Raw genomic sequence first — 55,179 nt, 5'->3', positions numbered from 1 at the left:
AGACGCCGCAAGACGCCTTGCAGGCGGAAGAAGTGCTGCAATTTTCGGACAAGCTGGACCGCATCTACTACCAGCTGCCGGGCGCCTTGAGCCTGCAGTCTGGCAGCCATACGCTGCGCCTGGAGCAGCAGGGCTTTACGGACGCCGTCGTGTGGAACCCGGGCGCGCAAGACGCGGCCGCCCTGCCCGACCTGGCCGACGACGAGCAGCCGCGCTTCATTTGCATCGAGCCGGCCCTGATCCAGCCCGACCTGCTGGCCGCCGGCGCCGAATGGATCGGCCGCCAGCGCCTCGCATTCGTTTAATTGGACTCTTTGATGATGCGGCCATTCGTCGGCTGAATCGGACGCGCATTCAAGGGATACAAACGGCTGAACAGCGCCATCTGCGCCGGCGACGCCTGCACCGGCTGCTTCATCACCATCCACAGCACGCCTTCGCTGCAAGGCGGCTCCGTCATCGATCCCATGTACGTGTAGTAATCGCGCCGCGTCGGCAGCATCTCGGCCGGGTCGAGCAGGATGGTCGGCTGCATGGTCTCGAATTTTTCCAGCGGCAGGTTGTTCCACACGGTCTGGATGGTCGCTTGCGGCGCACCGCGTTCCAGCAGCAGCGCCAGCACGGCTTGCCGGCCTTCCGCATCGCGGTGCACCAGGTGCACCACCATCTCGAACGCCTTGCCATTGATGCGCTCTTCGGACGGGCGGTGGAAATGGAATTGCTGCAGCTCGAACATGCGGTTCTGCACCGTGATGTAATTGCCGCCGCTCACGCCCACCTGCACCGTATGGCCATTGTCGACCACGTTGAATGACGACGGATGGTAGTCAAAGCTGATCTGCTCGAGTTCCACCTTCATGCCATCGCGGATATCGATCGGCGACTGGCGGCTGCCATTGCCGCACTTGCCCCAGTCGACGTTGATCTTGCTCCAGTGGGCCGGGCCGCTGTCGCCCTCGTACGACCAGTGCGTGCCGCGCGGCACGGGCGGCGGTGGCGGCGGCGCGGCCTTCACCACGGCGGCGCGCTTGGCGCGGGCGGCGGCGCGGGCAGCCTGGGTGGCGCGCATTTCCGCCAGCCGCGCGGCAATGCGTTCTGACAGGTCGACTTCGGCCGCTTCTTCCTTTTCGCGCGCCGTGGGCGCGACGACGACAGGCGCCTTGGCCTCCTTGCCCTTCACCGATTCGGTCAGGGTTTTCATGGCGGCCGCGCGCGCCGACGCCGACATGGGCGCGGATGCGGTGGCGCTCGCCGGGACGGGGGCATCTTTGGCGCTTGCCATGGCCGCCATCGCGGCAAGGCTGCAAGCTAACAGGGCGCTCAAATGTCGCATGGAAATCCAGAAAGTGAGAATACCCTCTGGTTTACGGCTGGAAAGCAACAAAACTTGAATCAAGGCGGGAGTAAAACAGAAACAAGACAGGGAAAAACGGGATCCGGGGCCGGCTGCGGACTGTGCCGCAGCGCGCTTGCCCCGCATCCATGCGGCCTTACGCCGACTTGCCGACCATGCGCTTGTAGAGCTTCCACATGCCGCCCAGCACCACCGGCACGACGGCGGCGCCGACGCCGATCAGCACGATCAGGGTCAGGTGGTCGCGGATCCACGGGATATTGCCGAAGAAGTAGCCCGCCGTCACCAGACCGACCACCCACAACAGGGCGCCCGTGATGTTGTACATCTGGAAGCGCGCATGCGTCATGTCGGAAATGCCAGCCACGAACGGCGCGAAGGTGCGCACCACCGGCACGAAACGGGCCAGGATGATGGTCTTGCCGCCGTGCTTTTCAAAGAACTCATGCGTGCGGCGCATGGCGTCCTTGTTGATCCAGCGGTAATCGTGGGTAAACACCCTTTGCCCGATGGCCTCGCCTATCCAGTAATTGAGCGTGTTGCCCGTGACGGCCGCCGTGACGAGCAGGAAGATCAGCAAGCCCAGGTGCATCTGTCCCGTCGCGCAAAACGCGCCGGCGATAAACAGCAAGGTATCCCCAGGGAAGAAAAACAGCACCACGAGGCCTGTCTCGCAAAAAATAATGGCGAACAGCACCGCATACACGAGGGTGCCGTACTGCTCGATCAAGAGACCCAGCGTCTTGTCGACATGCACGATCATGTCGAGGAATTGCACAAAATCCATATATTTTTCCCTAAAGGTAGCGGCGGAATCATACACCACCGGACCGGCGCAACGGCAGTCCCCGGGCCGATATTTCTGGATTAATTATGCGGCGCCCTTGGCGGCGTGGCAATTTAAGTAAAGGTTAAGGAATCGCCTTATCGGCAGACAACTGTCAGGATTGCTGTCTGCAATGTTTTTCCACCGAAATATTGGCATTCCGGTATACACTTTCTGCACGGCGCAACCCGCGCCGACCAGGAGAAAACATGTACCGACACCCACTGAGCGGCCTGACCATGGCCACCGTGCTGGGCCTTGCACAGCTGACTGCCCACGCGGCGCCTGTGCAGATCAAGGCGCCCGCCGAACTGCCCGCCAAGGCGACCTTGGCCGACGTGATCAAGGCTTCGAAACCGTCCGACTGGCGCCCACTGGACCCGGACAACACCCTGTACCTGGACATTCCCGCCGGCCGCGTGGTGATCGAACTGGCGCCGGACTTCGCGCCGAAACACGTGGCCAACATCAAGGCCCTGGTAGCCGAACAGTATTACGACGGCCTGGCCATCACGCGCGCGCAGGACAACTGGGTGGCGCAGTGGGGCGATCCGAACGAGAAAAATCCCAAGCCGATCCAGCATGCGCAGCGCACCCTGCCCGGCGAATTCACGGTACCACTGAAAAATATCAAGAGCTTCACGCGCCTGCCGGACGTGGACGGCTACGCGCCGCAAGTGGGCCATTCGAACGGTTTCCCGTCCGCGCGCGATCCGAAAACCGGCACGGCCTGGCTCACGCATTGCTATGCCACCGTGGGCGTGGGCCGCGACAGCGCCAGCGACAGCGGCGGCGGCACGGAACTGTACGCCGTCATCGGCCAGTCGCCGCGCCACCTGGACCGCGACATCACCGTCGTCGGCAGAGTCGTCTCCGGCATGCCATTGCTGTCGACCCTGCCACGCGGCACGGGCCCCATGGGTTTTTATGACAGCCCCGAGAAAAACGTGCCGATCAAGTCCATCCGCCTGGCCGCCAGCGTGCCGGCGGAGCAGCGCGCGAACCTGGAAGTGATGCGCACCGACAGCGCCACCTACCAAGCCGTGCTGGAAGCCCAGCGCCACCGCGGCGGCCCGTGGAGCAAGGTCACGGCCGGCCATATTGACCTGTGCAATGCGCCGATACCGGTGCGGGAGGTGGGGAAATAAAGCGACCCGAAAGGCAAGTTCTGGGGTCGTACCCTCAGGGTACGACCCCAGCCTTCGTTTTGGGTTTCGGGCATCAGCACAGCAGCGCCTCCCCCTGCGAACCCGTTATAATCAGGGCATGAACGCTCCCATCACGCCCCACCGCCCGATCCAGGCCTTGCCTGACCAGTTGATTTCGCAAATCGCCGCCGGCGAGGTGGTCGAGCGGCCATCGGCCGTCGTCAAGGAATTGCTGGAAAACGCGCTCGACTCGGGCGCCACGCAGATCACGGTGCGGCTGGAAGAAGGGGGCGTGAAACGCATCGCGATTACCGATAACGGCCGCGGCATCGACAAGGACCAGCTGCCGCTGGCCCTGGCGCGCCACGCCACCTCGAAAATCGCGTCCCTGCACGACCTGGAAAACGTGGGCACCCTGGGCTTTCGCGGCGAGGCGCTGGCCTCGATCGCCTCGGTGGCCGCCGTCACCGTGACCTCGCGCACGGCGGACGCAACGCATGCGTGGGAAATCGTCGGCTCGCACAATGGCAGCGTCTCGCCATCGTCGGGCGCGCACGGCACCACGGTCGACGTGCAAGACCTGTATTTCAACACGCCCGCGCGGCGCAAATTCCTCAAATCGGAACAGACGGAATACGGCCATTGCGCCGAAGTCGTGCGCCGCATCGCGCTGGCACGGCCGGACGTGTCGTTCTCGCTGTCGCACAATGGCCGCACCATCGACCAGTGGAATATCAGCGAACTGGCCAAGCGCAGCGCTCACATCCTCGGCAATGACTTTGCCGAAGCGCGCCTGGCGCTGGACGAGTCGGCCGGCAGCCTGCGCATCCACGGCTTTGCCGGCTTGCCGACGGCATCGAAGGCGCGCGCCGACGGCCAGTTCTTTTATGTCAACGGGCGCTTCGTGCGCGACAAGCTGCTGGTGCACGCCGTGCGCATGGCCTACCAGGACGTGCTGCATGGCGACCGTTTCCCGTCATACGTGCTGGCGCTCGACCTCGACCCGGCCCTGGTCGACGTCAACGTGCATCCGTCGAAGATCGAAGTACGCTTCCGCGACAGCCGCTCCGTGCACCAATTCGTCTTCCACGCGGTGCAGCGCGCGCTGGCGCAGACGTCGGCCACGGCCTTTGGCAGCGTGCCGGCACCTTTGCCGGCCGCGTCCACCCTGGGCGGCGATACCGCGGGCGCCGGTTTGGGAGGCCCCGGCATCTGGCGCCGCGAGCAGACGCAAACGTCGTTCGGCACGCAATTCACGAACACCTTCGCGCCCGCCTCGCCCGGCGCGAACCATCCCTTCTTTGCCGACGCGCCAGGCGTGGCCCAGGACACGGCGGCGTATGGCGCCCTGTTTGGCGGCGCCGCTGCATCCTCGCCGATCACGCAGGTGGAACCGTACATCGCCTCGCCCGAAGCGATGGCGCGCGAAGAATATCCGCTGGGCTTTGCCCTGGCCCAGCTGCACGGCATCTACATCCTGGCGCAAAATACCAAGGGCCTGGTGCTGGTCGACATGCACGCGGCGCACGAGCGCATCCTGTACGAACAGCTGAAAAACGCGCTGCAGGCGCAGGTCTCGGGCCAGGACATGCAGGTGCAGTCGCTCTTGATCCCCGTGACGTTCTACGCGGACGCCATTGAAGTGTCGACGGCGAATGAAAACCAGGACACCTTGAAAGCGCTGGGTTTTGATATCGCCGCCCTGTCGCCCACGACGCTGGCCGTGCGCTCCGTGCCGACCCTGCTGAAAAACGCGGACGCGCAAACCCTGGCGCGCGACGTGCTGCGCGACGTGCGCGAATACGGCGGCTCGCGCGTGCTGATCGAGCGCCAGAACGAATTGCTGGGCACCCTGGCCTGCCACACGGCCGTGCGCGCGAACCGGATTTTATCGGTGCAGGAAATGAACGCCCTGCTGCGCCAGATGGAGAGCACGGAACGCGCCGACCAGTGCAACCATGGCCGGCCCACGTGGGTGCAGGTCGAGATCAACGCGCTCGACAAATTATTCCTGCGCGGCCAATAAAATTCCGGGGTCAGACCCGCCGGGTCTGACCCCAGCCTTTGCCTTGGGGTCCCCATCGCAAGCACATCAAAAAAGCACCATGACAAACACCCCACACCTCCCCCTGGCCGTCGCCATCATGGGCCCCACGGCCAGCGGCAAGACAGCCAGTGCGCTGGCCATCGCGCAAGCCATCCCGTCCGAGATCATTTCCGTCGATTCCGCCCTCGTCTACCGGGGCATGGATATCGGCACGGCCAAGCCGTCGAAGGAAGAGCTGGCCCAGGTACCGCATCATCTGATCGACATCATCGACCCGCTGGACGCGTATTCCGTGGCGCAGTTCCGCAACGACACCCTGCGCCTGGTGAGCGAAATCTCGGCGCGCGGCAAGCTGCCGCTGCTGGTCGGCGGCACCATGCTGTACTTCAAAGGCCTGGCCGATGGCCTCGACGACTTGCCCGGCGCCGATCCCGTGCTGCGCGCCCAGCTGGAAGAAGACGCGGCCGCCATCGGCTGGCCCGCCATGCATGCGCGCCTGGCCGAGCAGGATCCCGTCACGGCCGCGCGCCTGGCGCCACAGGATGCGCAGCGCATCGGCCGCGCGCTGGAAATCATCGCCCTGTCCGGCCAGCCCATGTCGGCCCTGCTGGCGCGGCGCGAAAAGACCGTGCTGCCGTTCCAGCTCCAATCGTTCGCGCTGGAGCCGTCGGACCGCGCCGTGCTGCACGCGCGCATCGCCACGCGCTTCGACATCATGCTGAAAAACGACGCCCTGCTCGATGAAGTAGATGGGTTGCGCCGGCGCGGCGACCTGCACCCGGGTTTGCCTTCGATGCGCTGCGTCGGTTACCGCCAGGCCTGGGAATACCTCGATGGCCGCATCGACCGCGCCGCCTTGCGCGAGACGGGCATCATCGCCACGCGCCAGCTGGCCAAGCGCCAGCTCACCTGGCTGCGGGCTATGCCCGAACGCATCGTCATCGATTGCCTGGGTCCTGATCCGGCCTCGTCCATGCTGGCGCAGATCCAGCCGTTGATGAAATAATCATGAACGCTACAGCACACAAAAAATCCACAGATTTTTCATGGCCGGCATTGACAAGGAAATGGGAAGACTGGATAATGCTCGGCTGTTGGGTGATATAGCTCAGTTGGTTAGAGCACAGCATTCATAATGCTGGGGTCGGTGGTTCAAGTCCACCTATCACCACCAAAGAACATCGATCAGGTTTTTTTACTGGTCAAAACCAGCATCCGGTCTGACCGGTCTGTTTGGTGATATAGCTCAGTTGGTTAGAGCACAGCATTCATAATGCTGGGGTCGGTGGTTCAAGTCCACCTATCACCACCAAGAATTAGCAGCATGAAAAACCCGCCCCTGCCCTGCGCAGCGGCGGGTTTTTTCATTTCCGGCACCATCTCGCGTGCGGCCTGCGCGCAACACCTGCCCCATCCCCACGCATTGGGGATTGTGGCGACACGCCTCTGCCGCTTACAATGAGAATAATTCTCATTTATATTATTCATCGCCCATGTCCGCCATCCAGTCCAGCCTGCAACAGCAAGTGCAGTCGCTCTACAGCGAGCATCACGGCTGGCTGGTCGGCTGGCTGCGCAAAAAACTCAGCTGCCCGCATGGCGCGGCCGACGTGGCGCAAGACACCTTTTTACGCATCATCGCCTCGCGCGACGCGCTGTTCGGCATGCGCGAGCCGCGCGCCTACCTGTCGACGACGGCGAAGCGCTTGCTGCTCGACCGCGCGCGCCGGCAAGTACTCGAGCGCAGCTATCTGGCGGAACTGGCCCTGCTGGCCGACAGCCTGCCCGGCGCGCCCTCGCCCGACGAGATCCTGATGGCCGTGCAGGCGCTCGGGCAGATCGCCACGGCGCTGGACGGTTTGCCGGCCAAGGCGCGCGACGCCTTTCTGTTGCACTACCTGGAAGAGCAATCGCAGGCCATCGTCGCCGCGCAACTGAACGTTTCCACGCGCATGGTGCAAAAATATCTGGTGCAAGCCTTGCTGGCCTGCCGCCACGCCTGCCCGGCCATGGCGGCATGAGCGGCACGCGCACGGATATCGCCGCCGAGCAGGCCGCGCGCTGGATCGTGCAGCTCAGCGCCGACGATCCGGCCGAACGCGACATGGCGCGGGCCGGTTTCGCCGCGTGGAAGGCAGCCGACCCGCTGCACGCGACGGTCGCCGCCGGCATGGAAAACCTGCTGCTTCAACTGAGCGCCGTGCGCGAGCCGGCCGGCGGCGACCATCGCCCCGCGCGCGCCGCCCTGGCTGCCATCGCGCCCAAGCGCCGGCGTCTGCGCCAGCTGGCCGCCGCCAGCGCCGTGGCCGTGCTCGCGCTGACCGGTACGCTGGCCCTCGGCGAGCGCCCCGCCTACCTGCTGGCCGACCTGCGCAGCCCCACGGGACAATGGCAGACGCACACCCTGGCCGACGGCAGCCAGATCACGCTGGCCGGCAACAGCGCCGTCAACGTGCGTTTCAATGGGGGCGAGCGGCATGTGGAACTGGTGCGCGGCGACATCCTCGTCGACGTGGCCAAGGATGCGCAGCGCCCCTTCATCGTTGACAGCAAGCAGGCGGCGATCCGCGCGCTGGGCACGCGGTTCACGGTGCGCAGGGAAGGCGGCGCCACCATCCTGAGCATGCTGGAATCCAGGGTGCTGGCGCAGGTGCCGCAACATCCGGCCGTCGTGGTGCAGGCGGGCCAGCGCACGCGCATCACGGACGATGGCGTCGGGCCACTGACAAGCATCGATGCGGCCAGCGTGCAGGATGCCTGGCGCGCGCGCCGGCTGGTGGTCGACGACTTGCCGCTGGCCCAGGTGCTCGACGAGCTGGCGCGCCACCGCCCCGGCCAGCTGCATTACGACCGCGCGCAGATCGCCGGCATCCGCGTGGCCGCCGTGCTGCCACTGGACGACACGGACAAGGCGCTGCAGCTACTCATCGACAATTTCCCGCAGCTGCGCATCCGCATGCTGACGCGCTATCTGGTAATGGTGGACGCGCCAGACACTGGCACCGCAAAAAAATAAATGTTTTTTTGCGTTCGCGGTTCCACTTTGCGCATCTCGTGCGTCAAGGCAGCTGAGATCAATCAAAAAAGGCTGTCACCATGTACGCTCAAGTCGTTCCCGTTTCGTCCCCGAATCCCTTGCGCACGCGTTTGCGTCCGTTGGCCCTGGCGGCCATGCTGCTCGCTGGCGCCGGCCTGCACGCCCAGGCAGTTGCGCAAACGGCGCCTGCCACCGCCAGCTACAGCATTCCCGCCGGACCGCTGGCCGGCGCCCTGAACCGCTATGCGCAGCAGGCGGGCGTGTCCATCGTCATCGATGCATCCAAGGTCCAAGGCTTGACCAGCGCCGGCCTGCAAGGCAGCTACGCCATCGATGACGGTTTCGCCATGCTGCTGCGCGGCAGCGGCTATGCCATCGGCAAGACGTCCACCGGCTATGTGCTGGTGGCCGCGCCTGCGGTCGCCGCTCCCACGGCGGCGGCAAGTAGCGCCTCGGCGGCCGAACGCACCATGCCCTCGATTACCATCGTTGGCCAGGCCGAGCAAGGCGCCACCACGGAAGGCAGCGGCTCCTACACGGCGCGCAAGATCACCATCGGCAAGGGCGAGCAAGCGATGAAGGACATCCCCCAATCGGTCAGCGTGCTGACGCGCCAGCGCCTGGACGACCAGGGCATCACGGATTTGCGCGAGGCGGTCAACAACGTCACCGGCGTGGTGGGCGTGCATGGCGTGGGGCCGGGCGTGGTGATCACGGCGCGCGGCTTCCAGATCGACCAGTGGCAGTATGACGGCGTGCCGATCGACCGCAACACCTATGCACTGGGTAACTGGGGCCAGGAAAACATGGTCATCTACGACCGCCTGGAAGTGCTGCGCGGCGCTGCGGGCATGCTCGTTGGCACGGGCAGCCCCGGCGGCTCGGTCAGCCTGGTGCGCAAGCGTCCGGGCGCCACGCGCAGTGTCAGCCTGACGGCGCGCGCGGGATCCTGGGACCATTATGGCGCGCAGCTCGACGTCAGCAGCCCCCTGACTGCGGACGGCAGCCTGCGCGGACGCGTCATTGTCGATGAAGACGATACCCACTCCTTCATCGACCAGGTGTGGAGCAAGAACCGCACCCTGTACGCGGCGCTCGACTATGACCTGGGTCCGGCCACCACCCTGGGTCTGGCCATCAGCAACGTCAATGTCCACGGCCGCCCCACCTTCATCGGCCTGCCCCGCTACGAGGATGGCAGCGCACTGAACCTGCCCCGCTCCACCTTCACGGGTGCTGACTGGAACCGCAGCGAGGCCAAGCAAACCAACGTGTATCTCGACCTGGAGCACCATTTCAACAGCCAGTGGAGCCTGAAGGCCTCGGCCGTGAACATGAAGGAAAACACCGGCTCCGTGCACCAGCGCCTGGCTTCCGCCATCCAGCCCGACGGCAGCGGCGCGAGCTATGGCGACTTTGGCATGGATTTCGACAACCGCAAGCGCGGCATCGATACCTACGTACGCGGCAAATTCGACGGCCTGGGCATGGCGCAGGAAGTGCTCGTGGGCGCCAGCTATGTCACACTGGCGTCGGACGACCGCTACGCGCGCGTCTGGGAATCCGGGGCGAATGTCTTCAACATCAAGCACCATCGCCCTTGGCAAGATATCGACAGCATCGCCGCGCGCCCAATGGGCGTGACCAGCAACAGCACCTACGAAATACGCCAGAAAGGCCTGTATGGCAGCTGGAACGGCCAGTTGACCGGCAAGCTGAAAGCCGTGCTGGGCGGACGCTTCAGCTGGTATGACTTCCTGTATGCGACGCCGAAAGGTTCCGAAGAACAACTCAACGCCACCGCCAAGTTCACGCCGTCGGCGGGACTGATCTACGCGCTCGATCCGCAATGGTCGGCTTACGCCAGCTATGCCGACATCTTCACGCCGCAAAGCATCCGCGACGTGCAAGGCAAGATCCTCAAGCCCATCACGGGCAGCAACTACGAGGCGGGCATCAAGGGGGAACTGATGGATGGCAAGGTCAACACCTCGCTGGCCGTGTTCCGCTACGACCACAAGAACCGCGCCGTCACCGACTACGCCGCCGACCTCGCGTGCGACGGGCAGTACTGCTCGCGCGCTTCGGGCAAGGTGCGCAGCCAGGGCCTGGAAGCGGAAGTATCGGGCGAAGTGGCGCGCGGCTTGCAGCTGTCTGCCGGTTACGCCTACACGACGACGACGTATCTGAACGACCCGGACAATCAGGGCAAGGTCTTTTCCACCTGGACGCCGAAGCACATGCTTCGCCTTTGGTCCAGCTACACCCTGCCCGGTGATTGGGACAAATTCAGCGTGGGTGCCGGCACCAGCCTGCAAAGCCATACGGTCGATACCGAGCGCACCTTCAAGGTGGCCGGTTTCTCGATCTGGAATGCACGCCTGGGCTGGCAAGCCACGCCGCAAGTGGCCCTGTCGCTCAACGTCAACAATGTGTTCGACAAGCGCTACATCATCCCATCCTACAACACCACCGGGTCGAACAACTACTATGGCGACCCACGCAACGTGCAGTTCACCGTGAAGTACACGCCGAAGTGGTAGGCTGACGCACTGCGCTGACAGCACAGGCGGGCACGGCACTGAGCCGTGCCCGCCTTTTTTTCGTTCAGTGCTAGGCTGGCGTCCGAGAATGAATCACCACGAAAAAACCATGTCCCAACCGCTTCCCCTGTCCAGCATTGCGCTGACCCTTGCCCTGTACGCCAGCCCCGCCCTGGCCGTCGACGGCCATTACCAGACCAAGACGCCGTATGCGCCGCAGCAAGACCCGGCCACGTATGCCGCGCCGCCGGCCGGCTTCCAGCCGATCTACACGCAACTGGTGGCGCGCCACGGTGCGCGCGGATTGACGAGCATGAAGGGCGACGCGGCCCTGTATGCGATGTGGCAGCAGGCGGCCGCGCAGGATGCCCTGACGCCGCTGGGGCGCGCACTGGGTCCCGACATCCTGGCCCTGATGCGGGCGAACGCCTTGCTCGGTTATGGCGTGGCCGGCATCGAATCACCCGGCTACGGCAACCTGTCGCAGACGGGCATCGAAGAGCACCGGCAACTGGCCGCGCGCCTGCTGGCGCGCCTGCCCGCCCTGTTTGCGCAAGTGGGGCAAGACGCCGCGACGGCGCCGCGCCAGCTCGTCACCATCCATTCCGGCGTGGACCGCGCACGCGACAGCGCCCGCTTCTTCACGCAATCGCTGCTCGAGCACGCGCCCGCGGTACAGCCGATATTACAAGCGGATGGCGTCAACCGCTTCCTGCTGTACGCACACAAGCTGGCGCCGCAGACGGACCGGGTCACCGATCCGGCCCATCCTTATTACGCCACCTACCATGCCAGCCAGGCGTACCAGCGCTATATCCGCACCAAGGGCCTGCACGCGCTGATGGACTCGCCCGCCCGGCTGCCGGCAGCGGCGATGCACGCGCGCCATGTGCTCGAACGGCTGTTTGCGCCCGCCTTCCTCGACCAGCTTGAGCGCGGCGGCGCCAGCTATGCCGACACGGGCAACTACACCTTCACCAGCGACGACGGCAAACTCACGCGCAGCATGAAGGGCAGCGGCAAGACCTTCATCCGCAGCCTGAGTGCGGCCGCCACGCAGCTGTATGCGCTGTACGCGATCGCCGCCGGCATGCGCCATGAAGCGCCGGCCGATTTCAACCGCTACATGCCCGCCGAGGATGCGCGCTACTACGCCGCTGTCGCCGACCACGAGGATTTCTACGAAAAGGGACCGGCCACCACGGAAAGCGCCGGCGTGACCTGGCGCTTCGCGCTGGCCTTGCGCGAGGATTTTTTCAAGGAAGTCGATGCGCTGGCCAAAGGAGATTTGCGCCACGCGGCCAAGCTGCGCTTCACACATGCCGAGATGATCATCCCGCTGGCATCGGCCATGGGCTTGCAGCAGCCGCTGCCGGCTTCGGCCAGTTACAGTTATGACGCGAATCCCTGGCGCGGCCAGACCGTCGCGCCGCTGGCGGCCAACATGCAGTGGGACGTGTACCGCAATGGCGAGGGCCAGCTGATCGTGCGCCTGCTGTACAACGAAAAGGAAACGCCGTTCCAGCCATCGTGCGACAGTGCCCGCATCGCGCCGGGCAGCGTCTTCTATGATTACGCGGGACTGAAAGCCTGCTACGGCCACGTGGCGGCGCAATAAAAAAGCCGCCAGCTGGGCAACTGGCGGCTTTCGAACTTCGAGCAGAAAGCAGTTACTGCCAGGCTTCCTTGCCCTCGCGTGGCTTGCCCACCATCAGCAAGGCGCCCAGGGTCAGCACGGCGGCCAGCGACAGGTAGTAACCCACGTATTGCAAGCCGTAATTCGTCGCCAGCCAGGTGGCGATGTACGGCGCCAGCGAGGCACCCAGAATGCCGGCCAGGTTGAACGTCAGCGAAGCGCCCGTGTAGCGCACTTCGGGCGGGAACAGCTCGGACAACATCGTGCCCAGCGGTCCGTAGGTCATGCCCATCAGGCCCAGGCCGACGGCCATGAAGACCGTCACTTCCCACGTCACGCCGGAGCCGAACATGGGCGCGAGCACCAGGCCGAAGATGGCGATGGCGACGGAGACCCAGATCAGGGTGGCGCGGCGGCCGCGGCGGTCGGCCAGCACGGCCGAGAATGGAATCGTCAGCGCGAAGAACAGCACGGCGAACAGCTGCACGATGAGGAATTCCTTGCGCGTGAAGCCCAGCTTGGTCGTGCCCCAGCTCAGCGCGAACACCGTCATCAGGTAGAACAGCACAAAGGTGGCCAGGGCGATGATGGTGCCCAGGAACAGCATGCGGCCATGCTGGCGGAACACGGTGGCGACGGGCAGTTTGACGACTTCGTTCTTGTCGATGACTTTCTGGAAGTCCGGCGTTTCCGTGATCTTCAGACGCACGTACAGGCCGACGATGACCAGCAGCGCGCTGGCCAGGAAGGGGATGCGCCAGCCGTAGCTGAAGAACTGTTCATCGGTCATGGTTTCGCTCAGCAGCAGGAAGATGCCGCCCGACAGGAAGAAGCCGATCGGCGCACCCAGCTGCGGGAACATGCCGTACCAGGCGCGTTTTCCCGGTGGCGCGTTTTCCGTTGCCAGCAGCACCGCGCCGCCCCACTCGCCACCCAGGCCCAGGCCCTGGCCGAAACGGCACAGCGCCAGCAGCAGCGGCGCCAGGGTGCCGATGGCGGCATATGTCGGCAGCAAGCCGATGATGACGGTCGAGATACCCATGGTCAGCAAGGCTGCCACGAGAGTCGCCTTGCGGCCGATGCGGTCGCCGAAGTGGCCGAATACGGCCGAGCCGATGGGGCGGGCGAAGAAGGCGATGGCGAACGTGGCCAGCGACTGCAGCACGGCGGCCGACGGGTCGCCGGCGGGGAAGAACAGTTTCGGGAACACCAGCACGGCGGCGGTGGCGTAGATATAAAAGTCAAAGAACTCGATGGTGGTGCCGATCAGGCTGGCGAACAGCACCGTGCCGGGGGAATTTTTCTTGGGGGGGGTGCTCCGGGGCTTACTCATTTACTGCGCTCCTTGGGGAGGGTGTCTAAAGGCCATTCTCTGGATGTTTTTTCAGGCAGCAGCACAGCACGGTGTCTAGGCGCGCGGTTCACATATCATAGCTGTGCGTGGGCGTAATTGCTGCGAATTTGCTATTAAATTCGCAAACAAATTCCACGCCGCAACACGCCGTTTGTTAACGGCAGACAACGGTGTACCAACACGCGCTATCGCGCCGTGATCAGTGCTGATTTAGAGAAACAACGGTCGTGCGCCATCCGGTTACCCGGGGCACGGCAGGAAAGGCGTCAGGGGATGGGCGACGTGTATCAGGCCCGGCGTATCGCCAGGCATTCCGTACCAGACCCGCGCGTCGGCATCGCGGCATCGGTCATTTGTGGTGAATCCTTGCCTGCGGCCCCTCCGGGTGGAGCGGGCCGGCGATGATCGCGCCTGCATCACTCAGGATGCGGTTGATCTTGCTGTAAGCGGCTTATGATACGCGCAGTGGTGCGGTGCGGCAAGAAATGATGCAAGCCAATTACGCCTCGATCAGGGCAAACGCCTTGCCGATCTCCGCACTGTCGAGCGGGCGCACGAGGCGCGCCACTTCCTGACCATCTTTCAAAAAAACCAGGGTCGGCCACAGTTTCACCTTGAACGAACGCCCCAGGGCGCGGCCGGGGCCGTCTTCGACGCGCAGGTGCGGCACGCCGGGATGCTGCGCAAACGCGGCGGCCAGCGGCGCCTGGGTGGCGCGGCAGTGGCCGCACCAGCCCGTGCCAAATTCCAGCAGGGCCGGGCCCGTCAAGGCGTCGATCTCGGCGCGCGCCGGTTGTGCTACGGAATATGTGTCGTTCATCATGTGCGTCTCCTTGAGAACTTAGACCACTTTCACGCGCAAAGTGCCCAGGCCATCGATGGCGCCCACCAGCTCGTCACCGCGCTGCACGGCCGCCACGCCGGCCGGCGTGCCTGTGTAGATCAGATCGCCCGGCTGCAAGGTGAAATAGGTCGACAGGTCGGCGATGGTTTCAGCCACGTTCCAGATCAGCATGTCGATGGTGCTGGCCTGGCGCAACTCGCCATTCACGTGCAGGGTGATGGCAGCGCTGCCAATATCACCCGCCTGCGCGGCCGGAGTGATGGGGCCGATGGGCGCCGAATGATCGAAGGCCTTGCCCGTGTCCCACGGACGGCCCAGTTTTTTCGCCGCACCCTGCACGTCGCGTCGCGTCATGTCCAGGCCGATCGCATAACCCCAGACGTGGCTCAACGCATCGGCCACGCCGATGTCGCTGCCGCCCTTGCCGATGGCCACCACCAGTTCCATCTCGTGCTGGAAATCCTGCGTCTGCGCCGGGTATGGCAGTTCACCCGTCGCGCCAGCTGGCACGGGCAGCACGGCGTCGTTGGGTTTCATGAAGAAAAAAGGCGCCTCGCGGCCCGTGTGGCCCATTTCCTTGGCATGGTCGACATAGTTACGGCCCACGCAATAGATGCGGTGGACGGGAAAGCTGTCGGCGCTGCCCGTGACGGGAACGCTGGGCTGGATGGCTGCGGGAATGACATACGACATGAAAACTCCTGATCGGCACGATAGAAAGACGGTGATGAAAAAGGGACACCGCAGTGTCCCCCATTTTACGACAACGTTACTTCAACAGCCCCGAGCGGCTCGGGTCCGGCATGCGGATGGCAACGATGAAGGAAATCAGGCACATGACGGTCACGTACCAGTAGAAATACTCTTCCACGTGCCAGGCCTTGAACTGCAGCGCCACGTATTCGGCCGAACCGCCGAACATGGCGTTGGCGACCGCATACGACAGGCCCACGCCCAGCGCACGCACTTCGACGGGAAACATTTCGGCCTTGATCAAGCCGCTGATCGACGTGTAGAAACTGATGACGGCCAGGGCGATGATGATCAGGCCAAACGCCGCGTACGGGCTGGTGACGTCTTTCAAGGCATGCATGATCGGCAACACGCACAGAGTGGCCAGGCCGCCAAAGAACAGCATCGAGGTGCGGCGGCCGATGCGGTCGGACAAGGCGCCGAACACCGGTTGCAAAATCATGTACACCAGCAAGGCGCAGGTCATGACGGCGCTGGCCGTCTTGGTATCCATGCCGGCCGTATTGACCAGGTATTTCTGCATGTAGGTGGTAAACGTGTAGAACACGAGCGAGCCGCCGGCCGTAAAGCCCAGCACCGTGATGAAGGCGCGCTTGTGCTTGAGCAAGCCGCGCAGGCTGCCCGCATCCTTGTCCTTGCGCTCGCTGGCGGTGGTCGTTTCCGTCAGGGATTTACGCAGGTTCAGCGACACGAGGGCCGCCAGGGCGCCGAACACGAACGGGATACGCCAGCCCCAGGCGCGCAATTCTTCCAGCGTCAGCAATTGTTGCAAGACCACCAGCACCAGCAAGGCCAGCAGCTGGCCGCCGATCAGGGTCACGTACTGGAACGAGGCAAAGAAACCGCGCTTGCCCGATTCCGACACTTCGCTCATGTAGGTGGCGCTGGTGCCATATTCGCCGCCCACGGACAAGCCCTGGAACAGACGCGCCACGAGCAGCAGGAACGGCGCGAAGGCGCCGATGGTTTCATAGGTCGGCAGCACGGCGATCATCAGGGAGCCGCCGCACATCATCAGCACGGAAATCATCATCGACTGGCGGCGGCCGTATTTGTCGGCGATACGGCCGAACAGCCAGCCGCCCACGGGACGCATGAGGAAGCCGGCGGCAAAAATGCCGGCAGTCTGCAGCAGCTGCGTCGTCGGGTTGCCGGAAGGGAAGAAAGCGTGCGAGAAATACAGCGCGCAGAACGAGTAAATGTAGAAGTCGAACCATTCGACCAGGTTACCGGAGGAAGCGCCAATGATGGCCTTGATGCGCTGCTGGGAAGTCAGCTGCGCAACGTCATGCGGAGTATCGTGGGATGTCATATCAGTCTTCTTGTTCGTGTGAAAAAGCCAACGCCAGCCGGATTGCCCAGGCTGGTTTTGCATCATACGCCCTTGATCCGGGTCAAAAAGCCGCCCGGCATACGCGTTAATACGTATGACGGGCAACTTTTTTTCGCCTGCGGGCGCGTGGAATCAGACCCGTTCCAGCACCAGCGCGATGCCCTGCCCCACGCCGATGCACATGGTACAGAGCGCATAACGCCCGCCCGTGCGGTGCAGCTGGTTGACGGCCGTCATGGCCAGGCGTGCGCCCGAGGCGCCCAGCGGGTGGCCCAGGGCGATGGCGCCCCCATTCGGGTTGACGCGCGCATCGTCGTCAGGCAAGCCCAGCTGGCGCAGCACGGCCAGGCCTTGCGCGGCAAACGCTTCGTTCAGTTCGATGACGTCGAAGTCGGCCAGGGTCAAACCCGTCATGGCCAGCACTTTCAGGGTGGCGGGCGCGGGACCGATGCCCATGATGCGCGGCGCCACGCCAGCCGTGGCCATGGCCACGACCCTGGCGCGCGGCGTCAGGCCGAAGCGGGCCGCGTTCGCTTCATCAGCCAGCAGCAGCGCCGCCGCGCCATCGTTGACGCCGGACGCGTTGCCGGCGGTAATCGTGCCGTCCGTGCGCACGACGGGTTTCAATTTGGCCAGGGTCTCCAGGGTGGTGGCGCGCGGGTGCTCGTCGCGGCTGACAACAACGAGGTCGCCCTTCTTTTGCGCGATGCTGACAGGGCAGATTTCACTGTCGAACACGCCCGCCTGCTGCGCCGCCAAGGCCTTGACCTGGCTGGCCAGGGCGAACGCATCCTGGTCCGCGCGGCTGATACCGAAGTCGGACGCCACGTTTTCCGCCGTTTCCGGCATCGAATCGACGCCGTACTGCGCCTTCATCAGCGGGTTGATGAAACGCCAGCCGATGGTCGTGTCTTCCATTTTCATGCCGCGCGAAAAAGCGCTTTCGGCCTTGCCCATGACAAACGGCGCACGGCTCATGCTTTCCACGCCGCCGGCGATCATCAAGCCCGCCTCGCCGCTCTTGATGAAGCGGGCGGCGCTGCCGATGGCGTCCAGGCCCGAACCGCACAGGCGGTTCAGGGTGGCGCCCGGCACGCTGTCGGGCAGGCCGGCCAGCAGGGCCGCCATACGCGCCACGTTGCGGTTGTCCTCGCCCGCCTGGTTGGCGCAGCCGTACAGCACGTCGGTAACAAAAGTCCAGTCCACCTCGGGATTGCGCGCCATCAAGGCACGGATGGGCACGGCGCCCAGGTCGTCGGCGCGCACGCCAGCGAGTCCACCGCCGTAGCGGCCGAACGGCGTACGCTGCGCGTCGCAAATGTATGCGTGGGTCATGTTCTTTCCTCCAAGAAATTGTGTTGCGTATTGATGGTGACGTATTGATGCTGAACTAACGTCCGTCCGTCAGCGGCACGGCCGTCAACGCTTGCAGCTGTTCAAAACTCAAACCATCGGCCAGTTCGACGACCGTGGCGCCATTTGGCCCCAGGTCAAGCACGGCCAGGTCGCTGTAGATGCGGCTGACGCAGCCGATGCCCGTCAGCGGATAAGTGCAGGCCTGCACCAGCTTGCTTTCACCCGTCTTGGTCAGCAATTCCATCATGACCCAGGTTTTTTTCGCGCCGATGGCCAGGTCCATGGCCCCGCCCACGGCGGGAATGGCGTCTGGCGCGCCCGTGTGCCAGTTGGCCAGGTCGCCCGTGGCGGATACTTGAAACGCGCCCAGCACGCAAATGTCCAGGTGGCCGCCGCGCATCATGGCGAAGCTGTCGGCATGGTGGAAATAGCTGCCACCGGGCAGCAAGGTGACGGGCTGCTTGCCCGCGTTGATCAGGTCGTAGTCTTCCTCGCCCGGCGCTGGCGCGGGGCCCATGCCGATGACGCCGTTTTCGCTGTGCAGGATGATGTCGGCGCCAGCCGGCAAGTGGTTCGCCACAAAGGTCGGCAAGCCGATGCCGAGGTTGACGACACTGCCCTCATGGATGTCGGCCGCCACACGGGCCGCCATTTGATCTCGATTCCATTTATTCATTTGTTACTCCTCAGGCAGCTTTGAAGCCGGCGGGGCCGGTGGCCGTGCGCGGCACTTGCACGAGGCGCTGCACGAACAGCCCCGGCGTGATGACGTGCTCGGGATCGATGCTGCCCAAGTCAAGCACCTCGTGCACGGAAGCAATGCTGACTTTCGCGGCCATGGCCATGATGGGGCCGAAGTTGCGCGCCGTCTTGCGGTAAGTCAGGTTGCCCCAGCGGTCGCCCTGCTCCGCCTTGATCAGCGCGAAATCGGCGTGGATCGGTGACTCGAACACATACATGCGGCCATCGATCTCGCGCGTTTCCTTGCCCTTGGCCAAGTCCGTGCCATAGCCCGTGGGCGTGAAAAAGCCGCCGATGCCGGCGCCGGCGGCGCGGATGCGCTCGGCCAGATTGCCCTGCGGCACCAGCTCCAGCTCCAGCTTGCCCGCGCGGTACAAGGCATCGAAGACGTGGGAATCGGCCTGGCGCGGGAACGAGCAGATGATCTTGCGCACTTGCCCGTTTTTCAGCAGGGCGGCCAGGCCCGTGTCGCCGTTGCCCGCATTATTGTTGACGATGACGAGGTCGCGCGCGCCCTGGGCGATCAAGCCGTCGATCAGCTCGGCCGGCTGGCCCGCGCCGCCAAAGCCGCCAATCATGACGGTGGCGCCATCGTGGATATCGGCCAGCGCATCAAGCACGCTGGAACGCAGTTTGTCGATCATTGCGGTCTCCTTCACATCAAACTCATCGGCCATTTGTTCGTATAACGAACAAATATTCGTATTTAGAACTTATTCGTGAGAATATGCCTGATCGGGGCGCTTGTCAATTTGCCGTTTTCGCCAGCGCCATGGCTATAATTGCCACCTTGATCCATTGGAATTGCCATGACCGCACGCAGCAGCACCTCCCTTGCTACCGAAGAAACCGTCGATGCGGACGGCGCGCCCCGCCCTGGCGACAGCTATGTGCAATCGTTTGCACGGGGCCTGGCCGTGCTGCGCAGCTTTGGCGCGGACGCGCCGCAACAGACCTTGAGCGAAGTGGCGGAACGGGCGCAGCTGACGCGCGCGGGCGCGCGGCGCATCCTGCTCACCTTGCTGCATCTCGGTTATGTGGAAGCGGACGGGCGGCTGTTCCGTTTGACGCCCAAGGTGCTCGACCTCGGTTATGCGTATCTATCGTCCCTGCCCGTGTGGACGCAGGCGCAGCCGCTGCTGGAAGAATTGATGCAGACCTTGCGCCAGTCGTGCTCGGCCACCGTGCTCGACGGCGACGACATCGTGTATGTCGTGCGCCTGTCCGCGCACCGCACCATGTCGATCAACCTGGGCATCGGCAGCCGCCTGCCCGCCTACTGCACCTCGATGGGCAGAGTGTTGCTATCGGGCCTGGCGCCCGACGTGCTGCGTGAACGGCTGTCGAAGATGGCGCTGCTGAAAATCACGCCGGCAACCAAGGTCGATATCGACGTCTTGATGGAAGAGATCGCGCAAGTGCGGCGCCAGGGCTGGTGCCTGGTGCAGGAAGAGCTGGAGCAAGGCTTGATCGCCCTGGCCGCGCCCGTGTTCGACCGGGCCGGCAAAGTGGTGGCGGCAATCAACGTCAGCGGCCAGACGGCGGGGCCGTCCGTGGCGCACCTGCTGGAACACAGCTTGCCGAAACTGCTCGATACGGCAAGCCGGGTCAGCGCGCTGGTGCGGGTGCAGCAGTAGCGTTTACTTTATAAATCTTATTTTTTAAACTTCAGGCACGGGTCGGGGCGCGGCTGCGCCGGCATCGTTTGCGTCAGGTCAAACGTGCCCTTGAAACCGCTGCCACCCTGTTCCAGGTAGCCGATGCTGCGCACGTTCAGCTGCGGGTCGGCCAGTTTCAGCCAGCGGGGCACGCCGATGTCCTTGCGCACATGCTCGTTGCCGGCGATCAGCACCACGTCGCGCGGCGCCTGGTCGCGGATCAGCTTGGCCATCCAGATATCGCGCGCCACCTGGGCGTTGACGACGCCACCCACCATCATGTCGGGCAGCATATTGCAGCGGGCCGCCTGGACTTCCTTCTGTTGCCCATCCAAAATGTCTGCCGGCACGGGCGTAGCCAGGTAGGTGGCCACCATGGCGGGCGGCATGGACCACTGGATGCCGTCGCGTACGATGCGCGAGGCATCGGCCGGCGACAGATTGCCGGCAACCAGGGTCAGCTGGTAGCTGATGACGAGGTCCAGCACCGGGCGGTACAAGCTCCAGTCCCAGCGCGGCTGTTCCATCACGCGGATGATGCAATCGGGGTCGGCGCAATCGCGCGCGGCGCGCGTCAGCAAGTCCTGGTTGTCGCGGTCGAACTGTTCCATGACAATCACGGGACGCCAGCCGGCCGCCAGGCGGCGGCGCAATTCTTCCACGCGCAGGCGCTGGCCTTGCGCATTGTCATGGACTTCACCGAGCAGCAGCACTTGCGGATTGGGCAAGGTGTCGGCCACGGGCGCGGGAGCGGGCGGCGCTGACTTCTTCAGCAAGCTGCCGCAGGCGGCCAGGGCCAGCACGCTACACAGCAGGGCGGCGCGCGCGCCGGCGCGGAAAATCACGGTTGTCATGTAAGCGGTATCCAAAGTGGCGATGCGCCAGATTGTACCGTCTCAGGCCGGCGCGGGCAGCTTGCGGCGCTCCAGCACTTCAAACACGGCCATACCTGCCAGCATGGCGCCCACAAACAGCCACGCCTTCGGCTGACCCGCCAGCAGGGACACGAGGGCGGGGCCAGGACAAAAACCGGCGATGCCCCAGCCCGCGCCAAAGGCCAGGCTGCCCAGCAGCAAGCGCCGGTCGATGCGCCGCGATGCCGGCAATTGCATGGCTACACCCAACAGCGACCTGGCGCGCCGCCGCGCCAGCCAGAAGGCGGGCAAGGCCACGCCGATGGCGCCACCCATCACCAGCGCCAGCGACGGGTCCCAGGCGCCGGCCAGATCGAGGAAAGCGAGCACCTTGGCCGGGTTGCTCATGCCAGAGACGATCAGGCCCACACCAAAGACGAGGCCGCTCAACAGGGAAAGAATCAGCTTGCTCATAAGTGTCGCAACAGATAGACGGTGAGAAAACCTGCCGCCATGAAGGCGCAAGTGGCCGCCAGCGAACGCGCAGACAGGCGCGACAGGCCGCACACGCCGTGGCCGCTGGTGCAGCCGGCGCCATAGCGCACACCCACGCCCACCAGCAGGCCCGCCACGATCAGGGCCGGCGTGCCCGCGTCGATCTGTACGGGCGGCAAGGCTTGCCACAGCTGGTACAGCAGGGGCGTGCCGATCAGGCCGGCAAGAAAGGCGATACGCCAGCCCAGGTCGCCGCTGCGCGGGCGCAGCAAGCCGCCGACAATGCCGCTGATGCCGGCGATGCGGCCATTGAACAGAATCAGCAGGGCCGCCGCCAGACCGATCAGCATGCCGCCGGCCAGCGAGGCCCACGGCGTGAAGTGCTGCCAGGCTATGTTCATGGCAGTATCAGTCCGCTTCGTCGTTGAAGGTGGGGCGCGGCGCGCAAAATTGCGCGTACAGCACTTGCAGCACGGCCAGCACGGGCGCGCTGGCGACGCGGTAATAAATCTGCTTGCCGTCGCGCCGCGTGGCCACCAGCATCTCTTCGCGCAGCACGCCCAGCTGCTGCGACAGGGTCGGCTGGCCGATGCCCACTTTCTGTTCGAGGTCGCTGACGCAATGCTCGCCCTGCGACAGCTGGCACAGCAGCATCAAACGGTCGGCATTGCCCATGGCCTTGAGCAGCGAGCTGGCCTTGTAGGCCGAGCCACGCATAGCGTCGAGGTTGTATTCGGCATGTTGTGTTGCAACTGTCTCCATCTTGCCCTCCCACAGGCGGTCATATTGAACATCGTGCGATAAACAATATACTAATCAATATATTGTTTTCGTGCTGGCGATTCGCACAAAAAAACAACAGTGTTTTTCAGCGATAGCGTGCTCATGCCAAGTGTGCGGCAGCGATAGCCTGCGCGCTATCAAAATGATAAATATTCGTAATTTAATGCAAATATACGTAGCAAAATTGACACGATTTGTGCTGTAATAAGGCCTCATCAGAAAAATCGTGATACGCCCCCGTACAGGCGAATTGTCCGTCCAGGCGCAGGCCGGTTTCGGCCGCACCGCACGGTGAACCAGGGAGTCAAAGATGAAGATACTTGAGCCGCTATGCATGGCCATGCTGGCGCTGTCGGCGTGTGCCGGCAATGTGGCGGCCAGCGATAGTTCCCCGCCCACGGCACGCGCGCCTGTCGTGAGCGACGACAGTCTCGGTTTCACCAGCACGGCGGACAATCCCGGCTGGGAAACACCGGACTTGCCGTATGCGCGCCTGCTGGCGCAGGACTCGACGCTCAATGCCACCCCGCGCTGGCGCAGCGCCGGTGCGCGCCAGGGCGCACTGCCGCCGCCCGCGGCCACCATCCCGGCGGTACAGCAGGCGAACGTGCCGCCGCCCGTGCCCGAAGCGAGCATGGTCTCGATGTTGCTGGTGGGACTGGGCTTGCTGGCCTTTAGCATGCACGGTGAAAAACAGGAAAAATTCGATAGCTGAGCTTATTGCGGCGGCCGATGCCGCTGCCTTAAAAAAATTCCGCCTTGTGCGGAATTTTTTTGACCACGTCAATCGTCCGGCCTCACTTGTCCAGCAAACGGCAGACTCTTTCGATATTCCCGACAGGAATGCCTGACTTCAGGGCGCGCGCGATGCAGGCCGCCTTGTCCGTGCCCGAGGCGGAAATGAGCACGAAGGCCGTGCCCAGGGCGCTGACGGCAAGCAGCAGGATCAGCACGCCCTTGACGATATCCCAGTTCATGGCGTCTCGATGGTAGACATCAGTGCTCCTTGGCAGATGTGGCTGCCGCCTCCGGCCCGTTCAGCAGCGCCTGTAATTTTTGCATGGTGGCCCAGTTGCGCGAGGTGACGCCATCGCCCAGCAGCACACCGAGCGCCGCCACCACCTTGCTGGCCAGCACGCCATCGGGACACCAGGCATACGCGGCCCATTGGCCCAGCGCCAGCGCTTCCGGCTGCCACGGCCGCTGCAGCAAGGGCGCCAGGCGCTGCATGTCGGCCGGATTGTTCAGCACCAGGGTCAGCAGACGGGCCGCATCGGCCGCAGGCGCCAACGTGTTTTGTTCGATCAGTTCGGCAAACTGGCTGGCCGACAGCACCGTCACCCTGGCCGCCACGCCCAGCTTCAGCACCAGCGCTTCCTCGATGCGGGCAGCGGCATCGGCCGGCGCGACCTTGCCGCCGTCATACACGACGTTACCGCTGTTGAGGACGGTGCGCGCCTGCGCAAAACCCAGGTCGCCCAGCAGCTTGCGCAAGTCGGCCATGGCCACGCGCTTGGCGCGGCCCACATTGATGCCGCGCAAAAGCGCCACTTGCTGACTGTTTTCCATCTGTGCCATGTCTTGTCTCCTTGCCTATGCCTGGCCGGCCGGCACGCTGGCGGCGCCTTCCGGCAATGGCGTCACCTTGGGCAAGCGCAGCAGGAACATCGCGCCCTGCCCCAAGGTGCTGCTGACCGTGATGGTGCCGCCAAACTGCTTGGCAATCAAGTTGAATACGATATTCAAGCCCAGGCCCGTGCCGCCCTGTCCGCGCCGCGTGGTGACAAACGGATCGAACACGCGGTCGAGCATGTCGGGCGCGATGCCGCGGCCGTTGTCGCGCACCTGCATGGCGATCCAGTCCTTGTCGCCATGCACGCCGATATGGATATGGCCGTCCGTGTCCGCATCAAAGGCGTGCTCGACGCAGTTCAGGACCAGGTTGGTCAGCACCTGCGCCAGCGCGCCCGGATAGCTGTCGAGCATGATGCCGGGCGGGCAATCGATATCGATGCGGATGCGCGTCTTTTTCAGGGTCGGCTGCAGGCTCGAGATCACCTCGCCAATATAGTCGCGCAATTCAAATAAACGGCGCGCCTCGCTGACCTGGTCGACGGCGATCTGCTTGAAACTGTGGATCAGGTGCGCGGCGCGGTAGGCATTGTTCATGATCAGGCGCGCACTCTCGCCGGCCGTTTCCAGGTAGCGCACGATATCGGTCTTCTTCACGCTGCCGCCGGCCACCGCCGCACTGATCTCATCGGTCGCTTCCTTCAGCACCGAGGCACTGGTCAGCGCGATGCCGACCGGGGTGTTGATTTCATGCGCCACGCCAGCCACCAGGCTGCCCAGCGAGGCCAGGCGTTCCGACTGCAGCAACGATTCCTGCGCGCGGCGCAGCTCGTCCATGGCCTGCGCCGTTGCCTGCTGCGAGCGGCGCGCCATGTCTTCCGCCTCGCGGCTGCCCTCGATGATGGACTTGAGCTTGCGCTGCACGGCATTGAAGCCGCGGATCACGTCGCCCAGTTCGTCGCGCCGGTTTTCCGGCAGCTCTTCAACCTCGTCGCTGCCGCGCGTGGCCAGGTCGAACAAGCCGTCGCGCAACTGTTTCAAGGGACCAAAGACGATGCGCAGGCTCAGCGCCAGGGCGCCCACCAAAATGATGTCAAGCAGCAACACTTCCAGCACCTTGCGCCGCACTTCGCCGCGCAGGGCCGCATCGATCTGGGCGCGGCTGAAATTGACGATGACCTTGCCGACGATCACCGGCTTGCCGCCCGTGGCCGCGGCCACGGCGTCGCGGAACACCAGCGGTGCCTCGACGGGCGTGCCGCCCATGGCCACGTCGGCGCTCAAGGGCACCAGGGTGCCGGCCGCGTCGCGCACTTCGCCCGCGAACAGGCCGACGGAAGCGTCGTAGACGCGGATGCCAACCAGTTCCGGCGGCAGCATTTCGGCTGCGACGATGCTGTCAACCTTGGATTTGTCGAGGTCCCACAGGGCCGAAGGCAAGCTCGTCTGCAAGCGCGTCAGCACGCCGCTGCGCAAGCGCGCGCTGCCCGATTCGAGTTCCTGGCTCAGTGTATATTGGGTATAGGTACCCGAAATGCCCAGCACCAGGGTGACGATCACGACAAAAAGCAGGGTCAGCCGGACTTGGATACTCACCATCGATCAATACTCCCCGTGCCAGGCCGCCAGCCCGCGGCGCGGGCGCACAGACGTCAGCGGACAACAGCCTGAATCAAATGTACGGTATGACATACTTATTGGCAAGATTTACAGCAATGCCGTTTTCCTCAGGGCCTTGATACAGGTTGAGACATTGCGTCATGGCAATGGTAATATCCCGCAATCATCTAAGGAGTCGTCATGGCGGTCATGCATCAACATCTACCCCTGGAACAAGTTCGTCCTGGCATGGTCTTGTCGGATGTCTTGCTCGATGCGCATGGACAAGTGCTGCTGCCGCAAGGCGCGGTACTCACGGAAAACATGCTGGCCCTGATGCCGCGCCACAACATCGACATGCTGCCGATCCAGGCGCCGCCACCGTCACCCGAAGAAATCGCCGCGCAACAGGCGGCCGACAGTGAACGGCTGGCCTACCTGTTCCGCAAGCATGACCCCGAGGATCCCCTGGACGCGGCCACCACCTTGCTGCGCGCCTATGTCACGGCTTACCGCCTGGGCACGGGAGAGGCCGCATGAGCACCCAGCTGACGCTCGACGACATCGTCGCCCACCTCGACGATCTGCCCTCGCTGCCCGCCGTCGTGATGGAACTGCTCAACAGCATCGACCAGGAAGACGTCGATATTTCCGTGCTGGCCAAAAAAGTGTCGTACGACCAGGCGCTGACGGCAAAAACCCTGCGCCTGGCCAACTCCTCGCAATATGGCTTGCAAGTCAAAGCCACCACCATTCAGCAGGCGATCACGTACCTGGGCTTCCAGACGACGCGCAGCCTGATCACGTCGGCCGCCATCACGGGTTGCTTCCCGGAAGGACGCTGCCCCGGTTTCGACGACAAGGCTTTCTGGCGCCATTCGGTGGCCACGGCCGCTTGCGCCAAGGTGCTGGCGCGGCAGATCCGCTTCAACCAGGACTACGCCTTCACGGCCGGCTTGCTGCACAACATCGGCCGCCTGGTGCTGGTCAGCAGCTTTCCCGCGCACTATGCGCAAGTCATCGCGTACCAGGCGGCGCACGATTGCAGCCTGCTCGAAGCGGAGCAGACCGTGCTGGGCGTGGATCACGTGCAGGCTGGCGTGGCGCTGGCCGAGCACTGGAATTTTTCCGACACCATGCGCCTGGCGCTGGGCAACTACCTGCAGCCGGAAACGCCGGGGGCAGGCTTCCTCGCATCGTTGATCCACGTGGCCAATGCGATTGTGTGCGCGCTCGACCTGGCGCAGGCGGGCGACGACATGGTGCCGCGCGTCTCGCCGGTGGCCTGGGATGCGCTGGGCCTGGGCGAAGACACGTATCTGCAGCTGTTCCGCGAAACGGAGCTGCGCTACGATGAAATCACCTCGGCGCTGTTGAGCTAAACACTGGCGCAAACGCAAACGGCTCTCGCTGCGAGGCGAAAGCCGTTAGGGGTAGTACGGTACGTCCATGCTGCCCGGTCCACGCCAGCCTGTTGCCGCCAGCAGCTACGCAAGCGGCACAGTCAGCGTGCAACCGCCACATCAGTGCGCGTAATTCGATTCTTGCGCATCGCCGCGGTCTTCCGCTTTTGGACGGCCCTGGGCGTCGGACAAACGATACTTGGTGCGGCGGTCGCCCATCAGGTCGCGCAGGTCACGGATGCTCATGCCCGTCACTTCGTGCATGCGGATCAGCAGCGAGGCGCCGACCGGCAAGCGGTGGTGGCGGATCTTGCTGATGACGGGTGGCGCCACTTCCAGCAGACGCGACAGGGCTGCATCGTTTTTCAGCTGCATCTTGCTCAGCAGAATATCCAGCAGGTGGTTCGGGTTGTAACTCTCTTGCGATGCTAATGCATGATGTGCCATGATTTTTCCTCGTCTGGTGAATGTAGAAAATAATGCCGATTCGAACTTAAGGCTGGCTTAGAGTGTTTAATTAAATAAACGTCTTTCCATCGGATTCAGCCTCCCCTCCTTATCGCACTGCCTGCACAGGACCTGCACAGCCACGCCCAGCCAGGGTACGCAGCTTGCCGCGTGAGTAAAGACACTAAAAGCAAGTGCAATTCTCTGAAATGAATTGCATATAAGACAATATACTAGCCCAATCACGCAGCATCTGCGCCTCGCGCAAACTTCCTGATTGTTAAATATCAATCAAGCTGCTGGTTGGCTTGGCAACGATGCTATTTCAACACATTAGGATGCCAGCGGGCGCACACAAGGCTTTGCAGCAACTTGTTACAAATCAATGGTGTTGTACGGCAATAAATGCTTTTAGGCATTACTGAAAATGGGCGCATATACAGGCGGCAACCTTGTCGGCAAGGTAAGCACAACATGGCCCGCCCCGGCGATTTACGCTAAACTATGGCCTGAACTTGCAGCGAGCCTGCCACCGGGCAGCCAGAGGCGCCCGGCCGGTCATCCACCGCGCCCCACCCTGAGCGGCCCCCTGCGCTGCAGCATCCTGCCCAACCATCTTGTTTGCCGCCACACTTACCGATAAGCGCCCGACGCCATGCAGAAAAAAGTATTCATTAAAACCTTCGGCTGCCAGATGAACGAGTACGACTCGGACAAGATGGCCGACGTGCTGGGCGCCTCCGATGGCCTGGTGCGCACCGACACGCCGGAAGACGCCGATGTGATCCTGCTCAACACCTGCTCAGTGCGCGAAAAGGCGCAGGAAAAAGTGTTTTCCGACCTGGGCCGTCTGCGCGAGCTGAAACTGGCCAAGCCGCACCTGCTGATCGGCGTGGGCGGCTGCGTGGCGTCGCAGGAAGGCGACGCCATCGTCAAGCGCGCGCCGTATGTCGACATGGTCTTCGGCCCGCAGACCCTGCACCGCCTGCCGCAGATGATCGAACTGCGCCGCTCCAGCGGCGCCTCGCAGGTGGACATCAGCTTCCCGGAGATTGAAAAGTTCGATCACATGCCGCCAGCCAAGGTGGAAGGCGCTTCGGCGTTCGTTTCCATCATGGAAGGCTGCAGCAAATATTGCAGCTACTGCGTCGTGCCCTACACGCGCGGCGAGGAAGTGTCGCGCCGCTTCGAGGACGTGCTGACGGAAGTGGCGGGCCTGGCCGCCCAGGGCGTCAAGGAAATCACGCTGCTGGGGCAAAACGTGAACGCCTACCGGGGTGCGATGGAAGGCGGAGACATCGCCGACTTCGCCCTGCTGCTCGAATACGTGGCCGATATCCCCGGCATCGAACGCATGCGCTTCGTCACCAGCCACCCGAAGGAATTCACGCAGCGCCTGATCGACGCCTACGCGAAGATCCCGCAACTGGTCGACCATTTATACCTGCCGGCGCAGCACGGTTCCGACAAGATCCTCGGCGCCATGAAGCGCGGCTACACGGGCCTCGAATACAAGTCCATCATCCGCCGCATCCGCGCCGTGCGCCCGAACATGGCCATTTCGTCGGACTTCATCGTGGGTTTCCCTGGAGAAACCCAGGCCGACTTCGACGCCATGATGAAGCTGATCGCCGACGTGGGTTTCGACAACAGCTATAGCTTCATCTTCAGCAAGCGCCCCGGCACGCCGGCCGCCAGCCTGGAAGACGACACGCCGCATGAATTCAAGCTGGCCCGGCTGCAACAATTGCAGGCGGCCATCGACGCCAACACGCGCAAGTACAGCCTGGCCATGGTGGGCACGGTGCAAACCATCCTCGTCGAAGGCCGTTCGAAAAAGGACACCGATGACAGTGAACTGCAAGGCCGCACGGAGAACAACCGCGTGGTCAATTTCGACGCCGGCCCCGACGGTTTGCAATTGATCGGCCAGCTGGTCGACGTGCGCATCACCGAAAGCCATTCCTACACCCTGCGCGGCGAACTCGTCGCCAGCGCACCCGCATTGAAAAGAGCCAGTTGAAAACCAAAGCCCCGATACAGCCGCATTACTTCATCCCCGAGCCGCTCGACAACACGCGCCTGGCGCATCTGTGCGGCCCCCTCGATGAAAACCTGCGCCAGATTTCCGCCGCTCTCGACGTGACGATCTTCCGCCGCGGCGAGAAGTTCATCGTCGGCGGCAGCAATGCCGCGCGCGCCGTGGAAATCCTGGAACAGTTCTACGCCATCGCCAACAAGGTCGTGCCGCTGGAAGAAGTGCAACTGGCCCTGGTGGAGCAGCGCGCGGGCCTGTCCGCCGCCTCGGAACACCACGCCAACGCACCCGCCAGCACCTTCGTCGAGCCGGACATCGCCAGCCCCGTGCTGAAAACGCGGCGCTCCGACCTGCGCGGGCGCACGCCGCACCAGATCGCGTATTTGCGCGACATCCTCGAACACGACATCAGCTTCGGCGTGGGTCCGGCCGGCACGGGTAAAACCTACCTGGCCGTCGCCTGCGCCGTCGACGCGCTCGAACGCGACGCCGTCAAGCGCATCATTTTGACGCGCCCCGCCGTCGAAGCGGGCGAGCGCCTGGGCTTTTTGCCGGGCGACCTGGCGCAAAAGGTCGATCCGTATCTGCGCCCCCTTTACGATGCGCTGTACGACTTGCTGGGCTTTGACCGCACGCAAAAACTGTTTGAAAAACAGGTGATCGAGATCGCACCGCTGGCCTATATGCGCGGGCGCACCCTGAACCACGCCTTTGTCATCCTTGATGAAGCGCAAAACACCACCGTCGAACAGATGAAGATGTTTTTGACGCGCATCGGCTTTGGCAGCAAGGCCGTGGTGACGGGCGACGTCACGCAAGTCGACCTGCACAAGAGCCAGACAAGCGGCCTGATCGACGCCGTGCAAGTGCTGAAAGACGTGCGCGGCATTGGCTTTACGCAATTTAACAGCACCGATGTGGTGCGCCACCCGCTCGTCGCGCGCATCGTCGACGCCTATGAAACGGCGCAGGCCGCCAGCGCCGACGCCGCCCAGTTGCTCCCCCTGATCAAACCAGCCGCCGCCAAAAATGTCCGAAAAAAATAAACTGTCCTTGTCCGTGCAATACCCGGACGCCCGCCTGGAAACCCTGATCACGCGCCCGAAAGTGCGCCGCTGGGTCAAGGCGGCCCTGTTCGCCCCGGCCGAATTCACCATCCGCTTCGTCGACGCGGAAGAAGGCCGCAGCCTGAACCGCGACTACCGCGAAAAGGACTACGCCACCAACGTGCTGACGTTTGCCTACAACGAAGGCGAGGAACTGGCCGAGGACGAACCGACGCGCGCCGACATCATCCTGTGCACGGACGTGCTGGAAAAGGAAGCGGCGGAACAAAAGAAAAGCGTGGAAGAGCACACGGCCCATCTGATCGTGCACGGCGTGCTGCATGCGCAGGGCTACGACCACATGGATGACGAGGAAGCGGCCGAGATGGAGGGCCTGGAAACGGAGATCCTCGCGAAACTCGGCATCACCGACCCGTACAAGGAATAAGGACATGGGCACCTGGGCACTTGATGCCTTCGGCAACGACTACGCCATGGATTGGGCGCAGGATTTGCACGAATATAAAACACTGGAACTGGTCGAGACGACGCTCGACAACGTCATCGACAGCCAGGAAGCGGAACTGGAAGCGCCGTTCGCCGCCGAGGCGCTGGCCGCGCTGGAAGTGATCGCCCGCCTCTTGGGCAAGCCGGGCGAGGCCGACCCGGCCACGGCTGAGGTGGACGAATGGGTGGCCGCCTGCAGGAAGAAAGTCACGCCGCCGCTGCTGGAGAAGGCCCGCCTGGCCTTCGACAGGATCACCGCCGAGACCTCGGAACTGCGCCAGTTGTGGCAGGACAGCGAACATTTCGCCGACTGGCAGGCCGACGTGGCCGGCTTGCGCGCGCGCGTGCTGGGCCAGGACGCCTGAAACGTCGGGCAACGGCGCACTTCAACGTATTAAATTTGCATCAAAAGCGGGGAAATCCGGTATTCCCCCACTTTTGGTGTATCCTATATCCCTTCGCAACAACGGCTCACGCCTCCTATGCCCGAGCACCCTAGTGGCGTCAGAACTGACGTCAAGCCCCACCGGTCACTGTTTGAACGCCTGACCGCACTCATTTCCCCCGAGCCAGAGAACCGTGCAGAATTGCTCGAAGTTCTACACGATGCGCATGAACGCAAGCTGATCGACGCCGACGCCCTGTCGATGATCGAAGGCGTGTTCCAGGTATCGGATCTCTGTGCGCGCGACATCATGATTCCCCGTTCGCAAATGGATGTCATCGACATCAGCAAGCCGATCGAGGAATGGATGCCGGAAGTCCTGTCCACCGCCCACTCGCGCTTCCCCGCGATCGAAGGCGAGCGCGACAAGGTTATCGGCATCCTGCTGGCGAAAGACTTGCTGCGCTATTACGCAGAAGAAACTTTCGACGTGCGTGACATGCTGCGCCCCGCCATCTTCATCCCCGAATCGAAACGCCTGAATGTGCTGCTGCGCGATTTCCGCGCCAACCACAATCACATGGCCATCGTCGTCGATGAGTACAGCGGCGTCGCCGGCCTGATCACCATCGAAGACGTGCTGGAACAGATCGTCGGCGACATCGAGGACGAATACGACTTTGACGAAGCCGAGGACAATATCCTCTCGCTCAAGGAAGGCCAGTTCGGCCCCCGCTGGCGCGTCAAGGCGCTGACCGAGATAGAACAGTTCAACGAGGAAGTGGGCAGCCACCTGGTGGACGACGACGTCGACACCATCGGCGGCCTCGTCTCCAAGTACCTGGGCCGCATGGCGCACAAGGGCGACATCTTCGACCTGGGCAATCTGCGCTTCGAGGTGCTGCGCGCCGATGCGCGCCAGGTGCACGTGCTGCTCGTCGAGCGCCTGCCCAACGTGCCGGAACTGGAACTCTGACATGCGCGTGCTGTAAATGCGTTTCAGACGCGTCGATCCCAACGCCCCCGCCAAACCGCCCCGCAGCACGTGGGCGCGCATGCTGACTGCCGCCATCGCTGGCGCCGTCGCCGTGCTGGCGTTCGCCCCTTTCGGCTACTGGCCCCTGCAAATCCTCAGCCTGGGCGTGCTGTTCTACCAGGTGCTGCGCGCATCGAACGTCAAGGCCGGCGCGCTGATCGGCTGGGCCTACGGCTTCGGCTGGTGCGCGGCCGGCACACACTGGCTGTATATTTCCATGCACCGCTATGGCGACATGGCCGCGCCGATCGCCGCCATCGCCGTGGCCCTGCTGGCCCTCCTGATGGCCATTTACGTGGCCCTGGCCATGGGCGCGGCCGCCTGGCTGCGCCAGCGCTGGGTGCTGTCCCTGCCCGCCATGACCCTGCTGGTATTGCCCGCCACCTGGACCCTGTTCGAATGGACGCGCGGCTGGCTGTTTACGGGTTTCCCGTGGCTGGCCACCGGTTACGCCCACAATGCCAGCCCGCTGGCCGGCTTTGCCCCCATCGTCGGCGCGTATGGCCTGGGCTGGCTGGCGGCGCTGTCGGCCGGCGCTCTGCTGCTGCTGACACATCGCACGCGCTGGTTTGCGCTGGGCGGCGTCATCGCCCTGTACGCGGCCGGTATCGGCTTGCAGTACGTGGCCTGGACGCACCCGGTCGGACGCCCGATCACGGTGCGCCTGTTGCAGGGCAACGTGCCGCAGCAGCAGAAATTCGACCCCGGCTTCGTGCTGGGCGCCCTGCAGATGTACCAGAGCACCATCACCAGCGCGCCAGCCGACCTGATCGCCACGCCGGAAACGGCCGTCACCGTGCTGCCGCACCAGCTGCCGCCCGGCTATCTGGATAGCCTGGCGGCGTATTCGCAGCAGACGGGCAGCACGATCTTGGTCGGCATGCCCGTGCTCGACGAGCAGCAGCGCTTCTACAATGCGGCCGTCGGGATCACGCCCAACGGCACAGAAGGCCCCTACTACCAGTACCGCAAACACCACCTGGTGCCGTTCGGCGAATTCGTGCCGCCCGGCCTGCACTGGTTTGTCGCCATGATGGCCATCCCGCTGGGCGACATGGGCCGCGGCGCGGAAGTCCAGGCGCCTTTGCCCGTGCGCGACCAGCTGGTGCTGCCGAATATCTGCTACGAAGATTTGTTTGGCGAGGAAATCGCGGGACAGCTGGCCAGCGCCCACCGCCATGGCAAGCAGTCGGCGTCCGTGCTGCTCAATATCTCGAACCTGGCCTGGTTTGGCGACTCGATCGCCATCCCGCAGCATCTGCAGATTTCGCAGATGCGCAGCCTGGAAACGGGCCGCCCGATGCTGCGCTCGACGAACACGGGCGCCACCGCCGTCATCGACGGCAAGGGCGTGGTGCAAAGCCTGCTGCCGCCGGAGCAGCAAGCCACCCTGGCGGCCAAGGTGCAAGGCATGGGCGGCATGACGCCATACATTCTGTACGGCAATAAACTGGTGCTGGCCCTGGCCGCGCTGGCCCTGCTGACGGCCTTCCTGCTGTCGCGCGCCGCCCGCCGTGGCCGCGCCGCGCAGCAATAAGCGGCCGATATTGCCCGAAGAGTCACAGTGGGCCCGTAAAAACCGCTAAAATTAGCAAAACCCCGGCCCGGACGCGCTGCCAAGCATGCGTCCGGGCTTCAAGCAAACCTTAACAAAGCGCAGCCTCCCGCGCGGCGAACTCATACGATGCTCACATTTCAACAAATTATCCTGACCTTGCAAACCTATTGGGACAAGCAAGGTTGCGCCCTGCTCCAGCCTTACGACATGGAAGTCGGCGCCGGCACTTTCCACACCGGCACCTTCCTGCGCGCGATTGGCCCGGAACCGTGGCGCGCCGCGTATGTGCAGCCGTCGCGCCGCCCGAAGGATGGCCGCTATGGCGAAAACCCGAACCGCATGCAGCACTACTACCAGTACCAGGTGGTCTTGAAGCCCGCGCCGGAAAACATCCTCGACCTGTATCTGGGTTCGCTGGCCGCGCTGGGCCTGGACTTGCAGCAGAATGACGTGCGCTTCGTCGAAGACGACTGGGAAAGCCCGACTTTGGGCGCCTGGGGCCTGGGCTGGGAAGTCTGGCTGAACGGCATGGAAGTGACCCAATTTACCTACTTCCAGCAAGTGGGCGGCCTCGATTGCAAGCCCGTACTGGGCGAAATCACCTACGGCATCGAACGCCTGGCCATGTATCTGCAAGGCGTGGAAAACGTGTACGACCTGGTGTGGACGGAGTGGGAAGAAAACGGCACCACGAAAAAACTGACCTACGGCGACGTTTTCCACCAGAACGAGGTGGAGCAATCGACCTACAACTTCGAGCACGCGAATACGGACCTGCTGTTCGAACAGTTCGGCAACTACGAAGCGGAAGCGAAGCGTTTGATCGAGCTGCAACTGACCCTGCCCGCCTACGAGAAAATCATGAAGGCTTCGCACAGCTTCAATATGTTAGATGCGCGTGGCGCCATTTCGGTGACGGAACGCGCCGCCTACATCGGCCGCGTGCGCACCCTGTCGCGCCTGGTGGCACAAGCGTATTACGACTCGCGCGAGCGCCTCGGTTTCCCGATGCTGCCCGCCGCAGACCAACCCGCCGCCGCTTGATCGCCTAGCTCATACACCGCCGTACCAGACAAGAACACCATGAACCAAACACTGCTCATCGAACTGCTGACCGAAGAACTGCCGCCGAAAGCGCTGGCCAAACTGGGCGCCGCCTTCACGGCCGGCATCGTCAACGGCCTGAAGGCGCGCGACTTCCTCGAAGCCGACAGCGTCGCCACCAGCTACGCCTCGCCGCGCCGCCTGGCCGTCTCCATCACCAACGTGCGCGAAGTCTCGCCCGACAAATCGATCCGCGAAAAAGTCCTGCCCGTCTCCGTGGCGCTGGACGCGAACGGCAACGGCACGCCGCCGCTGGCCAAGAAACTGGCCGCGCTGGGCTTCCCCGAGCTGACGGTGGCCGAGCTGGAACGCGCCGCCGACGGCAAGGCCGAAAGCTTCTTCTACACCTACACGGCGCCAGGCAGCCAGCTCGCCACCGGCGCGCAGGCGGCATTGACGGAGTCGGCCGCCAAGCTGCCGATTCCAAAACTGATGAGCTATCAGCGCCCGGACGGCACCACCGTGCAATTCGTGCGCCCAGCCCACAGCCTGATCGCCCTGCACGGCATCAATATCCTGCCCCTGACACTGCTGGGCCTCGCGGCCGGCCGCACCACGCTGGGCCACCGCTTCCTGACCGATGGCGAACCGATCACCATCGCGCACGCGGAAAACTATGCGCCGTCGCTGATCCTCAACGCCAGCGTCATCGCCAGCAACGAGGAACGCAAGGAACGCATCCGCGCCCAGCTGCTGGACAAGGCCGGCGCCGACCAGGTCTTGATGCCCGAAGCGCTGCTCGATGAAGTCACCGCCCTGGTCGAATGGCCGGTCGTGTATGAATGCCACTTCGAGGAAGAATTCCTGGCCGTGCCGCAGGAATGCCTGATCCTCACCATGCAGACGAACCAGAAATACTTTGCCCTAACGGACAGTGAAGGCAAGCTGCGTTCGCGCTTTTTGATCGTCTCGAACATCGAGACGGACACGCCCGAGCACATCATCGGCGGCAACGAGCGCGTCGTGCGCCCGCGCCTGTCCGATGCCAAGTTCTTCTTCGAGCAAGACAAGAAGAAGACCCTGGCATCGCGTCTGCCGCTGCTGGCCAACGTCGTCTATCACAACAAGCTGGGCACGCAAGCGGCCCGCACAGAGCGCGTCAAATCGCTGGCCGGCGCCATCGCCGCCAAGCTGCAATATGACGTCGCCCTGGCCGAACGCGGTGCCCTGCTGGCCAAGGCCGATCTGCTGACCGACATGGTAGGCGAATTCCCCGAACTGCAAGGCATCATGGGCACCTACTATGCGCGCCATGACGGCGAACCGGAAGAAGTGGCGCTGGCCGCCTCCGAACATTACCAGCCGCGCTTTGCCGGCGACAGCCTGCCAACCACCGGCACCGGCACCGCCGTGGCCCTGGCCGACAAGCTCGAAACCCTGGTCGGCATCTGGTCCATCGGCCTGGCGCCGACGGGCGACAAGGATCCGTTCGCGCTGCGCCGCCATGCGCTGGGCGTGCTGCGCATGCTGCTGGAAAAACGCTTGCCTTTGTCGATCCAGGGCTTGCTGGCGGATGCGGCCGCGCAGTTCGCCGCCGTTCCCGGCTTCAAGGACCCGGTCGCGGATGTCACCACCTTCATGCTGGACCGCCTGCGCGGCATCCTGCGCGAGCGCGGCTTCTCGCCAAATGAAATCGAAGCCGTCGTGGCGCAAAACCCGGACCGCCTGGACGACATCGTGCAGCGCCTGGAAGCCGTGCAGGCGTTTGCCGCCCTGCCGGAAAGCGCCTCGCTGGCAGCGGCCAACAAGCGCATCACGAACATCCTGAAAAAGAACGAGGAAGCCGTGAGCCAGGTCGCCGCCGGCGGCGTCAACGTGGCGCTGCTGCAGGACGAAGCGGAGAAAAAACTCGCCGCCGCCGTCTCGCGCGTGCAGCCGGAAGTCGACGCGGCCTTCGCCAAGGGCGACTTCACCAGCACCCTGCAAACCCTGGCGCAGCTGCGCGACGACGTCGATGGCTTCTTCAATGACGTGATGGTGATGGCCGAGGATGTCGCCCTGCGCAACAACCGCCTTGCCTTGCTGTCGTCCTTGCACGGCATGATGAACCGCGTGGCCGACATTTCCAAGCTGGCGGCATAATGGGCACGCCGGCGCTGAAACTGATTATTCTCGACCGCGATGGTGTCATTAATCATGACTCGCCGGACTTCATCAAGTCGCCTGCCGAATGGCTGCCGATACCCGGTTCGCTCGAAGCGATCGCCCGCCTGAACCAGGCTGGCTATCGCGTGGTCATCGCCTCGAACCAGTCTGGCATCGCGCGCGAATATTTCGACATGACGGTGCTCAACGCGATCCACCAGAAGATGCACACCCTGGCGCAGCAGGTGGGCGCCGATATCGACGCCATCTTCTTTTGCCCGCACGCGGGCGCGGACAATTGCGACTGCCGCAAGCCGAAACCGGGCATGTTCCATGAAATTTCGCAGCGCTACAACACCAGCCTGAAAGGCGTGCCCACGGTCGGCGATTCGCTGCGCGACCTGCAGGCCGGTTTCATCAGCGGCTGCGTGCCCTACCTGGTATTGACGGGCAAGGGCGAAAAGACCAACGAAACGGGTGGCCTGCCGCCTGGTACCCAGGTCTTCCCCGACCTGGCCGCCGTCGTCAGCCACCTGCTCAAGGCGCCCGCGGCATCGGCGCCCGCCGTGGCATTGAGCATCTAATCTTCGGAGAACCGCATTGCGTAATATTTCCCTGTTCCTGCGATCCCTGCTGTTCATGATCATCATGATCGTGGCCACCATCGTCTGGGCCTGCGTGTGCTTTTTTGCCGCGCCATTGAGCTACAACAAGCGCTATTGGGTCACCTCGCGCTGGAACGTGTTTATCCTGTGGTGTGCCAAGGTCATTTGCGGCATCCGCTACGAAGTCAAGGGCGCCGAGAACTTCCCCGATGCGCCAGCCATCGTGCTGTCGAAGCACCAGTCGGCCTGGGAAACCATCTTTTTGCTTCCCAGCCTGCCACGCCCGCTCGTGTATGTGTTCAAGAAGGAGATTTTGTACATCCCCTTCTTCGGCTGGGCCATGGCGCTGCTGCGCATGATCCCCATCGACCGCAAGCAGGGCAAGCATGCGTTCAAGAGCGTCGTCGCGCATGGCAAGCGACGCCTGGCCGATGGCCAATGGATTATCATGTTCCCTGAAGGGACCCGCATTCCCGTCGGCCAGGCGGGCAAGTACAAGAGCGGCGGCACGCGTCTGGCGATTGCCACGGGCGCCGTGGTGGTGCCGATTGCGCACAATTCAGGCGAGTGCTGGCCCAAGCAGTCATTCCTCAAACGCCCGGGACTGATCACCGTCTCGATAGGCAAACCGATTTCGCCGGAAGGGCAAACCCCGGACAGCATGATGCAACAGGTGGAAAATTGGATAGAATCAGAAATGCGCGTCATTTCGCCTCACGCCTACAACGCTGGCTAGACGGCATCAGCGCGGTCATCCAGGAGCCGACACTGCGCCAGCAGATGAAGACCATCAAGGTCGGCGACCAGCAACTGGATTTGTTCGCGCATGACGTCTCGACCAGCACGCCCCCGGCGGTGCGCCCCACGGCACCGCCAGCGCCGCCCGTGGAGGCAAAGCCTGTAGTTCACCTGGCGCCGCCACCGGCGCCTGTCACGCCTCCCGCGCGCCCTGTCCTTCCCTCCCCGCCACGTACCGCCGATGGCCCGCCATTGCGCCAGCTGCAGCTGGGCAGCCACCTCGTCGAATTCGCCCTGCGCCGCTCCACGCGCCGTTCCATCGGCTTCATGATCGACGATAACGGCTTGCGCGTGACGGCGCCCAAGCGCGTCACCCTGGCCGAAATCGACAACGCCATCCGCGCCAAGCAAGGCTGGATCGTCTCGAAGCTGCTGGAACGGGGCGAGCGCAAGGTGCAGCGCCAGCAGCGCCCGCCCGTGGCCTGGGTCGACGGCGCCGTGCTGCCTTACCTCGGCGGCGAGATCACCTTGCGATTGCACCAGGCACCGCGCCACCGCGCCAGCTTCCAGCGCGAGACGAATGAGCTGCACGTATGGGTCACGCCCACGGGCAGCGAGCAGCAATTGAAGGAAAAAGTGAAGGGCTGGTTCCAGCACGAAGCGCGACAGCTGTTCGAGGCGCGCCTGGACGTGTATGCGGACAAGCTGGGGGTGCGCTACGATTCACTATCGCTATCGTCAGCCGGCACGCGCTGGGGCAGCTGCACCATCGAGCGCAAGATCCGCCTGAACTGGCGTTTGATCCACTTCGCCCTGCCGCTGATCGACTACGTGGTGGCGCACGAACTGTCGCACCTGCTGGAAATGAACCACAGCCCCCGCTTCTGGGCCACCGTGGAATCGATTTATCCCGACTACGACGGCGCCAAGCAGGCGCTCAGAAAGCGCTCGCAGGAGTTGCCGGTGCTGTTTACGTAGGCGCTTGTCGGATTACGCTCTACGAGCTAATCCAACCTACAGTCACGTAGGTCGGATTAGGCCGCAGGCCGTAATCCGACAACATTGTTGGCCGCGCATACATCACGCCAACAGCGGTTTGATCGCAGCGACGGTGCGCGGCGTGGCCCCACGGTGCTGCGCCGCAAACGCCAGCGCTTTTTCTCCCATCGACAATAAACGCACCGGATCCTGCAGCAAGGCCGACGCCCGCGCCATCAGCGCATCGGCGTCCGCCACCAGCGCGGCGCCGCCGGTGGCGATCGCCTGCTCGGTCACCAGCGCGAAATTGAAGGTGTGCGGGCCGATCAGCACGGGCTTGCCCAGCGCCGCCGGCTCGATCAGGTTTTGCCCGCCCAGCGGCAGCAGGCTGCCACCGACGAACGCGCAATCGCAGGCCGCGTAATACGCAAACATCTCGCCCATCGAGTCACCCAGCAGCACCTGCGTACCCGCGGCAACGGCATCGCCCTTGGCCAGACCAGACCTGCGCTGCACGGCCAGGCCCTGCGCCGATATCAATTTTTCCACCTCGTCGAAACGCTGCGGATGACGGGGCACGATCAGCAGCAGCGCATTCGCGGGCAGGCCCGAGCGGGTATAGGCATCGAGAATCAGCTGCTCTTCCCCTTCGCGCGTGCTGGCGCATAGCAGCACGGGACGTGCGCCGATGGCTGCGCGCAGCGCCGCCCCCGTCGCCAGCGCCGCCTCGGGCACGACGACGTCGAACTTGATGCTGCCCGTGACGACGACTTCCCGCACGCCCAGCTGGCGCACGCGATCGGCGTCGTCCTGCGTCTGCGCCGCCACCAGGGTGATGCCGCGCGCCGCATCGGCAATGAGTTTGCCCAGTCTCTGCGCCTTGCCCAGCGAGCGCTGCGACAGGCGCGCATTGGCCAGCACCACGGGCACTTTGTAGCGATTGCATTGGTGGATCAGATTCGGCCACACTTCCGTCTCCATCAGGATGCAGATGCGCGGCGCGAAATGGCGGATGAAACGGGCCGGCATGGCGCCCGTGTCATACGGCAGGTAGCTTTGCACGAGGCGCGCGCCGTGTTTGGCGAACAGGGATTTGCCCGTGGCGCGCCCCGTCGGCGTCATGTGCGTGAGGACGATGCGGCACGCGGGCCAGGCGGCCAGCAGCGCATCGATCAGCGGCTCGGCCGCACGCGTCTCGCCGACGGAGACGGCGTGCAGCCAGATGGTGTCAGGAAGAGGTGTCGGCTGGCGGCCGTAACAGCCCAGGCGCTCGCCCCAGTGCTGGCGGTAGCCAGGTTCCTGGCGTCCGCGCAGCCACAGCCGCGCCAGCACCAGGGGCAAGGCCAGCCACCAGGCAAGGGTATAAAGAAGTCGCATGTTTGTTTAACGTTGAAGTCAGGCGGGAGGATAGTCGGCCAGCAGGCGCCGCGCTGCGGCCAGCACTTCCGGCACGCCGGGCGGCGCGCCTTTGTCGCCGAGGTTGATGATTTTCGGCGACCAGTTGCCTTCCGTTTTCCACAGCGGCGAATCGGCATAGATTTCCACCGTCGGGCGCACAAAGGCGGCGGCGATATGCGTCAGGCCCGTATCGACGCCGACCACCAGCGCCGCGTGGCGCGCCAACAGGGTGGCGTCGCCGATCGACAGTTTCGGCAGCAGGCGCGCGTTGGGCAGGCCGGCCGCCAGCACTTCCGCTTCCGCCTTTTCCTTGGGCGAACCCCAGGGCAGCAAAATCGGCATCGGTGCCAGCGCCTGGCCTAGAGATATCCAGTGTTCCGGCGCCCATTTCTTGGCGTCGCGCGCCGTGCCGTGGAAATACACGCAGTAAGGTGCTTCGCCCATCCAGTCCGGGCGCGGTTCGCTGTTCGATACTTCCGGCAAGCCGAAATCGGCCGGCGTGTCGACCGCGTAGCCGAGCGCCGCGCCGGCCACCAGTCGGCCGCGCGCCACCGCATGCGTGCGCGGGTCGAGCGGAATGCTTTTCGTGTGGAACAGGCGCGAGATGCCTTCGTAGCCGGAGCCTTCGCTGCCATTGGCCAGGCCGACCTTCTGTCCGCCCGGCGCCAGGCGCGCGGCACCCATGATGATGCCCGTCTTGAGCAAGCCCTGGGTATCGAACACATAATCGTAATGCGTCTGGCGCAGGCCGCGGAAGAAGGCGGCGATTTCCGCGCGCGTCTCCTTCTTGCCCAGGCTCTTGCGCCAGCGCCGTAGCGCGAACGGGAAGATGGTATTCACGCGCGGGTTCAGGCGCACCAGACTCGTGTAGCCCTCTTCGACCACCCAGTCGATGGTCGCGTTCGGGAAATGGCGGGCGATGTCCGCCACCATCGGCAGGTTATGCAGCACGTCGCCCAGCGAGGACACCCGCACCAGCAGGATTTTTAAGGGCGCCTGTGCGCCAGGTTGAGCCGCCATGCTGTCAGAACGGCAGTTCGGCGTCTGGCTTGGCGGCCAGGATCACGCTCTTGAACTGTCCCTGGATGCGCGCCAGGGCTGCCGGCGTTTCCGCTTCGAAGCGCATGACGATCACCGGCGTGGTGTTCGACGAACGGGCCAGGCCGAAGCCGTCCGCGTATTCCACGCGCAAGCCGTCGATGGTGATGATCTGTTCATTGCCGGGGAAGACGGCGTCGCGGCGCAGCATGTCCATCAACGCGACGTTCTCGCCTTCCTTCAGTTCCAGGTGCAGTTCCGGCGTGCTGTCGGACTGCGGCAGGGAGTTCAGCAGGGCCGAAGGGTCGGCTTCGCGCGTGAGGATTTCCAGCAGGCGCGCGGCCGAATACATGCCGTCGTCGAAACCGTACCAGCGGTCCTTGAAGAAGATATGGCCGCTCATTTCACCGCCCAGCGGCGCACCCGTTTCGCGCAGCTTGGCTTTCACCAGCGAGTGGCCCGTCTTGTACATCAGCGGCACGCCGCCATGTTTGCTGATCCACGGCGCCAGGTGGCGCGTGCATTTCACGTCGTACAAAATCTGCGCGCCAGGGTGGCGGGTCAGCACGTCGGCGGCAAACAGCATCATCTGGCGGTCGGGGTAGATGATCTGGCCATCCTTGGTGACCACACCCAGGCGGTCGCCGTCGCCATCGAAGGCGATGCCGATTTCCGCATCCGTCTCGGCCAGGCAGCGGATCAGGTCTTGCAGGTTTTCCGGATGCGCCGGGTCCGGGTGGTGGTTCGGGAAATTGCCATCGACTTCGCAGAACAGTTCGATGACGTCGCAGCCCATGCCGCGGAACAGGTCGCCCGCGAACGCGCCGGCCACGCCATTGCCGCAGTCGACGGCGATCTTGATCGGGCGCGCCAGCTTGACGTCGCCCAGGATGCGCTGCAGGTAGGCGGCGCGGATATCGTGCGTGGCATAGGTTCCCGGTTTGGCAACGTCCTTGGCGCTGGCGCTGCCGTCGTGCGCGACGATGCTGTGGTACAGGGCCTGGATCGCTTCGCCGTGGATCGCTTCACCGGCCAGCACCATCTTGAAGCCGTTGTAATCGGGCGGATTGTGGCTGCCCGTGACCATGATGCCGGAGCGCGTATCGAGCACGTTCGTGCCGAAGTACACCATCGGCGTGGCCACCACGCCCAGGTCGATCACGTCGACGCCGGCCGCTTGCAAGCCATGCGCCAGCGCCGCCGTCAATTCCGGTCCCGACAAACGGCCATCGCGGCCGATCACGACCCGCTGCTCGCCCTTGGCCAGGGCGGCCTGGCCAAAGGCCTGGCCGATCTTGTAAGCCACGCTGGCATCGAGGGTTTTAGCGATGATGCCGCGAATATCGTAGGCCTTGAAGATCGTTCTGGACAATGGAAGCATGGTGTGGGCGGTATAAGAGGGTCAAATAGGGAAGCCTGGCAAGGCGCGGCGCGCGGCTGACAGCCGTGCCACTGCGCCAGGAGTATACCGAATTATACGCGCAGCAGATCGATCGACTTGCCCGATTCCACCCACTGCCTGACCCACAGCGGCTGGCGGCCACGGCCAGTCCATTGCTCGGCCGCATTGTCAGGATGGCGGTAACGCACGGCGACTTTGCCCGTGCGCGGGTGCAAACCGTCGAGTATCAGCTGTTTCAACGGAATGCCCGCCTGCTGCGCGATGGCCATGATCTGTTCGCGCGCCTTGTTCAAGTCTTCGCGCTCGCGGCCATTCAATTCCTGCTTCACATTATCTTCCAGTTTGCGCAATTCCAGCATCGTCAGCGTCGACAGATCCATTGGTACATCCTTTATATTAATTTAAATAATAAAATCACGTGGAATATACTACATTGCATAAATACCTGCGCACCATTGCATAATCCATCGCCAATTGAATCACGACTCCCGATTTATTTGGCGGCCCAACATTAAGATTAAATGAAGAATATGCAGGAAGCGTGCGTGGAGGTAAATAAACATGGATGAAATGGCATTCCGGCATGCCTGAGCGGCGTGCCGCAAGATAATGACCGATATATGACAGCGGAAAGTTCCGCCCAATTAAATCCCCCTGCGGCCATAATCGGCGCCCGTATTTTCTTCCGCCGGCCAGACTCGCAATCGGGAAACCGCCGGCAATACAGCCGACGCCAATGGGCCGGCATGCTTATAATGCAGGCGCGTAGTTCACTTCACCCGGCACATATGAAAACTTACTTTATCGGCGATCTGCAAGGCTGCCATGCACAAACCGTCGAACTGATCGAACGGATCCAGGCGGCAGCCGATGGCCCCTACCGCCTGCTGTTCGCGGGCGACTTGATCAATCGCGGCCCAGCCTCGCTGGCCACCCTGCGCCACGTTTACGCGCTGGCGCGGCAGGGCCTGGCCGACAGCGTCCTGGGCAACCATGACTTGCACCTGCTGGCCGTGGCCAACGGCATCCGCCCCGAGCATGCGTCCGATACGCTGACCGAGATCCTCGACGCGCCCGACCGCGAGGAGTTGCTCGCCTGGCTGCGCCAGCGGCCATTGGCGCTGGAACACGATGGCCACGTGCTCGTGCATGCGGGCTTGCTGCCGCAATGGAGCGCGGCCCAGGCCCTGTCCCTGAGCGGGGAAGTGTCCGCCATGCTGCGCAGCGACGGCTGGGTGGCCTTCCTGCGCACCATGTACGGCAACGAGCCGGCCGCCTGGCGCGACGACCTGCAGGGCGCCGACCGGCTGCGCTGCATCGTCAACGCCATGACGCGGCTGCGTTTTTGCACGCCGGACGGCGTGATGGACTTCAAGATGAAGGAGAGCGGCAGCCCGCCACCGGGCTCCGGCCTGCTGCCGTGGTTCGACGTGCCGGGACGGCGCAGCGCCGGCGACACCATCGTCTTCGGCCACTGGTCGGCGCTGGGACTGCAGTTGCGGGAGCACCTGATCGGCCTTGACAGCGGCTGCGTGTGGGGTGGAAAACTGTCGGCCGTGTGCCTGGAAGACCGCTCCTTGCTGCAAGTCGATTGCCCCGCCTTCCAGCAGCACAGCGGCAAGCGCTAAATGGCAAGCATGGCGCGCATATGCTTAGTCGAAATCGGTCGTTGGCCTTGCCGCGTGCAGCCCGTATGATGGCGCTTTTGCCTGTGCGATCCCATGCATCCTGATACCGACAGACTGGCGCGCTGGCTGCTCGGCAGCCTGGAACTCGACACCGCCGTCCTGCATGTGGGCCAGTACTGCGGCCGCTGGCGCGCTTCCACGGCGGGCCGGGAACTGGGCAGCTTTCACCTGGTGCTCGATGGCCACTGCTATCTGCACCTCGATGGCGCGGCGCCGATTGCGCTCGGCCCGCGCGACGGCGTCTTCCTGATGCGCGACTTGCCGCACTTCCTCAGCCCCCACAGCGACCCGCTGCAGGCGGTGAGCGCGCAAGCGATGCTGCCGCTGCAAGCGTCCACGGAGCAGCCGGCGACGGCGCTGGCCTGCGGCTTCTTTCAATTTCGCGGCGCCCTCTCCGCGCTGATCGTCGACTCGTTTCCGCCGTACCTGCTGATACGCGGCGATGCGCCCGCCTTCAGCGCCGCCGCCGCGCTGTTCGACCTGATCCTGGCGGAAGCGGGCGGCGATCCGGAACAGCCGTCGCCTTTGACCTCGCGCCTGGTCGAACTGCTGTTCTTTTACCTGATCCGCCATGTGGCGCAGGGCGAGCAGGTGGCGGCCGGCTTGCTGTCGCTGCTGCACCAGCCCGCATTCTCACCGCTGCTCGAACGCATGCTCGATGCACCCGCCGACGACTGGTCGATCGAGAACATGGCCAAGGCGGCCTGCATGTCGCGCGCCAGCTTCTGCAAGCATTTCGCCAGCGCCAGCGGCCATTCGCCAGCCCAGTTCCTGCTCCTGCTGCGCATGAAGATCGCCGCGCGGCGCCTGCACGACGGCGTTTCCGTCGAACGCGCGGCCGAACTGGTGGGCTACCGCTCGCACGCCGCCTTTACGCGCGCCTTCAAGCGGGTCACGGGCGAGCAGCCGGGCGCCTACCGGCGCGACCAGCGATTGCGCCAGCTGGCAAACTGAGATCAAGGTTTGCGAAATCAAAGACGAACGAGCACAAAAGGACGACGCTGACGCCTGTTGCGTGCACGGCATGGCCGATATAATGGCCGGGTGACTTACCAACTTAGCAAGGTACCCCATGTCCCGTCTGACGCTGCACACTCTCGATACCGCCCCGGCCGATAGCCGCCCCTTCGTGGAAAAAGCCATCGCCAACAATGGCTTCCTGCCCAACCTGATCGGCGTGCTGGCCAATGCCCCGCTGGCCCTGGAAACCTATCTGACCGTCTCCGGCATCAACGGGCGCGCCAGCTTGAGCCTGATGGAACGCGAAGTGGTGCAGATCACGGCCGCGCGCATCCACGGCTGCGATTTCTGCATCGCCGGCCATAGCGCCATCTCGCTGAAAAAAGCGGGCCAGACGCCGGACACGGTGCGCGCCCTGCAGCACGGCCAGCCGACGAACGACGCAAAACTCGACGCCGTCGCCGCCTTCGCCACGGCCGTCATCGCCACGCGCGGCGCCGTCAGCGACGCCGAATATCAAGCCTTCCTGGCCGCCGGCTACAACGAACAGCAGGCGCTGGAAGTCGTGCTGGGCATCAGCCTGGCGACCCTGTGCAATTTCTCCAACAGCCTGGCCGGCACGCCCGTCAATCCGCAATTGACGCCCTACCTGCCTGGCGCCGTCTGACATGGGCCAGCTCAATCACTGGCTGCACACGCATGCCGACCAGCTCGACCAATCGTCGGAACTGGCTGAAGCCGTTTTGCCGGCACTCGCTGGCGACCAGTTGCTGGCCATCGGCGTGCCGCGGGAACACGGCGGCGCGGGCGGCGACGTGCGCGACGCCATCGACGCCATCGCCAAAGTGGCCGAGCAATCGGTGACGGCCGCCTTTGTCTTCTGGGGCCAGCGCTGCTTCATCGAATTCCTGCTGCAAAGCGAGAACCGCGCGCTGGCCGAGCGCCGCTTGCCTGGCCTGCTGGCAGGCACGCAGGCAGGCGCCAGCGGTTTGTCGAACGCCATGAAATTCTTGTCCGGCATCGAGCAGCTGCAAATCACGGGCGCGCGCCACGATGACGGCCTGCTCGTCGACGGCGGCCTGGCCTGGGTGACGAACTTGCGCAAGGCAGGCTTCGTCGCGGCGGCCGCCGTGGCGCCGGACGACGGCGCGCCACCCGTCATCGTCGCCTTCGACAGCGGCACGGCAGGCGTCAAACGCAGCGACGACCTGGATCTGATCGCCCTGCGCGGCAGCAATACGGCTTCCGTCAAGCTGGCGCAGGTGCACATTCCCGCCGCGGACATCATCAGCGACAACGCGCCGGCCTGGCTGCCGCAGGTGCGCCCCTCGTTCCTCGGCATGCAATGCGGCCTGTCGATCGGCCTGGCGCGCGCCAGCCTGGCCAAAGCGGCGCAGCTTTCCGCCGGTTCGCGCAACCAGCTCACGCCCCGCATCGAAGCGCTGCAAGCGACCCTGGAAAGCGCCGTCGCGACCCTGCTGGCCGGCGTGCACGATGGCCGCTTCAGGACGCAGGCGCCGGCCATGTTCCGCCTGCGCATACAGCTGGCCGACGTGCTGCAGCAAGCCTTGATGCTGGAGCTGCAAGCCATGGGCGGGCGCGCCTATTTGAACGCCGAGCAGCAGGGCTTTGCCCGCCGCTGGCGCGAATCGTCGTTCATCCCCATCGTCACCCCCAGCCTGACGCAATTGCAGGCGGCCTTGCAGCTGTTCGACAGCCAGCAGGCGGCCAAGGCGGGAGCGTCGGCATGAGCGTGACTGATTGGGCGCTGCAGGCACAGGACCTGAGCTACGCCTATCCGGGTACGGCACCCGTGTTCCAGCACGTCTCGCTGGGCGTGCGCAAGCGCGAAATCGTCTGTCTTCTGGGCGGCAGCGGTTGCGGCAAATCCAGCCTTCTGCGCGTGCTGGCCGGCTTGCAGCCGCCGTCCACGGGCGAGATCCAGTTCCTCGACGCGCCCATGCGCGAACCGGATCCGCGCAGCGCCCTCGTGTTCCAGCAAGCAAGCCTCCTGCCCTGGCTGAACGTCACGGGCAACGCAGGCTTCGGCCTGGACTTCAAGCACCAGCCGCAGCTGACGCGCGCAGCGCACGAGGCACGCGTGGCGCAAGCCATCGAAGCGGTGGGCTTGAAGGGCCGCGAAAAGCTGTATCCGTCCGCGCTGTCGGGCGGCATGGCGCAGCGCGTGGCCCTGGCCCGCGCGCTGGCGCGCGAACCGGAACTGCTGTTCGCCGACGAACCGTTTTCCGCCCTCGACGCCATCACGCGCGCCGAGATGCAATCCTTGCTGGTCGACGTGGTGCACCGCTGGCATACGGCCGTGCTGCTGGTCACGCACGACATCGATGAAGCGATTCTCGTGGCCGACCGCATCTTGCTGATGGGCGGCAAGCCGGGCAACATCGTGCGCGAATGGCCCGTCGCCATCGACCAGCCACGCATTGGCCACAGTGCCGACGTCATCGCCCTCAAGATGGACATCCTCGACGCCCTGCAGGCGCTGCAAAAGCAGGATCAAGCACCTGCCTTCGCTCCCCATTAATCGACCGGAACTTTCCCATGACATTCGAAGACCACAACAAACCCCTGCATATCTGCGCCTCGTCCGATTGCGACTGCGGCCTGACGCGGCGCGACTTCCTGCGCATGTCGGCCCTGGCCACGGCCAGCGTCGCCTCGCCCCTGCTGTTCGCCGGCGACGCCATGGCCCAGCAAGGCCCGAAAGGCGACGACCAGCCCGTCAAGATCGGCTACCTGCCGATCACCGACGCCACCCCGCTGCTCGTCGCCCACGCCCGCAAACTGTTCGAAGCGGAAGGCTTGCAGGCGGAAACGCCGCGCCTGTTCCGCAGCTGGGCGCAGATCATCGAAGCGTTCGTCGCCGGCCAGGTCAACGTCATCCATTTGCTGTCGCCGGCCACCTTGTGGGTGCGCTACGGCGCCAAGTTCCCCGCGAAAGTCGTCGCCTGGAACCACGTCAACGGCTCCGCGCTGACGGTGGCCAACGAGATCAACAAGGTTTCCGACCTGGGCGGACGCACGGTGGCGATTCCCTTCTGGTACTCGATCCACAACATCCTGCTGCAGCAAATCCTGTCCTCGAACGGCTTGACCCCGGTCACGCGCGCGCGCAACGCGGCCATCAAACCGAATGAAGTCAACCTGATCGTGCTGGCGCCGGCCGAAATGGTCTCGGCCCTGGCCAGCAAATCGATTGCCGGCTACATCGTGGCCGAACCCTTCAATGCGGCGGCGGAAAACGCAGGCATCGGCAAGATCCTGCGCTTCTCGGGCGACGTGTGGAAAAACCATGCATGCTGCGTCACTTTCCTGTCAGAGCGCGACATCAACACGCGTCCCGAATGGGCGCAAAAGGTCACCAACGCCATCGTCAAGGCGCAGCTGTGGACGCGCTCGAACCAGGTCGACACGGCCAAGCTGCTGTCGAACGTGGGCGAGCACCGCTACACGCCGCATCCGCTGCAAGTGCTGACCAAGGTGCTGGCCACCACCGATTACGCCGGCTACGAAAAGCAGGGCCTGATCGTGCACAAGAACTGGCAGCAGCGCCGCATCGACTTCCAGCCGTATCCATTTGCTTCGTACACGGAAGAACTGGTGCGCGCCATCGGCCGCACCAAGGTCGAGGGCGATACGCGCTTCCTGGCCAACCTCGATCCGAAGTTCGCCGCGCGCGACCTGGTCGATGACCGCTTCGTGCGCAAGGCCATCACGGCAGTCGGCGGCCCGGCCGCCTTCGGCTTGCCGGCCAACCTGCTGCGCAGCGAAACCGTGGCGGTCTGACGATGGCAAGCAAGTTGTTCACGAAGTTCGGCCTGCCCCTGGTGGGGCTGGCCTGTGCCTTGCTATTGTGGTCCATGGGCGTGACGGCGCTGGAGAAATCCACGCCGATTGCCACCGCCTTTGCGCCGCTGCCAACGGCGCTGGCGTTCCAGGAGATGGTGGGCGGTGCGGATATCTGGCTGCACGTGGTATTGAGCCTGCAAAGGGTGGCCGTGGGCTTGGGACTGGCCATCGTCATCGGCGTGCCGCTCGGTGTGCTGGTGGCCATGTCGAAAAGCTTTTCCGGCGCGGCCATGCCGCTGTTCCAGCTGCTGCGCATGATTTCGCCGCTGTCGTGGATGCCGATTGCCGTGATGGTGCTCGGCGTCGGTGACGCGCCCGTGTACTTCCTGCTGGCGTTTGCGGCCGTCTGGCCGATTTTGCTCAATACGGCGGCCGGCGTGGCGCGGCTCGATCCGAACTGGCTGCTGCTGGCCCGCAGCCTGTCGGCCACGCGCAGAGAGATCGTCTTCAAGGTGATTTTGCCGGGTATCACGGCCGACATTCTGACGGGCGTGCGCCTGGCCATCGGCATCATCTGGATCGTGCTGGTGCCGGCGGAAATGCTGGGCGTGTCGGCGGGTCTCGGCTACTTCATCCTCGACACGCGCGACCGCCTCGCGTATTCGGAGCTGATGGCCGCCATCGTGCTGATCGGAATTTTAGGCTTTATCCTCGACTACCTGGCCCGCGCCGCGCATGCGCGCTGGCTGCACGTGAAGAATTAAGCTACCTTCTCCAGCGGCAGCGTAGCGGCGATAGTCGCCTGCGTTGCCGCCGCCAGTTCGCGCCGGTGCGCGTCCAGCGTCGCCACCGGCGCCAGACAGGTCAGGCGCGCCGTGATGGGCGGGCCGCTCAGGATCGCCACCATGCTTTGCGCAAAGCTCATGTCGCCGATGAAATCAACGGCGTGGTGCAAGGCCCCCTTGTCATCCACATACACGAGCGCGAACGGCTGCACCGGCACTTGCGCGTCGATGGCCGCCTCGAACAGATTGGCGTGAAACGGCAGGATCTGTCCTTGCGCGGCGGTCGTGCCTTCGGGGAAAAACGCGATGCGTTCGCCCGCCGTCAATTTATCCACCAGGCCCTGGAAAATCAGACGCAGATCGCGCTTGCTGCCGCGCGAAATGAAAATGGTGCCAGCGCGCCCCGCCAGCCAGCCCAGGATCGGCCAGGTGCGGATTTCCGCCTTGGCGACGAAACGGCAGGGGTGGACGGCATTGATGACGAAGATGTCGAGCCACGAAACGTGGTTCGCCACCACCATCGCATGGGCGAGCGCCGGCACGCTGTCTGCCGGCTGCGCCACGTGCACGCCGCAGATGTCGAGCAGCTGCGTCGACCAGCGGCGGATGCGCCGGTTGCGCCCCTCCAGGTCCAGCCAGGGAAAGAGCACGGCGCTCTTGGCCATGCCGCAGCCCAGGTGAATGGCGATGCGCGCGAGGCGGTAGGTAAGCAGAAGTTTCAAATGACACCAAGGTTGGAAGCAGATCCATACAGCCGCGTAGGTCGGCTTAGCCGCGCCAGCGAGGCGCGGCGTAAGCCGGCAGGAGCCGCCATGGACTTGTCGGATTACGCGTACCGCTAATCCGACCTACGGCTCCGATACAAAAAATTAACGCTGAAACGCCACCCGTCCGGCAACGATGGTCGCCTTGACGATGCCGCTCAGCTCATAGCCGAGGAAAGGCGTGTGCTTGCCCTGGCTGGCCAGCGAGGCCGACGACACGGTCCAGCGCGCGGCGGGATCGAAGACGCAGATATCGGCCGCTTCGCCCACGGCCAGGCTGCCAGCCGGGATGCCGGCGACACGGGCCGCGTCGGACGTGACCTTGGCCACGGCGCGCGCCAGCGGACGTGCGCCCGCCTGCGGCTGCGCCAGCGCATAGTCGTCGGCCCATTTCAGGGCCAGCGACAGCAGCAGTTCCAGGCCAGTGGCGCCGGGCGACGCTTCGCCGAACGGCAGCAGTTTTTCATCGTCGTCGACCGGCGTATGGTCCGAGCACATGGCGTCGACCGTGCCGTCAAGCAGGCCGGCGCGGATCGCATCGCGGTCGCGCTGGCTGCGGAACGGCGGCGTCACGCGTGCGTTCGGGTCGAAGAAACCGATGTCGGCATCCGTCAGGTGCACATGGTGCACGCCCACGTCGCAGGTGACGGGCAAGCCTTCGGCCTTGGCCGCGCGGATCAGTTCCAGGCCGGCCGCCGACGAAATGCGGCACAGGTGCACGCGCGCGCGGCTGGCGCGCATCAATTCGAAAATCGTGTGCAGGGCGATGGTTTCGGACATCACGGGCACGCCGGACAAGCCCAGGCGCGAGGCCAGCGGGCCGCTGTGGGCGATGCCGCCACGGCCGATATGCGGGTCTTGCGGGCGCAGCCAGACGGTGTAGCCGAAGGTGTTCGCGTACTGCATCGCGCGCAGCAGCACGGTCGTGTCTTCAATCGGCTCTTCCGCCTGCGCGAAGCCGATGCAGCCCGCTTCCGTCAGTTCCGCCATCTCCGTCAGCGACTTGCCTTTCAAGCCCATGGTCAGTGCGCCCAGCGGATGCACGTGGGCCTTGTTCTGCGTCTTGGCGCGGTATTTCAGCATTTCCACCAGGCCCGGCTCGTCCAGCACGGGGTCGGTGTCGGGCGGGCAGACCAGGCTTGTCACGCCGCCTTGCAGCGCCGCCTGCAATTCCGATTCCAGGGTCGCCTTGTATTCGTAGCCCGGCTCGCGCAGGCGCGCGGACAGGTCAACCAGGCCGGGGGAAACCACCAGGCCAGCCGCGTCAAACGTGGTGTCGGCGGTGAAGCCGGCCGGGGCGCTGCCCACGGCCAGCACCTTGCCGTCGGCGATAAACAGGTCTTGCAAGCCATCGATGCCATTGGCAGGGTCGATCAGGTGGCCGTTCTTGATATGTAGTGTCGTCATGCTCGCTTACTCGTCCTTGGGCTATCAGCCCTGATTACCAGCCAAAATACTCATCACCGCCATGCGCACGGCGATACCGAAGGTCACCTGCGGCAGGATCACCGCCTGCGGACCGTCGGCCACGGCCGAATCGATTTCCACGCCGCGGTTCATCGGGCCCGGATGCATGACGATGGCGTCCGGTTTCGCCAGCGCCAGGCGCTCGGGCGTCAAGCCGTAGCTCTTGAAATACTCCTGCGCCGACGGCAGCAGCGCGCCGCTCATGCGTTCATTTTGCAGGCGCAGCATGATGATCACGTCCACGCCTTTCAAGCCTTCATCCATGTTGGTGAAGGTGCGCACGCCCATCTGTTCCAGGCCGCCTGGCAGCAGGGTGTGCGGGCCGATGGCGCGCACTTCCGGCACGCCCAGGGTGGTCAGCGCATGGATGTCGGAACGGGCCACGCGGCTGTGCAGGATGTCGCCCACGATGGCCACCGTCAGATTGGTGAAATCCTTCTTGTAGTGACGGATCGTGTACATGTCGAGCAAGCCCTGGGTCGGGTGCGCGTGGCGTCCGTCGCCCGCGTTGACGACGTGGACGTGCGGCTGCTTGGTGTCGATCAGGTGCTTGGCGATCAGGTAGGGCGCGCCCGACTGCGCGTGGCGCACGACGAACATGTCGGCATGCATGGCCGACAGATTGTCGATGGTGTCGAGCAGTGACTCGCCCTTGCTGGCCGACGAGGCCTGGATGTTCAGGTTGATGACGTCGGCCGACAGCCTTTTTGACGCGATCTCGAAGGTGGTTCGGGTGCGCGTGGAGTTTTCAAAGAACAGGTTGAAAACGCTTTTGCCGCGCATCAGCGGGACCTTTTTCACGTCGCGGTCGGAGATGCCGACGAACGAGGAAGCCGTGTCGAGAATGTGGTTGACGATAGACTTCGGCAAGCCTTCAATCGTCAGCAGGTGTTGCAGTTCGCCGTGTTTATTCAGTTGCGGATTAAGCATGGTGGGTATCTATGGTGAGCGTGAATTTTCCATCGTCGGCTTGCTTCAGGACCAGAGCCTGGCCCGGCGGCACGGCTGTGAAGGCGGCCACGAAATCGGCGGCCACCGGCAGCTGGCGTTCGCCGCGGTCGACCAGGGCGGCCAGCATGATCTTGGCCGGGCGGCCATAGTCGAACAATTCGTTGATGGCCGCGCGCGTGGTGCGGCCCGTGTACAGCACGTCGTCGACCAGCAGGATGGTGGCGCCGGCCACGTCAAAGCTGATTTGCGTCGGCTTGACGTCCGCATGCAGGCCCTTCTGGGCGAAGTCGTCGCGGTAGAAGGACACATCGAGCACGCCCAGGCGGCCAGGCAGGTTCAGGTCGCGCGCCAGGCGTTCGGCCAGCCAGGCGCCGCCCGAATGGATGCCGACGATGGCCACGTTGGGGATGCCCGCCAGGCCGCTCTGCACTTGCTGCAGCAAGACCGCGTACAGGGCCTCGGCGTCGAGTTGGGATGGATTCGTAGGATGCGGCATGGAGTTCTTGATCATTCAGGAATGGGCCAAAAGGTCAGATTAATAATTCGCGTCAAAATACTGTTGCAGGATGATGGCGGCGGCGCGGTCGTCGATGACTTCACCTCGCCTGGCGGCGATGACGGCCGAGGAATAGCGCTCGTCGACCAGTTCCACCGGCAGGTTGAAGCGGCCATGCACCTGGTTGGCGAAACGGCGGCAGCGCGCGCTCATCTCGTGTTCCGTGCCATCGGGATGACTGGGCAAGCCCACCACGATGCGGCTCGCGCCCCACTCCTTGATCAGGCTATCGATGGCGGCAAACTTCGGCTCGTTCGCCGTGGCCGTGATCACGCTGAGCGGCTTGGCCTGGCAAATCATGGTATTGCCGATGGCCACGCCGATGCGTTTCAAGCCGAAATCGAAGGCGAGGATGGTGTCGATGGCGTCACCGCTCATGCGTGTCCGGCTTCCGATGCCAGCATGAGAGGGTCGATACCGAGCAGCTTGATGGCCGCCACGTAGCGCTGCTCGATGGGGAAATCGAACAGGATGTCGGCCGAGGCGCCCACCGTCAGCCA

57 protein-coding genes and 2 tRNA genes (2 of these 59 running past the window's edge) are annotated in these 55,179 nt (G+C 64.1%); 32 read left to right on the top strand and 27 right to left on the bottom strand.

Going from position 1 to position 55,179, the window contains the following annotated elements:
• Positions 1-305: the 3' portion of a D-hexose-6-phosphate mutarotase gene (locus HWE17_RS01015; protein ID WP_176387448.1), read on the top strand. 532 nt of this gene lie to the left of the window's left edge; 305 of the gene's 837 nt are visible here — the last part of the coding sequence; its start codon lies off the left edge, out of view; its stop codon occupies positions 303-305.
• Here HWE17_RS01015 and HWE17_RS01010 read toward each other — a convergent pair.
• A complete protein-coding gene (locus tag HWE17_RS01010) occupies positions 302-1,282 on the bottom strand; it encodes a carbonic anhydrase (protein ID WP_235211737.1) in 981 nt (326 codons plus the stop codon). The two genes, HWE17_RS01015 and HWE17_RS01010, sit on opposite strands and share 4 nt — an antisense overlap.
• A gap of 208 nt (positions 1,283-1,490) precedes the next feature.
• Positions 1,491-2,141, bottom strand: a complete 651-nt coding sequence (locus HWE17_RS01005) for a VTT domain-containing protein (RefSeq protein WP_176387447.1) — start codon at positions 2,139-2,141, stop codon at positions 1,491-1,493.
• 248 nt (positions 2,142-2,389) lie between these two features.
• Here HWE17_RS01005 and HWE17_RS01000 point away from each other — a divergent pair, with 248 nt between their 5' ends.
• From HWE17_RS01000 to HWE17_RS00960, 9 genes are all read left to right on the top strand, one after another.
• Positions 2,390-3,328 carry a peptidylprolyl isomerase gene (locus HWE17_RS01000; protein WP_176387446.1) on the top strand — a complete coding sequence of 313 codons (939 nt, stop codon included), beginning with the start codon at positions 2,390-2,392 and terminating at the stop codon, positions 3,326-3,328.
• 118 nt (positions 3,329-3,446) lie between these two features.
• Positions 3,447-5,354, top strand: coding sequence for a DNA mismatch repair endonuclease MutL (gene mutL / locus HWE17_RS00995; RefSeq protein ID WP_176387445.1), 1,908 nt, complete (start codon positions 3,447-3,449; stop codon positions 5,352-5,354).
• A gap of 79 nt (positions 5,355-5,433) precedes the next feature.
• Positions 5,434-6,381: a tRNA (adenosine(37)-N6)-dimethylallyltransferase MiaA gene (gene miaA, locus HWE17_RS00990; protein ID WP_176387444.1), complete on the top strand. Its 948-nt coding sequence runs from the start codon at positions 5,434-5,436 to the stop codon at positions 6,379-6,381.
• A gap of 91 nt (positions 6,382-6,472) precedes the next feature.
• Positions 6,473-6,549 (top strand) — tRNA-Met (locus HWE17_RS00985).
• Between the two features lie 61 nt (positions 6,550-6,610).
• A tRNA-Met gene (locus tag HWE17_RS00980) sits at positions 6,611-6,687 on the top strand.
• Between the two features lie 181 nt (positions 6,688-6,868).
• Positions 6,869-7,396: a sigma-70 family RNA polymerase sigma factor gene (locus HWE17_RS00975; protein ID WP_099401542.1), complete on the top strand. Its 528-nt coding sequence runs from the start codon at positions 6,869-6,871 to the stop codon at positions 7,394-7,396.
• A complete protein-coding gene (locus HWE17_RS00970) occupies positions 7,393-8,391 on the top strand; it encodes a FecR domain-containing protein (protein WP_176387443.1) in 999 nt (332 codons plus the stop codon). The genes HWE17_RS00975 and HWE17_RS00970 overlap by 4 nt, the downstream gene beginning before the upstream one ends.
• A gap of 80 nt (positions 8,392-8,471) precedes the next feature.
• On the top strand, positions 8,472-10,955 hold the full coding sequence (locus HWE17_RS00965) for a TonB-dependent receptor (RefSeq protein ID WP_176387442.1): 2,484 nt from the start codon (positions 8,472-8,474) through the stop codon (positions 10,953-10,955).
• A gap of 109 nt (positions 10,956-11,064) precedes the next feature.
• The gene (locus HWE17_RS00960; RefSeq protein WP_255206068.1) at positions 11,065-12,573 is read left to right on the top strand and encodes a histidine phosphatase family protein; all 1,509 of its coding nucleotides are present in this window, start codon (positions 11,065-11,067) and stop codon (positions 12,571-12,573) included.
• A 52-nt stretch (positions 12,574-12,625) separates the two neighbouring features.
• Here HWE17_RS00960 and HWE17_RS00955 read toward each other — a convergent pair whose 3' ends face one another.
• From HWE17_RS00955 to HWE17_RS00925, 7 genes are all read right to left on the bottom strand, one after another.
• Positions 12,626-13,924, bottom strand: coding sequence for an MFS transporter (locus tag HWE17_RS00955; protein ID WP_035822011.1), 1,299 nt, complete (start codon positions 13,922-13,924; stop codon positions 12,626-12,628).
• Positions 13,925-14,444: 520 nt separating this feature from the next.
• Positions 14,445-14,768: a thioredoxin family protein gene (locus HWE17_RS00950; RefSeq protein ID WP_176387441.1), complete on the bottom strand. Its 324-nt coding sequence runs from the start codon at positions 14,766-14,768 to the stop codon at positions 14,445-14,447.
• Between the two features lie 18 nt (positions 14,769-14,786).
• Positions 14,787-15,482, bottom strand: coding sequence for a fumarylacetoacetate hydrolase family protein (locus tag HWE17_RS00945; protein WP_176387440.1), 696 nt, complete (start codon positions 15,480-15,482; stop codon positions 14,787-14,789).
• Positions 15,483-15,558: 76 nt separating this feature from the next.
• A complete protein-coding gene (locus HWE17_RS00940) occupies positions 15,559-16,854 on the bottom strand; it encodes an MFS family transporter (RefSeq protein WP_035828173.1) in 1,296 nt (431 codons plus the stop codon).
• 153 nt (positions 16,855-17,007) lie between these two features.
• Positions 17,008-18,210, bottom strand: coding sequence for a 3-oxoadipyl-CoA thiolase (gene pcaF / locus HWE17_RS00935; RefSeq protein WP_176387439.1), 1,203 nt, complete (start codon positions 18,208-18,210; stop codon positions 17,008-17,010).
• A gap of 55 nt (positions 18,211-18,265) precedes the next feature.
• Positions 18,266-18,907 carry a 3-oxoacid CoA-transferase subunit B gene (locus tag HWE17_RS00930; RefSeq protein WP_176387438.1) on the bottom strand — a complete coding sequence of 214 codons (642 nt, stop codon included), beginning with the start codon at positions 18,905-18,907 and terminating at the stop codon, positions 18,266-18,268.
• Between the two features lie 10 nt (positions 18,908-18,917).
• Positions 18,918-19,616 carry a 3-oxoacid CoA-transferase subunit A gene (locus tag HWE17_RS00925; protein WP_076573106.1) on the bottom strand — a complete coding sequence of 233 codons (699 nt, stop codon included), beginning with the start codon at positions 19,614-19,616 and terminating at the stop codon, positions 18,918-18,920.
• A gap of 165 nt (positions 19,617-19,781) precedes the next feature.
• Here HWE17_RS00925 and HWE17_RS00920 point away from each other — a divergent pair, with 165 nt between their 5' ends.
• The gene (locus HWE17_RS00920) at positions 19,782-20,609 is read left to right on the top strand and encodes an IclR family transcriptional regulator C-terminal domain-containing protein (RefSeq protein ID WP_176387437.1); all 828 of its coding nucleotides are present in this window, start codon (positions 19,782-19,784) and stop codon (positions 20,607-20,609) included.
• 17 nt (positions 20,610-20,626) lie between these two features.
• Here the strand turns inward: HWE17_RS00920 and HWE17_RS00915 are convergent, their stop codons facing one another.
• The 4 genes from HWE17_RS00915 to HWE17_RS00900 are packed head-to-tail and all read right to left on the bottom strand — an operon-like array spanning position 20,627 to position 22,741.
• On the bottom strand, positions 20,627-21,484 hold the full coding sequence (locus HWE17_RS00915) for a ChaN family lipoprotein (protein ID WP_176387436.1): 858 nt from the start codon (positions 21,482-21,484) through the stop codon (positions 20,627-20,629).
• Positions 21,485-21,526: 42 nt separating this feature from the next.
• Positions 21,527-21,958 (bottom strand): DUF6691 family protein, encoded by a 432-nt coding sequence (locus tag HWE17_RS00910; protein WP_176387435.1) that lies wholly within the window; start codon positions 21,956-21,958, stop codon positions 21,527-21,529.
• Positions 21,955-22,380: a YeeE/YedE family protein gene (locus tag HWE17_RS00905; protein WP_035822021.1), complete on the bottom strand. Its 426-nt coding sequence runs from the start codon at positions 22,378-22,380 to the stop codon at positions 21,955-21,957. Before HWE17_RS00905 ends, HWE17_RS00910 begins: the two co-directional genes overlap by 4 nt.
• Before the next feature lie 7 nt (positions 22,381-22,387).
• Positions 22,388-22,741 (bottom strand): helix-turn-helix transcriptional regulator, encoded by a 354-nt coding sequence (locus HWE17_RS00900; RefSeq protein ID WP_035822023.1) that lies wholly within the window; start codon positions 22,739-22,741, stop codon positions 22,388-22,390.
• A gap of 331 nt (positions 22,742-23,072) precedes the next feature.
• Between HWE17_RS00900 and HWE17_RS00895 the strand changes: the two genes are divergently transcribed.
• A complete protein-coding gene (locus HWE17_RS00895; protein ID WP_176387434.1) occupies positions 23,073-23,477 on the top strand; it encodes a hypothetical protein in 405 nt (134 codons plus the stop codon).
• Positions 23,478-23,559: 82 nt separating this feature from the next.
• Here HWE17_RS00895 and HWE17_RS00890 read toward each other — a convergent pair whose 3' ends face one another.
• Genes HWE17_RS00890 through HWE17_RS00880 form a run of 3 tightly spaced genes read right to left on the bottom strand, consistent with a single transcriptional unit; the run spans position 23,560 to position 25,933 of the window.
• Entirely contained in the window at positions 23,560-23,739 is a 180-nt protein-coding gene (locus HWE17_RS00890; RefSeq protein WP_035822028.1) for a hypothetical protein, read from the bottom strand.
• Between the two features lie 19 nt (positions 23,740-23,758).
• On the bottom strand, positions 23,759-24,340 hold the full coding sequence (locus HWE17_RS00885; protein ID WP_176387433.1) for a DUF1697 domain-containing protein: 582 nt from the start codon (positions 24,338-24,340) through the stop codon (positions 23,759-23,761).
• A 15-nt stretch (positions 24,341-24,355) separates the two neighbouring features.
• Positions 24,356-25,933: a sensor histidine kinase gene (locus tag HWE17_RS00880; protein ID WP_176387432.1), complete on the bottom strand. Its 1,578-nt coding sequence runs from the start codon at positions 25,931-25,933 to the stop codon at positions 24,356-24,358.
• Positions 25,934-26,143: 210 nt separating this feature from the next.
• Here HWE17_RS00880 and HWE17_RS00875 point away from each other — a divergent pair, with 210 nt between their 5' ends.
• Both HWE17_RS00875 and HWE17_RS00870 read left to right on the top strand, forming a co-directional pair.
• Complete coding sequence (locus HWE17_RS00875; RefSeq protein WP_341353810.1) at positions 26,144-26,473, top strand: hypothetical protein; 330 nt, start codon at positions 26,144-26,146, stop codon at positions 26,471-26,473.
• A complete protein-coding gene (locus HWE17_RS00870) occupies positions 26,470-27,315 on the top strand; it encodes an HDOD domain-containing protein (RefSeq protein WP_176387431.1) in 846 nt (281 codons plus the stop codon). Before HWE17_RS00875 ends, HWE17_RS00870 begins: the two co-directional genes overlap by 4 nt.
• 141 nt (positions 27,316-27,456) lie before the next feature.
• Here the strand turns inward: HWE17_RS00870 and HWE17_RS00865 are convergent, their stop codons facing one another.
• Positions 27,457-27,783, bottom strand: a complete 327-nt coding sequence (locus HWE17_RS00865; protein ID WP_034746769.1) for a hypothetical protein — start codon at positions 27,781-27,783, stop codon at positions 27,457-27,459.
• Between the two features lie 655 nt (positions 27,784-28,438).
• Here HWE17_RS00865 and miaB point away from each other — a divergent pair.
• The 11 genes from miaB to HWE17_RS00810 all read left to right on the top strand — a co-directional run bounded on the left by miaB (position 28,439) and on the right by HWE17_RS00810 (position 39,863).
• Positions 28,439-29,806, top strand: coding sequence for a tRNA (N6-isopentenyl adenosine(37)-C2)-methylthiotransferase MiaB (gene miaB, locus HWE17_RS00860; RefSeq protein WP_176387430.1), 1,368 nt, complete (start codon positions 28,439-28,441; stop codon positions 29,804-29,806).
• Entirely contained in the window at positions 29,803-30,867 is a 1,065-nt protein-coding gene (locus HWE17_RS00855) for a PhoH family protein (RefSeq protein WP_076566429.1), read from the top strand. The genes miaB and HWE17_RS00855 overlap by 4 nt, the downstream gene beginning before the upstream one ends.
• Complete coding sequence (ybeY, locus tag HWE17_RS00850; RefSeq protein ID WP_076566427.1) at positions 30,851-31,315, top strand: rRNA maturation RNase YbeY; 465 nt, start codon at positions 30,851-30,853, stop codon at positions 31,313-31,315. Before HWE17_RS00855 ends, ybeY begins: the two co-directional genes overlap by 17 nt.
• A 4-nt stretch (positions 31,316-31,319) precedes the next feature.
• Positions 31,320-31,739 (top strand): DUF4259 domain-containing protein, encoded by a 420-nt coding sequence (locus HWE17_RS00845; RefSeq protein ID WP_176387429.1) that lies wholly within the window; start codon positions 31,320-31,322, stop codon positions 31,737-31,739.
• Positions 31,740-31,856: 117 nt separating this feature from the next.
• Entirely contained in the window at positions 31,857-32,735 is an 879-nt protein-coding gene (locus HWE17_RS00840) for an HlyC/CorC family transporter (protein ID WP_034746750.1), read from the top strand.
• A gap of 16 nt (positions 32,736-32,751) precedes the next feature.
• The gene (gene lnt, locus HWE17_RS00835; RefSeq protein ID WP_255206066.1) at positions 32,752-34,332 is read left to right on the top strand and encodes an apolipoprotein N-acyltransferase; all 1,581 of its coding nucleotides are present in this window, start codon (positions 32,752-32,754) and stop codon (positions 34,330-34,332) included.
• Positions 34,333-34,479: 147 nt separating this feature from the next.
• Positions 34,480-35,397 carry a glycine--tRNA ligase subunit alpha gene (gene glyQ / locus HWE17_RS00830; protein ID WP_176387428.1) on the top strand — a complete coding sequence of 306 codons (918 nt, stop codon included), beginning with the start codon at positions 34,480-34,482 and terminating at the stop codon, positions 35,395-35,397.
• Between the two features lie 39 nt (positions 35,398-35,436).
• A complete protein-coding gene (gene glyS, locus HWE17_RS00825; RefSeq protein ID WP_176387427.1) occupies positions 35,437-37,539 on the top strand; it encodes a glycine--tRNA ligase subunit beta in 2,103 nt (700 codons plus the stop codon).
• Positions 37,539-38,126 carry a D-glycero-beta-D-manno-heptose 1,7-bisphosphate 7-phosphatase gene (gene gmhB, locus HWE17_RS00820; protein WP_176387426.1) on the top strand — a complete coding sequence of 196 codons (588 nt, stop codon included), beginning with the start codon at positions 37,539-37,541 and terminating at the stop codon, positions 38,124-38,126. The genes glyS and gmhB overlap by 1 nt, the downstream gene beginning before the upstream one ends.
• A gap of 16 nt (positions 38,127-38,142) precedes the next feature.
• On the top strand, positions 38,143-38,883 hold the full coding sequence (locus HWE17_RS00815) for a 1-acyl-sn-glycerol-3-phosphate acyltransferase (RefSeq protein ID WP_034746739.1): 741 nt from the start codon (positions 38,143-38,145) through the stop codon (positions 38,881-38,883).
• 44 nt (positions 38,884-38,927) lie between these two features.
• Positions 38,928-39,863, top strand: a complete 936-nt coding sequence (locus HWE17_RS00810) for a M48 family metallopeptidase (protein WP_176387425.1) — start codon at positions 38,928-38,930, stop codon at positions 39,861-39,863.
• A 102-nt stretch (positions 39,864-39,965) separates the two neighbouring features.
• On the opposite strand, the gene waaA is transcribed toward HWE17_RS00810, so the two are convergent.
• From waaA to HWE17_RS00790, 4 genes are all read right to left on the bottom strand, one after another.
• Positions 39,966-41,240: a lipid IV(A) 3-deoxy-D-manno-octulosonic acid transferase gene (waaA, locus tag HWE17_RS00805; RefSeq protein WP_176387424.1), complete on the bottom strand. Its 1,275-nt coding sequence runs from the start codon at positions 41,238-41,240 to the stop codon at positions 39,966-39,968.
• An 18-nt stretch (positions 41,241-41,258) separates the two neighbouring features.
• Positions 41,259-42,281 (bottom strand): lipopolysaccharide heptosyltransferase I, encoded by a 1,023-nt coding sequence (gene waaC, locus HWE17_RS00800; protein WP_176387423.1) that lies wholly within the window; start codon positions 42,279-42,281, stop codon positions 41,259-41,261.
• 4 nt (positions 42,282-42,285) lie between these two features.
• Entirely contained in the window at positions 42,286-43,680 is a 1,395-nt protein-coding gene (locus HWE17_RS00795; RefSeq protein ID WP_176387422.1) for a phosphomannomutase/phosphoglucomutase, read from the bottom strand.
• A 92-nt stretch (positions 43,681-43,772) separates the two neighbouring features.
• Positions 43,773-44,081 (bottom strand): H-NS family nucleoid-associated regulatory protein, encoded by a 309-nt coding sequence (locus HWE17_RS00790; RefSeq protein WP_035822063.1) that lies wholly within the window; start codon positions 44,079-44,081, stop codon positions 43,773-43,775.
• Positions 44,082-44,489: 408 nt separating this feature from the next.
• Between HWE17_RS00790 and HWE17_RS00785 the strand changes: the two genes are divergently transcribed.
• The 7 genes from HWE17_RS00785 (at position 44,490) to HWE17_RS00755 (ending at position 50,920) form a co-directional block, all read left to right on the top strand.
• Positions 44,490-45,329, top strand: a complete 840-nt coding sequence (locus tag HWE17_RS00785; RefSeq protein WP_035822065.1) for a symmetrical bis(5'-nucleosyl)-tetraphosphatase — start codon at positions 44,490-44,492, stop codon at positions 45,327-45,329.
• A 93-nt stretch (positions 45,330-45,422) separates the two neighbouring features.
• Complete coding sequence (locus HWE17_RS00780; RefSeq protein WP_035822067.1) at positions 45,423-46,343, top strand: AraC family transcriptional regulator; 921 nt, start codon at positions 45,423-45,425, stop codon at positions 46,341-46,343.
• Positions 46,344-46,461: 118 nt separating this feature from the next.
• Positions 46,462-47,016 carry a carboxymuconolactone decarboxylase family protein gene (locus HWE17_RS00775; protein WP_099401571.1) on the top strand — a complete coding sequence of 185 codons (555 nt, stop codon included), beginning with the start codon at positions 46,462-46,464 and terminating at the stop codon, positions 47,014-47,016.
• Position 47,017: 1 nt separating this feature from the next.
• Positions 47,018-48,100 (top strand): acyl-CoA dehydrogenase family protein, encoded by a 1,083-nt coding sequence (locus HWE17_RS00770; protein WP_176387421.1) that lies wholly within the window; start codon positions 47,018-47,020, stop codon positions 48,098-48,100.
• On the top strand, positions 48,097-48,891 hold the full coding sequence (locus tag HWE17_RS00765) for an ABC transporter ATP-binding protein (protein ID WP_176387420.1): 795 nt from the start codon (positions 48,097-48,099) through the stop codon (positions 48,889-48,891). The genes HWE17_RS00770 and HWE17_RS00765 overlap by 4 nt, the downstream gene beginning before the upstream one ends.
• A gap of 17 nt (positions 48,892-48,908) precedes the next feature.
• Complete coding sequence (locus HWE17_RS00760) at positions 48,909-50,153, top strand: ABC transporter substrate-binding protein (protein ID WP_035822077.1); 1,245 nt, start codon at positions 48,909-48,911, stop codon at positions 50,151-50,153.
• 2 nt (positions 50,154-50,155) lie between these two features.
• A complete protein-coding gene (locus HWE17_RS00755) occupies positions 50,156-50,920 on the top strand; it encodes an ABC transporter permease (protein ID WP_176387419.1) in 765 nt (254 codons plus the stop codon).
• On the opposite strand, the gene HWE17_RS00750 is transcribed toward HWE17_RS00755, so the two are convergent.
• The 6 genes from HWE17_RS00750 to HWE17_RS00725 form a co-directional block, all read right to left on the bottom strand.
• The gene (locus HWE17_RS00750) at positions 50,917-51,663 is read right to left on the bottom strand and encodes a 1-acyl-sn-glycerol-3-phosphate acyltransferase (RefSeq protein ID WP_176387418.1); all 747 of its coding nucleotides are present in this window, start codon (positions 51,661-51,663) and stop codon (positions 50,917-50,919) included. The two genes, HWE17_RS00755 and HWE17_RS00750, sit on opposite strands and share 4 nt — an antisense overlap.
• 147 nt (positions 51,664-51,810) lie before the next feature.
• Positions 51,811-53,112 (bottom strand): dihydroorotase, encoded by a 1,302-nt coding sequence (locus HWE17_RS00745; RefSeq protein WP_176387417.1) that lies wholly within the window; start codon positions 53,110-53,112, stop codon positions 51,811-51,813.
• A gap of 24 nt (positions 53,113-53,136) precedes the next feature.
• Positions 53,137-54,102: an aspartate carbamoyltransferase catalytic subunit gene (locus HWE17_RS00740; protein WP_034746695.1), complete on the bottom strand. Its 966-nt coding sequence runs from the start codon at positions 54,100-54,102 to the stop codon at positions 53,137-53,139.
• Positions 54,095-54,619 (bottom strand): bifunctional pyr operon transcriptional regulator/uracil phosphoribosyltransferase PyrR, encoded by a 525-nt coding sequence (gene pyrR / locus HWE17_RS00735; protein ID WP_035828187.1) that lies wholly within the window; start codon positions 54,617-54,619, stop codon positions 54,095-54,097. Before pyrR ends, HWE17_RS00740 begins: the two co-directional genes overlap by 8 nt.
• A gap of 39 nt (positions 54,620-54,658) precedes the next feature.
• Entirely contained in the window at positions 54,659-55,057 is a 399-nt protein-coding gene (gene ruvX / locus HWE17_RS00730; protein ID WP_217916667.1) for a Holliday junction resolvase RuvX, read from the bottom strand.
• Positions 55,054-55,179: the final stretch of a YqgE/AlgH family protein gene (locus HWE17_RS00725; protein ID WP_035822086.1), read on the bottom strand. 477 nt of this gene lie beyond the right edge of the window; the window shows 126 of its 603 coding nt (coding positions 478-603); its start codon lies beyond the right edge, outside the window; the stop codon is at positions 55,054-55,056. Before HWE17_RS00725 ends, ruvX begins: the two co-directional genes overlap by 4 nt.

Origin of the sequence: Janthinobacterium sp. BJB401 (genome assembly GCF_013372745.1) — a bacterium.
GTDB lineage: Bacteria > Pseudomonadota > Gammaproteobacteria > Burkholderiales > Burkholderiaceae_D > Janthinobacterium > Janthinobacterium rivuli.
Note: the sequence above shows the minus strand (reverse complement) of the source record. Positions and strands in the feature narration are given on the sequence as shown.

What these genes read in the sequence shown, in the direction of transcription:
- HWE17_RS01010 (WP_235211737.1), bottom strand. Translation starts at nt 1,282, where the DNA reads ATGGCAAGCGCCAAAGATGCCCCCGTCCCGGCGAGCGCCACCGCATCC.
- HWE17_RS00765 (WP_176387420.1), top strand. Translation starts at nt 48,097, where the DNA reads ATGAGCGTGACTGATTGGGCGCTGCAGGCACAGGACCTGAGCTACGCC.
- HWE17_RS00950 (WP_176387441.1), bottom strand. Translation starts at nt 14,768, where the DNA reads ATGATGAACGACACATATTCCGTAGCACAACCGGCGCGCGCCGAGATC.
- HWE17_RS00910 (WP_176387435.1), bottom strand. Translation starts at nt 21,958, where the DNA reads ATGAGCAAGCTGATTCTTTCCCTGTTGAGCGGCCTCGTCTTTGGTGTG.
- glyQ (WP_176387428.1), top strand. Translation starts at nt 34,480, where the DNA reads ATGCTCACATTTCAACAAATTATCCTGACCTTGCAAACCTATTGGGAC.
- HWE17_RS00755 (WP_176387419.1), top strand. Translation starts at nt 50,156, where the DNA reads ATGGCAAGCAAGTTGTTCACGAAGTTCGGCCTGCCCCTGGTGGGGCTG.
- HWE17_RS00775 (WP_099401571.1), top strand. Translation starts at nt 46,462, where the DNA reads ATGTCCCGTCTGACGCTGCACACTCTCGATACCGCCCCGGCCGATAGC.
- miaB (WP_176387430.1), top strand. Translation starts at nt 28,439, where the DNA reads ATGCAGAAAAAAGTATTCATTAAAACCTTCGGCTGCCAGATGAACGAG.
- HWE17_RS00905 (WP_035822021.1), bottom strand. Translation starts at nt 22,380, where the DNA reads ATGAACATAGCCTGGCAGCACTTCACGCCGTGGGCCTCGCTGGCCGGC.
- HWE17_RS01005 (WP_176387447.1), bottom strand. Translation starts at nt 2,141, where the DNA reads ATGGATTTTGTGCAATTCCTCGACATGATCGTGCATGTCGACAAGACG.
- HWE17_RS00975 (WP_099401542.1), top strand. Translation starts at nt 6,869, where the DNA reads ATGTCCGCCATCCAGTCCAGCCTGCAACAGCAAGTGCAGTCGCTCTAC.
- waaA (WP_176387424.1), bottom strand. Translation starts at nt 41,240, where the DNA reads ATGCGACTTCTTTATACCCTTGCCTGGTGGCTGGCCTTGCCCCTGGTG.
- HWE17_RS00865 (WP_034746769.1), bottom strand. Translation starts at nt 27,783, where the DNA reads ATGGCACATCATGCATTAGCATCGCAAGAGAGTTACAACCCGAACCAC.
- HWE17_RS00965 (WP_176387442.1), top strand. Translation starts at nt 8,472, where the DNA reads ATGTACGCTCAAGTCGTTCCCGTTTCGTCCCCGAATCCCTTGCGCACG.
- HWE17_RS00900 (WP_035822023.1), bottom strand. Translation starts at nt 22,741, where the DNA reads ATGGAGACAGTTGCAACACAACATGCCGAATACAACCTCGACGCTATG.
- HWE17_RS00920 (WP_176387437.1), top strand. Translation starts at nt 19,782, where the DNA reads ATGACCGCACGCAGCAGCACCTCCCTTGCTACCGAAGAAACCGTCGAT.
- HWE17_RS00780 (WP_035822067.1), top strand. Translation starts at nt 45,423, where the DNA reads ATGCATCCTGATACCGACAGACTGGCGCGCTGGCTGCTCGGCAGCCTG.
- HWE17_RS00890 (WP_035822028.1), bottom strand. Translation starts at nt 23,739, where the DNA reads ATGAACTGGGATATCGTCAAGGGCGTGCTGATCCTGCTGCTTGCCGTC.
- HWE17_RS00930 (WP_176387438.1), bottom strand. Translation starts at nt 18,907, where the DNA reads ATGAATAAATGGAATCGAGATCAAATGGCGGCCCGTGTGGCGGCCGAC.
- HWE17_RS00760 (WP_035822077.1), top strand. Translation starts at nt 48,909, where the DNA reads ATGACATTCGAAGACCACAACAAACCCCTGCATATCTGCGCCTCGTCC.
- HWE17_RS00875 (WP_341353810.1), top strand. Translation starts at nt 26,144, where the DNA reads ATGCATCAACATCTACCCCTGGAACAAGTTCGTCCTGGCATGGTCTTG.
- HWE17_RS00880 (WP_176387432.1), bottom strand. Translation starts at nt 25,933, where the DNA reads ATGGTGAGTATCCAAGTCCGGCTGACCCTGCTTTTTGTCGTGATCGTC.
- HWE17_RS00810 (WP_176387425.1), top strand. Translation starts at nt 38,928, where the DNA reads ATGAAGACCATCAAGGTCGGCGACCAGCAACTGGATTTGTTCGCGCAT.
- HWE17_RS00895 (WP_176387434.1), top strand. Translation starts at nt 23,073, where the DNA reads ATGAAGATACTTGAGCCGCTATGCATGGCCATGCTGGCGCTGTCGGCG.
- HWE17_RS00970 (WP_176387443.1), top strand. Translation starts at nt 7,393, where the DNA reads ATGAGCGGCACGCGCACGGATATCGCCGCCGAGCAGGCCGCGCGCTGG.
- gmhB (WP_176387426.1), top strand. Translation starts at nt 37,539, where the DNA reads ATGGGCACGCCGGCGCTGAAACTGATTATTCTCGACCGCGATGGTGTC.
- HWE17_RS01000 (WP_176387446.1), top strand. Translation starts at nt 2,390, where the DNA reads ATGTACCGACACCCACTGAGCGGCCTGACCATGGCCACCGTGCTGGGC.
- HWE17_RS00740 (WP_034746695.1), bottom strand. Translation starts at nt 54,102, where the DNA reads ATGCTTAATCCGCAACTGAATAAACACGGCGAACTGCAACACCTGCTG.
- HWE17_RS00915 (WP_176387436.1), bottom strand. Translation starts at nt 21,484, where the DNA reads ATGACAACCGTGATTTTCCGCGCCGGCGCGCGCGCCGCCCTGCTGTGT.
- ybeY (WP_076566427.1), top strand. Translation starts at nt 30,851, where the DNA reads ATGTCCGAAAAAAATAAACTGTCCTTGTCCGTGCAATACCCGGACGCC.
- HWE17_RS00795 (WP_176387422.1), bottom strand. Translation starts at nt 43,680, where the DNA reads ATGCTTCCATTGTCCAGAACGATCTTCAAGGCCTACGATATTCGCGGC.
- pcaF (WP_176387439.1), bottom strand. Translation starts at nt 18,210, where the DNA reads ATGACCCACGCATACATTTGCGACGCGCAGCGTACGCCGTTCGGCCGC.
- pyrR (WP_035828187.1), bottom strand. Translation starts at nt 54,619, where the DNA reads ATGCCGCATCCTACGAATCCATCCCAACTCGACGCCGAGGCCCTGTAC.
- HWE17_RS00840 (WP_034746750.1), top strand. Translation starts at nt 31,857, where the DNA reads ATGCCCGAGCACCCTAGTGGCGTCAGAACTGACGTCAAGCCCCACCGG.
- HWE17_RS00770 (WP_176387421.1), top strand. Translation starts at nt 47,018, where the DNA reads ATGGGCCAGCTCAATCACTGGCTGCACACGCATGCCGACCAGCTCGAC.
- glyS (WP_176387427.1), top strand. Translation starts at nt 35,437, where the DNA reads ATGAACCAAACACTGCTCATCGAACTGCTGACCGAAGAACTGCCGCCG.
- miaA (WP_176387444.1), top strand. Translation starts at nt 5,434, where the DNA reads ATGACAAACACCCCACACCTCCCCCTGGCCGTCGCCATCATGGGCCCC.
- HWE17_RS00790 (WP_035822063.1), bottom strand. Translation starts at nt 44,081, where the DNA reads ATGGATCTGTCGACGCTGACGATGCTGGAATTGCGCAAACTGGAAGAT.
- mutL (WP_176387445.1), top strand. Translation starts at nt 3,447, where the DNA reads ATGAACGCTCCCATCACGCCCCACCGCCCGATCCAGGCCTTGCCTGAC.
- HWE17_RS00785 (WP_035822065.1), top strand. Translation starts at nt 44,490, where the DNA reads ATGAAAACTTACTTTATCGGCGATCTGCAAGGCTGCCATGCACAAACC.
- HWE17_RS00885 (WP_176387433.1), bottom strand. Translation starts at nt 24,340, where the DNA reads ATGGCACAGATGGAAAACAGTCAGCAAGTGGCGCTTTTGCGCGGCATC.
- ruvX (WP_217916667.1), bottom strand. Translation starts at nt 55,057, where the DNA reads ATGAGCGGTGACGCCATCGACACCATCCTCGCCTTCGATTTCGGCTTG.
- HWE17_RS00745 (WP_176387417.1), bottom strand. Translation starts at nt 53,112, where the DNA reads ATGACGACACTACATATCAAGAACGGCCACCTGATCGACCCTGCCAAT.
- HWE17_RS00870 (WP_176387431.1), top strand. Translation starts at nt 26,470, where the DNA reads ATGAGCACCCAGCTGACGCTCGACGACATCGTCGCCCACCTCGACGAT.
- waaC (WP_176387423.1), bottom strand. Translation starts at nt 42,281, where the DNA reads ATGGCGGCTCAACCTGGCGCACAGGCGCCCTTAAAAATCCTGCTGGTG.
- HWE17_RS00940 (WP_035828173.1), bottom strand. Translation starts at nt 16,854, where the DNA reads ATGACATCCCACGATACTCCGCATGACGTTGCGCAGCTGACTTCCCAG.
- lnt (WP_255206066.1), top strand. Translation starts at nt 32,752, where the DNA reads ATGCGTTTCAGACGCGTCGATCCCAACGCCCCCGCCAAACCGCCCCGC.
- HWE17_RS00945 (WP_176387440.1), bottom strand. Translation starts at nt 15,482, where the DNA reads ATGTCGTATGTCATTCCCGCAGCCATCCAGCCCAGCGTTCCCGTCACG.
- HWE17_RS00960 (WP_255206068.1), top strand. Translation starts at nt 11,065, where the DNA reads ATGTCCCAACCGCTTCCCCTGTCCAGCATTGCGCTGACCCTTGCCCTG.
- HWE17_RS00845 (WP_176387429.1), top strand. Translation starts at nt 31,320, where the DNA reads ATGGGCACCTGGGCACTTGATGCCTTCGGCAACGACTACGCCATGGAT.
- HWE17_RS00955 (WP_035822011.1), bottom strand. Translation starts at nt 13,924, where the DNA reads ATGAGTAAGCCCCGGAGCACCCCCCCCAAGAAAAATTCCCCCGGCACG.
- HWE17_RS00925 (WP_076573106.1), bottom strand. Translation starts at nt 19,616, where the DNA reads ATGATCGACAAACTGCGTTCCAGCGTGCTTGATGCGCTGGCCGATATC.